53 protein-coding genes and 1 pseudogene (2 of these 54 only partly in view) are annotated in these 57671 nt (G+C 58.4%); 15 read left to right on the top strand and 39 right to left on the bottom strand.

Features of this window, described 5'->3' with window-relative positions:
* The 3 genes from dapE to AWM69_RS04995 all read left to right on the top strand — a co-directional run.
* Nucleotides 1-568: the final stretch of a succinyl-diaminopimelate desuccinylase gene (gene dapE / locus AWM69_RS04985; RefSeq protein WP_048378843.1), read on the top strand. 584 nt of this gene lie to the left of the window's left edge; 568 of the gene's 1152 nt are visible here — the last part of the coding sequence; its start codon lies beyond the left edge, outside the window; it ends in the stop codon at nt 566-568.
* Nucleotides 568-1377, top strand: a complete 810-nt coding sequence (locus tag AWM69_RS04990) for a putative RNA methyltransferase (protein ID WP_048378841.1) — start codon at nt 568-570, stop codon at nt 1375-1377. The genes dapE and AWM69_RS04990 overlap by 1 nt, the downstream gene beginning before the upstream one ends.
* An 80-nt stretch (nt 1378-1457) precedes the next feature.
* Nucleotides 1458-1838, top strand: a complete 381-nt coding sequence (locus AWM69_RS04995; protein WP_131652632.1) for a hypothetical protein — start codon at nt 1458-1460, stop codon at nt 1836-1838.
* Between the two features lie 117 nt (nt 1839-1955).
* On the opposite strand, the gene AWM69_RS05000 is transcribed toward AWM69_RS04995, so the two are convergent.
* The gene (locus AWM69_RS05000) at nt 1956-2165 is read right to left on the bottom strand and encodes a cold-shock protein (RefSeq protein WP_131652631.1); all 210 of its coding nucleotides are present in this window, start codon (nt 2163-2165) and stop codon (nt 1956-1958) included.
* Between the two features lie 241 nt (nt 2166-2406).
* Here AWM69_RS05000 and plsB point away from each other — a divergent pair, with 241 nt between their 5' ends.
* Together plsB and AWM69_RS05010 are read left to right on the top strand one after the other, a co-directional pair.
* Nucleotides 2407-4914 (top strand): glycerol-3-phosphate 1-O-acyltransferase PlsB, encoded by a 2508-nt coding sequence (gene plsB / locus AWM69_RS05005; RefSeq protein ID WP_218725893.1) that lies wholly within the window; start codon nt 2407-2409, stop codon nt 4912-4914.
* An 87-nt stretch (nt 4915-5001) separates the two neighbouring features.
* Entirely contained in the window at nt 5002-5400 is a 399-nt protein-coding gene (locus tag AWM69_RS05010) for a YbaY family lipoprotein (protein ID WP_218725894.1), read from the top strand.
* A gap of 61 nt (nt 5401-5461) precedes the next feature.
* On the opposite strand, the gene AWM69_RS05015 is transcribed toward AWM69_RS05010, so the two are convergent.
* On the bottom strand, nt 5462-8527 hold the full coding sequence (locus AWM69_RS05015; RefSeq protein WP_218725895.1) for an efflux RND transporter permease subunit: 3066 nt from the start codon (nt 8525-8527) through the stop codon (nt 5462-5464).
* A 5-nt stretch (nt 8528-8532) separates the two neighbouring features.
* Nucleotides 8533-9633, bottom strand: a complete 1101-nt coding sequence (locus AWM69_RS05020; protein ID WP_131652628.1) for an efflux RND transporter periplasmic adaptor subunit — start codon at nt 9631-9633, stop codon at nt 8533-8535.
* A 90-nt stretch (nt 9634-9723) separates the two neighbouring features.
* On the opposite strand from AWM69_RS05020, the gene AWM69_RS05025 reads away from it, so the two are divergent.
* Nucleotides 9724-10368, top strand: a complete 645-nt coding sequence (locus tag AWM69_RS05025) for a TetR/AcrR family transcriptional regulator (RefSeq protein WP_218725896.1) — start codon at nt 9724-9726, stop codon at nt 10366-10368.
* A gap of 35 nt (nt 10369-10403) precedes the next feature.
* Here the strand turns inward: AWM69_RS05025 and AWM69_RS05030 are convergent, their stop codons facing one another.
* Entirely contained in the window at nt 10404-11186 is a 783-nt protein-coding gene (locus AWM69_RS05030; protein ID WP_131652627.1) for a class I SAM-dependent methyltransferase, read from the bottom strand.
* 92 nt (nt 11187-11278) lie between these two features.
* On the opposite strand from AWM69_RS05030, the gene AWM69_RS05035 reads away from it, so the two are divergent.
* Complete coding sequence (locus tag AWM69_RS05035; protein WP_131652626.1) at nt 11279-11899, top strand: energy transducer TonB; 621 nt, start codon at nt 11279-11281, stop codon at nt 11897-11899.
* Here the strand turns inward: AWM69_RS05035 and AWM69_RS05040 are convergent.
* From AWM69_RS05040 to ppc, 5 genes are all read right to left on the bottom strand, one after another.
* Nucleotides 11896-12765, bottom strand: coding sequence for a DUF72 domain-containing protein (locus AWM69_RS05040; RefSeq protein ID WP_131652625.1), 870 nt, complete (start codon nt 12763-12765; stop codon nt 11896-11898). The genes AWM69_RS05035 and AWM69_RS05040 overlap by 4 nt on opposite strands.
* 3 nt (nt 12766-12768) lie before the next feature.
* Nucleotides 12769-13065 (bottom strand): hypothetical protein, encoded by a 297-nt coding sequence (locus AWM69_RS05045; RefSeq protein WP_218725897.1) that lies wholly within the window; start codon nt 13063-13065, stop codon nt 12769-12771.
* A gap of 123 nt (nt 13066-13188) precedes the next feature.
* Nucleotides 13189-13866: a tRNA (adenosine(37)-N6)-threonylcarbamoyltransferase complex dimerization subunit type 1 TsaB gene (tsaB, locus tag AWM69_RS05050; protein ID WP_048378813.1), complete on the bottom strand. Its 678-nt coding sequence runs from the start codon at nt 13864-13866 to the stop codon at nt 13189-13191.
* A 95-nt stretch (nt 13867-13961) separates the two neighbouring features.
* Complete coding sequence (adk, locus tag AWM69_RS05055; RefSeq protein ID WP_131652623.1) at nt 13962-14609, bottom strand: adenylate kinase; 648 nt, start codon at nt 14607-14609, stop codon at nt 13962-13964.
* Between the two features lie 287 nt (nt 14610-14896).
* A complete protein-coding gene (gene ppc, locus AWM69_RS05060; protein ID WP_131652622.1) occupies nt 14897-17527 on the bottom strand; it encodes a phosphoenolpyruvate carboxylase in 2631 nt (876 codons plus the stop codon).
* A gap of 196 nt (nt 17528-17723) precedes the next feature.
* On the opposite strand from ppc, the gene AWM69_RS05065 reads away from it, so the two are divergent.
* The 3 genes from AWM69_RS05065 (at nt 17724) to AWM69_RS05075 (ending at nt 19600) form a co-directional block, all read left to right on the top strand.
* The gene (locus AWM69_RS05065) at nt 17724-18068 is read left to right on the top strand and encodes a pilin assembly protein (protein ID WP_131652621.1); all 345 of its coding nucleotides are present in this window, start codon (nt 17724-17726) and stop codon (nt 18066-18068) included.
* 289 nt (nt 18069-18357) lie between these two features.
* On the top strand, nt 18358-18756 hold the full coding sequence (locus AWM69_RS05070; protein ID WP_218726015.1) for a DUF4398 domain-containing protein: 399 nt from the start codon (nt 18358-18360) through the stop codon (nt 18754-18756).
* Between the two features lie 64 nt (nt 18757-18820).
* The gene (locus AWM69_RS05075) at nt 18821-19600 is read left to right on the top strand and encodes an OmpA family protein (protein ID WP_131652619.1); all 780 of its coding nucleotides are present in this window, start codon (nt 18821-18823) and stop codon (nt 19598-19600) included.
* 111 nt (nt 19601-19711) lie between these two features.
* Here the strand turns inward: AWM69_RS05075 and AWM69_RS05080 are convergent, their stop codons facing one another.
* From AWM69_RS05080 to AWM69_RS05165, 18 genes are all read right to left on the bottom strand, one after another.
* Complete coding sequence (locus AWM69_RS05080; protein WP_048378801.1) at nt 19712-20038, bottom strand: hypothetical protein; 327 nt, start codon at nt 20036-20038, stop codon at nt 19712-19714.
* A complete protein-coding gene (locus tag AWM69_RS05085; RefSeq protein ID WP_218725898.1) occupies nt 20035-20964 on the bottom strand; it encodes an alpha/beta hydrolase in 930 nt (309 codons plus the stop codon). Before AWM69_RS05085 ends, AWM69_RS05080 begins: the two co-directional genes overlap by 4 nt.
* Before the next feature lie 124 nt (nt 20965-21088).
* Nucleotides 21089-22339 carry a flavohemoglobin expression-modulating QEGLA motif protein gene (locus AWM69_RS05090; RefSeq protein WP_218726016.1) on the bottom strand — a complete coding sequence of 417 codons (1251 nt, stop codon included), beginning with the start codon at nt 22337-22339 and terminating at the stop codon, nt 21089-21091.
* Nucleotides 22340-22399: 60 nt separating this feature from the next.
* Nucleotides 22400-22948: a hypothetical protein gene (locus tag AWM69_RS05095; RefSeq protein ID WP_218725899.1), complete on the bottom strand. Its 549-nt coding sequence runs from the start codon at nt 22946-22948 to the stop codon at nt 22400-22402.
* A gap of 13 nt (nt 22949-22961) precedes the next feature.
* Complete coding sequence (locus tag AWM69_RS05100) at nt 22962-23678, bottom strand: TetR/AcrR family transcriptional regulator (RefSeq protein ID WP_131652615.1); 717 nt, start codon at nt 23676-23678, stop codon at nt 22962-22964.
* Between the two features lie 169 nt (nt 23679-23847).
* Complete coding sequence (gene lysS, locus AWM69_RS05105) at nt 23848-25350, bottom strand: lysine--tRNA ligase (RefSeq protein ID WP_131652614.1); 1503 nt, start codon at nt 25348-25350, stop codon at nt 23848-23850.
* A 115-nt stretch (nt 25351-25465) separates the two neighbouring features.
* Nucleotides 25466-26561, bottom strand: a protein-coding gene (prfB, locus tag AWM69_RS05110) for a peptide chain release factor 2 (protein WP_111724335.1) whose coding sequence is annotated in 2 segments (ribosomal slippage) — nt 25466-26488 and nt 26490-26561 — 1095 coding nt in all. Because the reading frame shifts where the segments join, the coding sequence is not laid out codon by codon here.
* 431 nt (nt 26562-26992) lie between these two features.
* Entirely contained in the window at nt 26993-27994 is a 1002-nt protein-coding gene (locus AWM69_RS05115) for a PleD family two-component system response regulator (RefSeq protein ID WP_131652613.1), read from the bottom strand.
* Nucleotides 27995-28046: 52 nt separating this feature from the next.
* Nucleotides 28047-29057, bottom strand: coding sequence for a chemotaxis response regulator protein-glutamate methylesterase (locus AWM69_RS05120; RefSeq protein ID WP_218725900.1), 1011 nt, complete (start codon nt 29055-29057; stop codon nt 28047-28049).
* Nucleotides 29054-31354, bottom strand: coding sequence for a hybrid sensor histidine kinase/response regulator (locus tag AWM69_RS05125; protein WP_218725901.1), 2301 nt, complete (start codon nt 31352-31354; stop codon nt 29054-29056). Before AWM69_RS05125 ends, AWM69_RS05120 begins: the two co-directional genes overlap by 4 nt.
* Nucleotides 31351-32037, bottom strand: coding sequence for a chemotaxis protein CheW (locus tag AWM69_RS05130; RefSeq protein ID WP_218725902.1), 687 nt, complete (start codon nt 32035-32037; stop codon nt 31351-31353). Before AWM69_RS05130 ends, AWM69_RS05125 begins: the two co-directional genes overlap by 4 nt.
* Entirely contained in the window at nt 32034-33290 is a 1257-nt protein-coding gene (locus AWM69_RS05135; RefSeq protein WP_218725903.1) for a protein-glutamate O-methyltransferase CheR, read from the bottom strand. Before AWM69_RS05135 ends, AWM69_RS05130 begins: the two co-directional genes overlap by 4 nt.
* Complete coding sequence (locus AWM69_RS05140) at nt 33287-33802, bottom strand: chemotaxis protein CheW (protein ID WP_218725904.1); 516 nt, start codon at nt 33800-33802, stop codon at nt 33287-33289. The genes AWM69_RS05135 and AWM69_RS05140 overlap by 4 nt, the downstream gene beginning before the upstream one ends.
* Nucleotides 33802-35424: a methyl-accepting chemotaxis protein gene (locus tag AWM69_RS05145; protein ID WP_131652607.1), complete on the bottom strand. Its 1623-nt coding sequence runs from the start codon at nt 35422-35424 to the stop codon at nt 33802-33804. The genes AWM69_RS05140 and AWM69_RS05145 overlap by 1 nt, the downstream gene beginning before the upstream one ends.
* Before the next feature lie 211 nt (nt 35425-35635).
* Nucleotides 35636-36355: a tellurite resistance TerB family protein gene (locus tag AWM69_RS05150; protein WP_218725905.1), complete on the bottom strand. Its 720-nt coding sequence runs from the start codon at nt 36353-36355 to the stop codon at nt 35636-35638.
* A 75-nt stretch (nt 36356-36430) separates the two neighbouring features.
* The gene (locus AWM69_RS05155; protein WP_218725906.1) at nt 36431-37537 is read right to left on the bottom strand and encodes an NADH:flavin oxidoreductase/NADH oxidase; all 1107 of its coding nucleotides are present in this window, start codon (nt 37535-37537) and stop codon (nt 36431-36433) included.
* Nucleotides 37538-37883: 346 nt separating this feature from the next.
* A complete protein-coding gene (recJ, locus tag AWM69_RS05160) occupies nt 37884-39593 on the bottom strand; it encodes a single-stranded-DNA-specific exonuclease RecJ (protein ID WP_131652604.1) in 1710 nt (569 codons plus the stop codon).
* A gap of 57 nt (nt 39594-39650) precedes the next feature.
* Nucleotides 39651-40193, bottom strand: a complete 543-nt coding sequence (locus AWM69_RS05165) for a YaeQ family protein (RefSeq protein WP_048378767.1) — start codon at nt 40191-40193, stop codon at nt 39651-39653.
* Between the two features lie 139 nt (nt 40194-40332).
* Here AWM69_RS05165 and AWM69_RS05170 point away from each other — a divergent pair, with 139 nt between their 5' ends.
* Complete coding sequence (locus AWM69_RS05170; RefSeq protein ID WP_131652602.1) at nt 40333-41532, top strand: CaiB/BaiF CoA-transferase family protein; 1200 nt, start codon at nt 40333-40335, stop codon at nt 41530-41532.
* Nucleotides 41533-41567: 35 nt separating this feature from the next.
* Complete coding sequence (locus AWM69_RS05175) at nt 41568-42446, top strand: TIGR02285 family protein (RefSeq protein WP_218725907.1); 879 nt, start codon at nt 41568-41570, stop codon at nt 42444-42446.
* A 163-nt stretch (nt 42447-42609) separates the two neighbouring features.
* On the opposite strand, the gene AWM69_RS05180 is transcribed toward AWM69_RS05175, so the two are convergent.
* From AWM69_RS05180 to xerD, 6 genes are all read right to left on the bottom strand, one after another.
* Nucleotides 42610-43086, bottom strand: a complete 477-nt coding sequence (locus AWM69_RS05180; RefSeq protein WP_256930178.1) for a response regulator — start codon at nt 43084-43086, stop codon at nt 42610-42612.
* Nucleotides 43087-43156: 70 nt separating this feature from the next.
* Nucleotides 43157-45196 (bottom strand): transporter substrate-binding domain-containing protein, encoded by a 2040-nt coding sequence (locus AWM69_RS05185; RefSeq protein WP_256930179.1) that lies wholly within the window; start codon nt 45194-45196, stop codon nt 43157-43159.
* Nucleotides 45197-45378: 182 nt separating this feature from the next.
* Entirely contained in the window at nt 45379-46788 is a 1410-nt protein-coding gene (gene thrC / locus AWM69_RS05190) for a threonine synthase (RefSeq protein ID WP_218725909.1), read from the bottom strand.
* Between the two features lie 68 nt (nt 46789-46856).
* Nucleotides 46857-48161 (bottom strand): homoserine dehydrogenase, encoded by a 1305-nt coding sequence (locus AWM69_RS05195; RefSeq protein ID WP_048379546.1) that lies wholly within the window; start codon nt 48159-48161, stop codon nt 46857-46859.
* 138 nt (nt 48162-48299) lie between these two features.
* Complete coding sequence (locus AWM69_RS05200) at nt 48300-49031, bottom strand: DsbC family protein (protein ID WP_048378759.1); 732 nt, start codon at nt 49029-49031, stop codon at nt 48300-48302.
* 136 nt (nt 49032-49167) lie between these two features.
* On the bottom strand, nt 49168-50064 hold the full coding sequence (xerD, locus tag AWM69_RS05205; protein ID WP_131652598.1) for a site-specific tyrosine recombinase XerD: 897 nt from the start codon (nt 50062-50064) through the stop codon (nt 49168-49170).
* A gap of 134 nt (nt 50065-50198) precedes the next feature.
* On the opposite strand from xerD, the gene AWM69_RS05210 reads away from it, so the two are divergent.
* Nucleotides 50199-51998: a sodium:proton antiporter gene (locus AWM69_RS05210; RefSeq protein ID WP_218725910.1), complete on the top strand. Its 1800-nt coding sequence runs from the start codon at nt 50199-50201 to the stop codon at nt 51996-51998.
* Between the two features lie 11 nt (nt 51999-52009).
* Here AWM69_RS05210 and AWM69_RS05215 read toward each other — a convergent pair whose 3' ends face one another.
* The 6 genes from AWM69_RS05215 to ffh all read right to left on the bottom strand — a co-directional run bounded on the left by AWM69_RS05215 (nt 52010) and on the right by ffh (nt 56092).
* Entirely contained in the window at nt 52010-52423 is a 414-nt protein-coding gene (locus tag AWM69_RS05215) for an acyl-CoA thioesterase (RefSeq protein WP_218725911.1), read from the bottom strand.
* A 95-nt stretch (nt 52424-52518) separates the two neighbouring features.
* Nucleotides 52519-52869: a 50S ribosomal protein L19 gene (rplS, locus tag AWM69_RS05220; RefSeq protein WP_003440273.1), complete on the bottom strand. Its 351-nt coding sequence runs from the start codon at nt 52867-52869 to the stop codon at nt 52519-52521.
* Between the two features lie 45 nt (nt 52870-52914).
* Nucleotides 52915-53667 (bottom strand): tRNA (guanosine(37)-N1)-methyltransferase TrmD, encoded by a 753-nt coding sequence (gene trmD, locus AWM69_RS05225; RefSeq protein ID WP_048378751.1) that lies wholly within the window; start codon nt 53665-53667, stop codon nt 52915-52917.
* Nucleotides 53668-53669: 2 nt separating this feature from the next.
* Nucleotides 53670-54209 carry a ribosome maturation factor RimM gene (gene rimM / locus AWM69_RS05230; protein WP_048378749.1) on the bottom strand — a complete coding sequence of 180 codons (540 nt, stop codon included), beginning with the start codon at nt 54207-54209 and terminating at the stop codon, nt 53670-53672.
* Between the two features lie 5 nt (nt 54210-54214).
* A complete protein-coding gene (rpsP, locus tag AWM69_RS05235; RefSeq protein WP_048378748.1) occupies nt 54215-54466 on the bottom strand; it encodes a 30S ribosomal protein S16 in 252 nt (83 codons plus the stop codon).
* A gap of 249 nt (nt 54467-54715) precedes the next feature.
* Entirely contained in the window at nt 54716-56092 is a 1377-nt protein-coding gene (gene ffh / locus AWM69_RS05240; protein WP_131652595.1) for a signal recognition particle protein, read from the bottom strand.
* Between the two features lie 208 nt (nt 56093-56300).
* Here ffh and AWM69_RS05245 point away from each other — a divergent pair, with 208 nt between their 5' ends.
* Nucleotides 56301-57113, top strand: a complete 813-nt coding sequence (locus tag AWM69_RS05245; RefSeq protein ID WP_131652594.1) for an inner membrane protein YpjD — start codon at nt 56301-56303, stop codon at nt 57111-57113.
* A 138-nt stretch (nt 57114-57251) separates the two neighbouring features.
* Nucleotides 57252-57671 (top strand): annotated as a pseudogene (locus AWM69_RS05250) (transporter associated domain-containing protein) (its annotated part continues 333 nt past the right edge of the window); the annotation flags it as partial.

The following is a 57671-nucleotide window of genomic DNA, read 5'->3' on the forward strand; positions in this document are numbered from 1 at the left end:
TCGTGGCGTGCAAGGACACGTGGCCTACCCGCATCTGGCCAAAAACCCGATCCACCTGGCGGCTCCGGCCCTGAGTGAACTGGCCGCCGAGCATTGGGACAATGGCAACGCCTTTTTCCCGCCGACCAGCTTCCAGATCTCCAACCTCAACTCGGGTACCGGCGCGACCAACGTGATCCCCGGTGATCTGGTGGCCGTGTTCAACTTCCGGTTCTCTACCGAATCCACTGTTGAAGGCCTGCAACAGCGCGTGGCTGACATCCTCGACAAGCATGGCCTCGACTGGCACATCGAGTGGGCGTTGTCCGGTCTGCCATTCCTGACCGAGCCGGGCGCTCTGCTGGACGCCGTATCGTCGAGCATCAAGCAGGTCACAGGTCGCGAAACCAAGGCCTCCACCAGCGGCGGCACTTCGGACGGGCGCTTTATCGCAACCCTGGGGACTCAAGTGGTCGAGCTGGGGCCGGTCAATGCGACCATTCACCAGGTCAACGAACGGGTACTGGCCAGCGATCTCGATGTACTGACTGAAATCTACTACCAAACCCTGATCAAGTTGCTCGCCTGATGCTCGCCTGCCCTATCTGTTCCGAGCCGCTCAGCGCTGTCGACAACGGCGTGGCATGCCCCGCCGGGCATCGCTTTGACCGCGCCCGTCAGGGTTATCTGAACCTGTTGCCGGTGCAGCATAAAAACAGCCGCGACCCTGGCGATAACCAGGCCATGGTCGAGGCTCGCCGCGACTTTCTCAATGCCGGCCATTACGCACCTGTGGCCAGGCGCCTGGCAGAGCTGGCCGCAGAGCGCGCCCCGCAACGCTGGCTCGACATCGGTTGCGGCGAGGGTTACTACACCGCACAAATCGCCGAAGCCCTGCCCTCGGCTGACGGTTATGCCCTGGATATCTCCCGCGAGGCGGTCAAGCGCGCCTGCAAGCGCAATCCGCAGTTGACCTGGTTGATCGCCAGCATGGCTCGCGTGCCATTGGCCGATGCCAGCTGCCAGTTCCTGGCCAGCGTATTCAGCCCGCTCGACTGGCTCGAAGCCAAACGCTTGCTCAGCCCCGGCGGCGGTTTGATGCGCGTTGGGCCGACACGGGGCCACTTGATGGAATTGCGCGAGCGGCTGTACGACGAAGTTCGCGATTACGCCGACGACAAGCATCTGGCGCTGGTGCCGGAAGGCATGCAGTTGCAACACAGCGAAATACTGGAGTTCAAACTGCACTTGAGCGAACCCCAGGATCGCGCCAACCTGCTGGCCATGACGCCCCACGGCTGGCGCGCCAGTGCCGAGCGTCGGGCGCAGGTCATCGAGCACCCTGAGCCTTTAGTGGTCAGCGTTTCGATGCGCTACGATTACTTCGTTCTTCAATAATCAACTTTACGGCCAAAGGCTCACACCTTTGGCCCGATTAATCCGCGAATGGATTTTTCAGACCCGCAGTGAGGACATCCATGCGCCAACCCGATATCGAGATTTACCTGAAAGAAGCCAAGGCGGGTCATGAACACGTCGTTACATGGCTTAGCGAAGCCTTGGGCCCCTGCACCCCTTGGGTGAAGAAGGGCCAGGTGTGGAAATGCACCGCTGGCGATGTACCTGTGACCTGGATGCCAAATGCCGTCGGCAAATGGAACAGCCTGTTTCTGGACAGCGACAAAACGCCTTGGGACGACGACATCGCCTGCGCTCAGGCCGCCTTCAAAGCGCTGAACGTCGAAGTGCGTTGCGCACCGGGTACGTGGGAAGAAGAGCAAGGCGAGGCCGATGCCGACCGCTGGATTCGCATCAGCGAAGACGGTCAGGAAGAAATCACCTGGAAAACCGGCGCCTGATGCAAGGCATGTAGCCGCTGCCGCAAGTTGCGATAAGGGCCCTCCTTCACTTTCAAGAAAGGCCGGGGGCACTGCGTACCCCTTCGCAGCCTGTGGCAGCGGCTACATGGTCTGTATTTACAGCCCCACGACATCCTCGGCCTGCAACCCCTTGTCACCCGTGACCTGGGTGTATTCAACCTGCTGGCCTTCAGCCAGGGTGCGATGACCTTCACCGCGAATGGCGCGGTAATGCACAAACACATCCTTGCCTTCTTCACACTGAATGAAACCGTAGCCTTTGGCGTCGTTGAACCACTTCACACTGCCTGTTACGCGCGTTGTCATGAATCATTTCCCCCTTTTTATTATTGAACGGGCTCGCTTATTGGCCCTTTAAGGTCTTTCGCTCTAACCTGACGTTTCAGAACATGTCTTACATAGTCTGGCGAAAGAGTCCCCGAGTATAAGTCAGCCCCAAAAACACTCAATCAATATTAGTTCGCCGCTTTTTTGCCGATTTTCCGGAGATACTGCACACTACGGGCTCGAGTAAACACTCGTTTTAATCCACTAACGCAGAAGCCGTATGACCCGCTCCCCATTTCGTCGCCTTGTGTTTGGCGCCCTGCGTCGCTTGCTGTACCTGTGGGTGCGCTCTGAGACGATCAATCAATCGTCATTGAGCCTGAACCTGGATCGAAGCCGACCTGTGTTCTACGTCCTGCAATCGCCCTCCATGACCGAACTGGCCGTGATTGACGCCGAGTGCACCAAGGCCGGCCTGCCCCGCCCCGTACTTCCGGTGTCGGTGGGGGACATGATCGAACCTGCCGCCTTTTTCTACCTGACCCCCGAACCCGACTGGCTGGGCCGTCAGGACAAGCGCGGCGCACCACCGACCTTGACCCGACTGGTAGACCGGCTGGCCAGCAACCCGGGTGAAGATGCGCAGATCATCCCGGTCAGCGTATTTTGGGGGCAGTCTCCCGACAGCGAATCCAGCCCCTGGAAGTTGTTGTTTGCCGACAGCTGGGCGGTCACCGGGCGCTTGCGTCGCTTGCTGCGCATTTTGATTCTGGGACGCAAGACCCGGGTGCAGTTTTCGGCCCCGATCCATTTACGCGTGCTGCTTGATCACAACAAAGGCCACGAACGCACCGTACGCATGGCGCAGCGCATTTTGCGGGTGCACTTCCGCAATCTGAAAACAGCCGTCATCGGCCCCGACCTCTCGCACCGTCGCAACCTGGTCAAAGGGCTGGTCAAAGAGCCCGCGGTCCGCCAAGCGATCCTCGATGAAGCCGAGCGCGAGAACATCTCGCCCGAAAAAGCCAAGGCTCAAGCGCTGCGCTATGCCAATGAAATTGCCTCGGACTACACCTACACGGCCATCCGTTTTTTTGAAGTGGTGCTGAGCTGGTTCTGGAACAAGATTTACGACGGGGTCAAGGTCAACCATGTCGAAGGTGTCCAAAACGTTGCCCAGGGTCACGAGATCATCTACGTCCCCTGCCACCGCAGCCATATCGATTACCTGCTGCTGTCCTACCTGCTGTTTCGCAATGGCCTGACGCCGCCGCACGTCGCGGCGGGGATCAACCTCAACATGCCGCTCATCGGCCGCCTGCTGCGGCGCGGCGGCGCCTTTTTCATGCGCCGTACCTTCAAGGGCAACCCGCTGTACACCTCGGTGTTCAATGAGTACATGCATACCCTGTTCAGCAAAGGCTTCCCGGTGGAGTACTTCGTCGAAGGCGGCCGCTCGCGCACCGGGCGCATGTTGCAACCCAAAACCGGGATGCTGGCCATCACCTTGCGCAGCTTCTTGCGCTCATCGCGCATGCCCATCGTCTTTGTGCCGGTCTACATCGGCTATGAGCGCGTACTCGAAGGGCGCACCTACCTGGGCGAGCTGCGCGGAGCGAACAAGAAAAAAGAATCCATTTTCGATATTTTCAAAGTCATCGGTGCACTCAAGCAGCGCTTTGGCCAGGTCGCAGTGAACTTTGGCGAGCCGATCAAACTCGCCGAATTCCTCGACCAGGAACAGCCCGACTGGCGTCAGCAGCCACTGGCTCCGCTGTACCGTCCCGAGTGGCTGACCGCCACAACCAATCGCCTGGCTGAGAAAGTTGCCCAGCACCTGAACGAAGCGGCTGCGATCAACCCGGTCAATCTGGTCGCGCTGGCGCTGTTGTCGACCAGCAAGCTGGCGCTGGATGATCGGGCCATGGCCCGCGTGCTGGATCTGTATCTGGCGCTGCTACGCCGCGTGCCTTACTCGCCCCATACCACGTTGCCGGAAGGCGACGGGCGGGCATTGATCGAATATGTGAAAGGCATGGACCTGCTCTCCGAGCAAAGCGATGCGCTGGGCAAGATCCTGTATCTGGATGAACAGAACGCCGTTCTGATGACCTATTACCGCAACAACGTGCTGCATATTTTTGCATTGCCTGCGTTGCTGGCCAGCTTCTTCCAGAGCGCCTCGCGCATGACCCGCGAACAAATCCTGCGCTACACCCACGCGCTCTACCCTTACCTGCAATCGGAACTGTTCATCCGCTGGTCACAGGAGGAACTGGACGGCGTGGTCGACCAATGGCTTGAGGCCTTTGTCGAACAAGGTTTGTTGCGCGTCGAGAATGAGGTGTACCTGCGCCCGGCACCCAGCTCGCGGCACTTTGTATTGCTGACACTGCTGTCGAAGAGCATCGCGCAAACCCTGCAACGCTTCTACATGGCCACTTCGTTGTTGCTCAACAGCGGCCAGGACACGTTAAGCGCCGAAGAGCTGGAAGACCTGTGCACCATGATGGCCCAGCGCCTGTCGATCCTGCATGGGCTCAATGCGCCTGAGTTCTTCGACAAGAGCCTGTTCCGCCACTTTATCCAGACGCTGCTTGAACAAGACGTGTTGCGCCGGGATGCCAACGGCAAGTTGAGCTACAACGAAGTGTTGGGCGAGCTGGCCGAAGGGGTGGCCAAACGCGTGCTGCCGGCCGAGATTCGCTTGTCGATCCGTCAGGTGGCCCTGCACCGCAGCGAAGACGCGGCAGACCAAGCCCCGCTCTCGCTGGAGAAAACCCCTTAACTCAGTACGCACGTCCGCCGGATGCATCTGGCGGACGTGCCGATTCACTCATCGCATTGCTTTGATGCGAGCCTTACGGAGTCTTCTATGAAAAAAGTCCTTCTACTCAGCCTGACCACACTGCTCGGAGCCTGTAGCGCGATGACCTCCACCCCGCAAGCGACCCTCGACGGCGAAGTGTTTTACCTGCAGCGGATCGCCCTGCCCCCAACCGCTACGCTGGAAGTGAGTTTGCAGGATGTGTCGCTGGCTGATGCTCCGGCCGTGACCCTGGCCAAGCAAAGCGGGCAAATCAAGGGGCAGGTGCCGTTACCGTTTCACCTGACCTATGACCCTGCCGAGGTAAAGCCCGGGCACACCTACGCGGTGAGTGCACGGATCGAACAGGACGGGAAATTGCTGTTTGTGACCACCGAGCGCAACACTGTTGATCTCGATGCAAAGTACCTGCGCCCCCTGCAGGTACGAGTCGACCAGGTCCGGTAATGTAATCCCGGGCAGCATTCAGTTTCCCCTCCCGCCAGGAGAGGAAACTGAACCCGGGTGATTAAACCTTCTTCACCTTGAACCACGCCGCGTACAGCGCCGGCAAGAACAGCAGGGTCAGAGCGGTCGCTACAATCAGCCCGCCCATGATGGCGACGGCCATCGGCCCGAAAAACACACTGCGTGACAGCGGGATCATCGCCAGCACCGCCGCCAGCGCGGTCAGCACGATCGGGCGGAAGCGTCGAACGGTCGCCTCGATAATTGCCTGCCAGGGATCCAGCCCTGCCGCTTTGTCCTGCTCGATCTGATCCACCAGGATCACCGAGTTGCGCATGATCATCCCGGACAACGCAATGGTGCCCAGCATGGCCACAAAGCCGAAGGGCTGGCCGAACACCAGCAAGAACAGCGTGACGCCGATCAAGCCCAGCGGTGCGGTCAAAAACACCATCGCCATGCGCGAGAAACTGCGCAACTGCACCATCAACAGAGTCAGTACCACCACGATAAACAGCGGCACGCCGGCCTTGACCGAGTCTTGCCCACGCGTTGAGTCCTCTACGGTGCCCCCCACGTCCAGCAGATACCCTTCGGGCAGTTCGGCCCGTACCCCTTCGAGGGTCGGCAGAATCTGTTGCACCAGAGTGGCCGGTTGGTCCTTGCCATAAATATCGGCGCGTACCGTCACGTTGGGCAGGCGATCGCGGTGCCAGATGATGCCTTCTTCAAAGCCATATTCCAGTGTCGCAATCTGCGACAGGGCAACGCTTTGACCATGATCGGTCGGCACCGCAAGACTCGGCAGCCGTGCCAGTTCGGTGCGCTCACGCGGCGTACCACGCAACAGGATTTCAATCAGCTCATTGTCTTCGCGATACTGGCTGACCGTGGACCCCAGCAAGGTGCCCTGCAGAAAGCGAGAAAGGTTCGCCGTGCTCACACCCAAGGCCCGCGCACGGTCCTGATCGATGTTGAGGTACACCACTTTGCTCGGCTCTTCCCAGTCAAGGTGCACGTTCACCACGTGAGGGTTTTCCCGCACCTTGGCCGCCACCTTGCGGGCCAGCGCCCGTACTTCGTCGATGTGTTCGCCGGTGACCCGGAACTGCACCGGATAGCCTACGGGCGGACCGTTTTCCAGGCGTGTCACCCGTGAACGAATCGTCGGAAATTGCTGGTTAAGGGTTTCAATCAGCCAGGTGCGCAGATTTTCGCGATCCTCGATGGTCTTGGCCAGCACCACAAACTGGGCAAAGCTGGCGGCCGGCAACTGCTGGTCCAGCGGCAAGTAATAACGCGGCGAGCCGGTTCCGGCATAGGCCACATAATTGACGATACCCGGATGATCCTTGAGCAACCCCTCAAGCCGTTTGACCTGCTCGGTGGTGTTGCTCAGCGAAGCGCCTTCCGCCAATTTCAAATCGACCATCAACTCCAGACGGCTCGATGCCGGGAAGAACTGCTGCGGGACAAACTTGAACAGCACCACCGATCCCAAGAACAGCAGCACCGTCAGCGCAATCACGGTTTTACGCCGGCGCACGCACCATTCCACCAGCCGCCGTACTCGCTGATAGAACGGTGTGGCGTACGGATCAGGAACACCGGACGCCGTACCGTGCCGGGCAGCATGTTTTTTCGCCAGGTCAGGCAACAGCAAGGCCCCCAGATACGGCACAAACAGGACCGCTGCGACCCACGACGCCAGCAAGGCAATGGTGACCACCTGAAATATGGAGCGGGTGTACTCACCCGTGCTCGACTGGGCCATGGCAATCGGCAGAAAGCCCGCCGCCGTGATCAAGGTACCGGTAAGCATCGGGAATGCGGTGCTGGTCCAGGCAAAGCTCGCGGCCTTGAGCCGGTCGTAGCCCTGCTCCATTTTGATCGCCATCATTTCCACAGCGATGATGGCATCGTCCACCAACAAGCCTAACGCCAGTACCAGCGCGCCCAGCGAGATTTTGTGCAGGCCGATCCCCAGGTAATGCATGGCGGCAAAGGTCATCGCCAGCACCAGCGGAATGGTCAATGCCACCACCATGCCGGTACGTACCCCAAGCGAGAAAAAACTCACCAGCAGTACAATCACCAGTGCCTCTACCAACACCGTCACAAACTCACCGACGCTGGTTTTCACCGCGGCGGGCTGATCCGACACCTTGCTTAATTGCATGCCGGCCGGGAGGTTCTTTTGCAGGCGGGCAAACTCGCCTTCCAGTGCCTTGCCCAACACCAGAATGTCGCCGCCGTCTTTCATGGCCACCGCCAGGCCAATGGCGTCCTGGCCCATAAAGCGCATGCGCGGCTCGGGGGGATCATTAAAGCCGCGACGCACATCCGCCACATCGCGGATACGGAACGTGCGCTCGTCTACTCGAATCGGAAAGTTTTCAATTTCTTCGACCGTTTTGAAATGGCCGCTGACCCGCAACTGCACACGCTCGGTCGGGGTTTCAAAGAAACCTGCGGTAGAGACTGCGTTCTGTTCTTCCAGCGCTTTCTGAACTGCTGCCAGCGGCAATCCCAGGGTCGCAAGCTTGAGGTTGGACAGTTCGATCCAGACTTTTTCGTCTTGCAGACCCAGCAGTTCGACCTTGCCGACATCCTTGACCCGCTGCAGCTGGATCTGGATGCGGTCAGCGTAGTCTTTGAGCACTGCGTAGTCGTAGCCCTCACCACTCAGGCTGTAGATATTGCCAAAGGTGGTGCCGAACTCGTCGTTGAAAAACGGTCCTTGGACCCCCGCGGGCAACGTATGCCGAATGTCGCTGATTTTTTTGCGCACCTGATACCACAGTTCCGGCACCTCCCCGGAGTGCATCGAGTCACGGGCCATGAAGGTCACCATCGACTCACCCGGCCGCGAATAGGACACGATGCGTTCGTATTCGCCCGTCTCCATCAGCTTTTTCTCGATGCGCTCAGTGACCTGGCGCGAGACTTCCTCAGCCGTGGCACCCGGCCACAAGGTCCGGATCACCATGGCCTTGAAGGTAAACGGTGGATCTTCGCTTTGCCCCAGCTTGGTGTAGGAAAGCCCGCCGACAATCGCCAGCAATAGCATCAGGAACAGTACGATCTGGCGATTGCGCAACGCCCAGGCAGAAAGGTTAAAACCCATCGGGATCACTCCTTCGCCGCAACGTTGATCGTGCGGTTGGAACGGTCGACCGGTCGCACCTCCTGCCCCGCATGCAGCACATGAACGCCCGCCGCAACGATCCAGTCATCAGCCTTGAGACCTTCCAGCACCGGCACGCTTTTCTCGCCAAAAGGGCCAATCCGCACCGGCACTTGCTCCAGCGTGTTGCCAGCGCTGACGCGCCAGACATAAGGCGCACCGTTTTCCGCACCCAAGGCCGACAGCGGCACGGTCAAGGCGCTGGCTGCGTCGTTCTGGATAAACACCCGGGCACTTTGACCCAGCTCGGCAGGCACTTTACCTGCGGTGAAGGCGATTCGAGCCGCGAACGTCCGCGACTTGGGATCGGCAGAAGGCGACAGCTCACGAATCCGTCCGCTGAAACGCTGATCAGGCTGCGACCACAGCTCGACTGATACCGGAAGGCCAATCTTGAAACGGCTGAACGAGTGCTCCGGCAGGCTGATCAACACCTCACGCTCACCATCAGCCGCCAGGGTGAACACGGTTTGCCCTGCGGACACGACTTGCCCAACGTCCACCTGACGCTGGGCTATCACGCCATCCTGAGGGGCACGCAACACCGCATAGCTTGCCTGATTGCTTGCCACATCCTGTTCGGCCTTGAGCTGCTTTAACTTGGCCTCGCCTGCCCGGTAGAGGTTTTCGGCATTATCGAACTGCGAACGGCTGACCATCTGCCGATCAAGCAGGATTTTGTAACGGTCACGCTCAGTCCGCACCAGGGTCAGGTTGGCCTGCCCTGCGGCGACCTGGGCGCGGATTGCATCCAGTTGCAGGCGCACGTCTTGTGGGTCCAGCTCGGCCAGAGGTTGATTGGCCTTGACCCGCTCCCCCTCGTCGACCAGACGCCGGGTAACTTTGCCGCCAATACGAAACGCCAGTTGCGGGTCGAAACGCGCCCGCACTTCACCGGGATAGCTTTGGGTCGCCAGTGCCGAAGGCTGTGGTTGCACCACCATCGCCGGACTGATACTGGTGTGGACGGGCTCTTCATGCCCGCATGCAGACAACAGTAAAGCCAGACAGACAGGCACAGCGCGGGGCAAGGCATGGCGCAACATGGTGACGACCTTTCGCTAATGAGGCTTGGAATATTTATACTGGCCGGCATGTTATTAATACTAAACTCACCAGTCCAGTAATAAACGGAAATGTCTGATCAACCTTTAATCCCCAATGCTCCCGGTCGCCCCAAAGACATGGCAAAACGCCAGGCGATACTTGATGCCGCCAAATCCCTGTTTTTGAGCAAGGGCTACGCCAACACCAGCATGGATGCGGTTGCAGGATTGGCGGGCGTGTCAAAACTGACGGTCTACAGCCACTTCAACGACAAGGAAGCACTGTTTTCGTCGGCGGTGATGGCTACCTGTGAAAGCCAACTGCCCGGGCTGCTGTTTTCACTGCCGCCGGACCAGCCCATCGAAGCCGTTCTACTGAAAATCGCCCGAGGCTTCCATGCACTCATCAACAGCGAAGAATCACTGAACCTGCATCGACTGATGGTGGCTTTTGGCAGTCAGGACCCGAAGCTTTCGCAGATTTTCTTTGAAGCGGGACCCGAACGGGTGGTGCGGGAGATGGAGCATCTGCTGAGAAAGATTGATCTGAGCAGCGCCCTGCAGATTGAAGATCCGCACTACGCAGCCGAACACTTCTTTTGCATGCTCAAGGGCGCGCCAAATTTTCGTCTGTTGTATGGCTGTGGCGAACGGCTGAACAGTGAAGACAGCGAAGCCCATGTGCAGGAAGTGGTGCAGGTCTTTATGCGGGCGTATCGCCCACAGCCTGTGTAGGCGCGACTTGCTCGCGCCCGCCGGTTGGCACAGGCCTAAGGCTTCAAGGCTTTCTTCGGGTAAATGTCGTAACGGCTCGACTTGCCTTCGAGTCCGTGGCTCGGCTTGGGCCCTGCAATACACGGGGCCTTGCGCGGACGTTTGACCACCACACGGTGGGTGGCCAGCGCCAGCGCAGCTTCAAGCAAGGCCGGCGCGTCATTGTCATCGCCCACCAGGGGTCGGAACACGCGCATTTCCTTCTTCACCAGGGCAGTCTTCTCACGATGCGGGAACATCGGGTCAAGGTAGATCACCTGTGGCGGCTCGCCTTCCCAATGCCGCATCACCTCGATCGAATTGCCTTTAAGCAAGTGCATGCGCGACACAATAGGCGCCACGTGTGGATCATTCAGGCCACGGGCCAGGCCGTCTTCCAGCAATGCGGCGATCAACGGCTGACGCTCGACCAGGCTCATCTCGCAGCCCAGGCTCGCCAGCACAAACGCGTCCTTGCCCAGCCCTGCTGTTGCGTCCAGTACCCGCGGGCGCACGCCTTGTTGAATGCCAACAGCCTTGGCAATCATTTGCCCGCTGCCGCCACCATACAAACGCCGGTGAGCCGCCCCCCCCTCGACAAAGTCCACCCGCACCGGTCCAGGTGCATCCGGGCCCAACTGTTGCAGCTGCACACCCTGGGCAGACACCTGCAATGCGAACTCGGCGTCTGCCACGTCCAGAGGCAAGCCCAGGCGCTCAGCCCATTGCTCGGCCAAGGCCTGGTAAGCCTCGTCCAACGCCTCGACCTTGATACGACAGCCTGCTGCTTGCTCAATCATCTAAAACACGCTCAAAAATTTAATGATCGGCAAAGACTGCCGATAAATGAAATATCCGGCATTTTGCCAGAGCTGGGCGCCAACCGAGAGCTATGTCAGACATTCATTCCACATCCCTGGGCTTTATTGCGCCGATTGGCGACTTTGGCCGGCACAATTCGCAAGTCACGGGCAGCGTTAATCACCTGTGGCGAGACTTGTACGCCCGGGCATTGACCGAGCAGCCCGGGAATGAAACGTTCGCGCAACTGCACGCCGAACTATCGACAGACGATGAGACGGTGGAACCACAAGGTGGCCATCAGCTGCTAAGCACCCTCACCACCCAACGTCATTGCGAGATTCTGGACACCGAACTGCGCCCGCCTGAAGCGTTGTTTCTGCCCATTGCCGAATTTGAAACAGACTTGCTGCCGCCGCCAGCCCAACCCTTCCCGCCTGAAATCATTGCCGAGCAACAACAGCTGCAGGACTACAACACCAGTTGGGTGCGCCCGCTGGTAATCGCACAAGGGCACCCGCTACCGGAGCCAGGTCCGGCATCGGAACCCCGGGCGCTGCATCTGCCGATTGCTGAATTTGAACTGGAGTTGCTCGACAAGCCCGCCGTGCCCTTCGACGCACTGGCGCTGGTCGAACAGCAACGGGCAATGGACTTCGACCTGAACTGGGCCAGGCCGCTGATCGTCAATAATCTGCGTCTCGCCGCTTAAAGCAGCCCCAATTGCTCGGTGGTCTGGGCCTGATATAGCTCGGGCAAAACGGGCAGGCCCGGCAACCGCTCACTCAACTGCTGATGAAAACGCCGCGCCAGTTCGGGTGCCCGGTGGTTGTCGGGTGTGTGCAAAAACACGTAGGGCGTGCGCCCCTCTTCGATCCAGCCCGCGACTTTTTCGATCCAGGGCCGCAAATAGATGTCATTGGCTTCCAGCTCGGGCCGGCCAATAAAGCGCACTTGCGGAAATGCAGTGAAGGCGGCCGGACGCGGCGGAACCTTCGGTTTTTTCGATTGCGCGTGGAGCACCGCCGGGTCGGTTGACGTGCAACTGAACAAGGCCCGTGGATCGAGGCAAATGCGCTCGACCCCGCGATCCATCAACACACGATTGAGCAACCGTTCGGCATCCCCCTTGGCGAAGAAGTCGGGGTGGCGGACTTCGACCGCCAACGGTCGCTGCAGCGTGTCTATGAAGCTCACCAGCTCGGCCAGGCGCTGCGGCCCGAAGCTTGCCGGGAGTTGCAGCCACAGAGGGGCGACACGCGCTCCCAGGGGCTGCAACAGCTGCACAAAGTCTTCTGCAGCCTGGGCCTGCTCGCGTAAATCACCGCCATGGCTGATATCGCGGGCAAACTTGGCGGTAAACCTGAAATGCTCGGGCATGCTCTGTGCCCAGCGCTCAACCGTGCTCGCTGCGGGTCGGGCATAGAACGTGGTATTGCCCTCGACGGCGTTGAACACTTGCGCATAGAGCCCGAGAAACTCGGTGGTCCGTGCGTTCTGCGGGTACAAGCCCTCGCGCCAGGCGTTTTCACTCCAGGACGGACAACCCAGGTAATAAGGGAGAGGTGAATCAGTCATGGCTCAAATGTACAGGTCCAGGCCCAACACCTCTACGTCCCAATCGACGAAACCCGCAGTCGTGAGGTAGCTGGTCAGCGCGTTGGCCACGTTTCTGTTCATGGCACGCTGGAAGATCATGTCTTGCTGACGAACCGGCAACTGGCTGATGCGTTCTGGCGACGTGCGTGCCGTGGCAGAGCCGGGAGCCTGCTCGAAAACAGGATCATTGTCCTCCACCGAGTCATCGATCAGCGCCGAGTCTTTACGCGGCTTGCGCTTGATGGGGTAGGACTGTGAGGAAAAGCCGTCTATACGCATGACTGCTGGCTCGTGGGCGATAAAAGCAAGTGTAGCCGCTGGCGAAGGTAACCCGGCCAATCAGCGGCATTTACGTCTGCCCCCAGCGCAAATTTCGTAGCCGCTGCTAAAGGCTGCGTCCGATCAAGGACGGGCTTTGGGTGTGGCGACCTTGTCCCGCAGGTACACCGGCTGTGCCAGATCCGCCGCAATAGCTTCGCCGCGCGCCCAGGCAAAGCGCGCCAGGGTCAGCAAATCTTCGGCATGGGGCAACATGCCGGCGTCTTGCGCATACGGCTTCACGCTCAAGCGCTCTGCGTAACCCCAGCCGGTGCCAGCACCGAACCAGTCACCGCTGGCACCGTCGGGCAAACCTGCCGCTTCAGGCGCGAGGACAGCCTCGCCCCCCACCAGGCACATCTCGCCCGCCTGTTCGCGGTAGCAGCCCCAATACACTTCGTCCATGCGCGCATCGATGGCCGAGGCCACCTGAGTGGCACCGTGCTCGCGATGGGCGCGCTGGGCCAGCACAGCCAGGTTCGAAATCGGCAGCACCGGGCGATCCAGTGCAAAGGCCAGGCCTTGCACCACACCGATGGCAATCCGCACACCGGTAAAGGCGCCTGGCCCGCGACCGAAGGCAATGGCCTCGACAGCCGACAACTCGACACCCGCCTCGGCCAGCAGGTCCTTGATCATTGGCAACAGCTTTTGCGCGTGCAGGCGCGGGATTACCTCGTAGTGGCTCGTGACCTTGCCATCATGCAGCAGGGCAACAGAGCAAGCTTCAGTCGCGGTATCCAGGGCCAGCAAGGTGCTCATCAGTGTTCCCGTCAGAATCAAAAGTGGAAAAAGTGCAGCAGTATAAACAACAACAGCCCGCAAGCGGGCTGTTGTAACAGAGCAAAACCGACTTATCAGCTCAGTGCTTCAAGGACCTTGCCGGTAATCGCTTCAACCGAGCCTACGCCCGCGATGTGGCTGTACTTCGGCTTGCCTTGGGTCTCTGCCAGGTTTTGGTAGAAGGCAACCAGAGGCTTGGTTTGCGAATGGTAAACCGACAGGCGATGACGAACGGTTTCTTCGGTGTCGTCCTTGCGCTGTACCAGTGCGTCACCGGTCACATCGTCTTTACCTTCAGCCTTTGGCGGGTTGTAGACGGTGTGGTAAACGCGGCCGGAGGCCTCGTGTACACGGCGGCCGGCAATGCGCTGAACGATTTCTTCATCATCAACCGCGATTTCAACCACGTGATCCAGCTCGACACCGGCTTTTACCAGGGCTTCAGCCTGTGGAATGGTGCGCGGGAAACCGTCGAACAGGAAACCGTTCTTGCAGTCGTCCTGGCTGATGCGTTCTTTGACCAGGTTGATGATCAGGTCATCGGATACCAGGCCACCGCTGTCCATGACGCTCTTGGCGATCAGGCCCAGCTCGGTGCCGGCCTTGACGGCTGCGCGCAACATGTCGCCTGTGGAGATTTGCGGGATGCCAAATTTTTCAGTGATGAACTTTGCCTGAGTACCTTTACCGGCCCCGGGAGCTCCCAGCAGAATTACGCGCATCGATGTGCTCCTCAAATTTTTTATTTAAATGACAACAGACTCGCCTCTTTGGGCCAATCTCAAAATCGGATTATGGCCGCCCAAACGGCCAAGGGCTGATCAAGATACACAGCCCGCCGACCCCACACAAGCCGGCAAAAGTCTGAATAATCACCTGTAAACCGGCCTGTGCGGCCGGGTGTCACAGGTCCCTGCCGTACTGAAATGTGTCGCGCCCGCACAGAAGTCGGCATGAAACCTGCACCTTCCCCTGGCACCCTGGCGCGACCGATTGCCCGTCTTATGCCTTAACCCGTGTTGCGCAGGCCTGCCGCAATCCCGGCCACAGTCACCAGCAACGCTTGTTCCAGAGGGCTGTCCTGAGTCGCTTGCTGGCGCCTGGAGCGCGCCAGAAGCTCTGCTTGCAATAGATGAAGAGGATCAAGGTAGGTATTGCGCAACCGGATGAACTCCAGGGTATCGGGGCTGTGCGCCATAAGTTGCGACTGCCCGGTCAAGCCCAGCACCACCGCACACGCCTGCGACAATAAGTCGCGCAGATGCACGCCCAATGGCAGCAGCTCGGGGGCCACCAAACGCTCATCGTAGAGTCTGGCGATGTCGGCGTCGGCCTTGGCCAGCACCATCTCCAGCATGTCGATCCGGGTACGGAAAAACGGCCATTGTTCACGCATCTGCGCCAGCATCTGGCCTTCCCCTCGCTCCAGTGCGTTGTTCAACGCCGTTTCCCAGCCGAGCCAGGCGGGCAGCATCAGGCGAGTCTGGGTCCAGCCGAAAATCCACGGGATCGCCCGCAGGCTTTCAATTCCGCCCGCCCGGCGTTTGGCCGGGCGGCTGCCAAGCGGCAAGCGGCCCAGTTCCTGCTCCGGTGTGGACTGACGGAAATACTCCACGAATTGCGGGTTATCACGCACTACCGCACGGTAAGCCTTGACCCCGTCCTCAGCCAGTTCGTCCATCAACACCCGCCAGCCCGGCTCAGGCAAAGGCGGTGGCAACAAGGTGGCTTCGAGTACGGCAGCCAGATACAGGTTGAGGTTTTGCTCGGCGATGTCCGGCAGGCCAAATTTGAAGCGAATCATCTCGCCCTGCTCCGTCGTACGGAAGCGCCCGGCTACCGATCCCGGAGGCTGCGACAGGATCGCCGCGTGGGCCGGGCCACCGCCGCGGCCGACCGTGCCACCACGGCCGTGGAACAACAACAGCTCGACCTCTTGCTCGCGGCAGATATTGACCAGGGTTTCCTGGGCCCGGTACTGCGCCCAGGCCGCCGCCGTCGTGCCTGCATCCTTGGCGGAATCGGAGTAGCCGATCATGACCTCCTGCGGGCCATGCAAGCGTGCGCGGTACCCCGGCAACAGCAGCAAGCGTTCGATCACCGGCCCCGCCTGATCGAGGTCAGCCAGGGTTTCAAACAGCGGGACTACGCGCATGGGACGCTCAAGCCCGGCCTCTTTGAGCAGCAACTGCACCGCCAGCACATCCGAGGCTGCACCGGCCATGGAGATCACATACGAGCCCAGCGACGCCCCCGGAGCAGCCGCTACTTCGCGACAGGTGGCCAGCACTTCGGCAGTGTCGGCAGCCGGTTTGAAGTAGCCCGGCAACAAGGGTCGACGGTTGTCCAGCTCACGGGTGAGAAAGGTCAGCCTTGCCTCTTCGTCCCACTCTTCATAGCGGCCCAGCCCCAGATAATCGGTGATCTCAGTCATGGCCGAGGTGTGCCGCGCCGCGTCCTGGCGCACGTCCAGCCGCACCAGGAACAGCCCGAAGGTCACGGCCCGGCGCAAGCAATCCAGCAGCGGCCCCTCGGCAATTACCCCCATGCCGCAGGCATGCAATGACTCATAGCACAGCTGCAACGGCGCCAGCAGGTCGCGATTGTCCTGCAGCACGTCGTCGGGCGCCGCCTGGGGACTGTTCAAGGCGCTATGCGCCCAGTTGCGGGTCGCTCGCAGCCGCTCACGCAATTGCTTGAGCACGGCGCGATACGGCTCAGAATGCTCCCCCGCCACCGCCAGCAACGCCGGTGTGGCCTGCTGCATCGACAAGTCAGCGGCCAGTTTATCGATATCACGCAGGTATAAATCGGCGGCCATCCAGCGCGCCAGAAGCAGGACTTCACGGGTGACCGGAGCCGTCACATTCGGGTTGCCGTCGCGGTCGCCGCCCATCCACGATGCAAAACGAATGGGGGCGGCCTCGAGCGGCAAATGCAAACCTGTGGCAGCGTGCAGCGCCTGATCGGCCTTGCGCAACATGTGCGGTACTGCCTGCCAGAGCGAATGCTCAATGACGGCAAATCCCCACTTGGCTTCATCCACCGGTGTGGGGCGCGTGCGGCGGATTTCTTCGGTGTGCCACGCTTCAGCGATCAACCGCTGCAGGCGTTGTTCAATTCGGGATTTTTCGGCAAGGGTCAGGTCACGGTGGTCCTGCGCAGCCAGTTGCTCGGCGATCGCATCGTACTTTTGAATCAGTGTGCGGCGGGTCACTTCAGTGGGGTGCGCAGTCAACACCAGTTCAATATCGAGACGGCTGATTTGTCGCGCCAGCGATTCGGCGTCGTGCCCTTCGGCCAGCAGCCGCGTCAGCAGCGTGGGCAAAACCAGCGCTTCAAAGGGCTCCGGCTGCTGGTCATCGCGCCGGTGAATCAATTGATACTGCTCGGCGATATTGGCCAGGTTCAAAAACTGGTTGAATGCCCGTGCCACCGGCAACACTTCATCATCGCTGAGGGCATCCAGAATCGCGCTCAACTCCTCACCCGTGGTCCCCCGCCGGTCGTCTTTGGCCCCTTGGCGGATACGCTCGATCTTGGCGAGAAAGGCATCGCCGTACTGGTCACGAATGGTATTACCCAACAGTTCACCCAGCAGGTGAACATCATCGCGCAAGCGTGCATCAATATCGGTCATCAGCGTTTCCTCCAGTCGTTCGGGGATGGCTCGTGCCCCAAGCATGCGTTGCAACCCCTGCGCCTGACAAGGGAACACAGAAACTGCGCTCGCCCCGGGTGGAACCGTCTACGCTCAAACAGGTAAAACACGCGCAGTTCGTACCGAATCCTGCGACCCACCGACGCCTGTTCTGGCGGCGTCCAGCGAGATAAACATGAAAATACGTGAGCTCGCGCAACACTGGGAACAAACAGCCAAAGGCCGTTTGCTCGACACCGGCTATGTGGTTCGCCTGGATGTGGAAACCGCAGCCCGGCTCGCGGCGTTGTCCGAGATGTACCCCAAGCGGCACCCCGAGGAGCTGCTCGGCGAACTGATAGGGGCGGCCCTCGAAGAGCTTGAGGCGAGCTTCCCTTACATCAAGGGTACGCAGGTGGTTACGACGGATGAAGAAGGCAATCCCCTGTACGAAGACATCGGGCAAACACCGCGTTTCCTGGCCCTTTCCCGTCGGCATCTGCATGACCTGACGGACCAGGCTGAAAAGCCTGAGCACTGAGTCCAACCGGGCTGTGAATGATCCAATGAGGGGTGCAGCGGGCGCTTTTCACACGCTGTACCTGCCTTGCCTGCGGGGCAACTGCGTGACCGATCGGTCATATTTTCTCTAGGCAATTTGCCATCTTTTTTTTTGAACTATTCAAAAATCCCTCGGGTCACACCCAATAACCATCACCGCTGGAGCCTGTTGTAACGCTTTGGCGTGACGTCTCAGGCAAACCTGACTGATGCCACGGTCGTGATGGAATTTGCTGTATTTCAGGAGTTACCTAATGGAGTTGAAAACCATGATGACCCGCACTGTCACTACCCCATCACCTCGCCTGCGCGGGCTAAAACTGGCTGCGCTGGCACTCGGTACCAGCTTCGTTTTGGCCGGCTGTGCTGGCAACCCGCCTTCGGAGCAGTACGCGGTTACTCAATCGGCAGTGAATAACGCCGTGAGCGCTGGCGGCACTGAATTCGCCCCTGTGGAAATGAAGTCGGCTCAAGACAAGCTGAAACAAGCGGAACTGGCCATGCACGACAAGAAGTACGACGAAGCCCGTCGTCTGTCTGAGCAAGCCGAGTGGGACGCCCGTTTGGCAGAACGCAAAGCCCAGGCTGCCAAGGCCCAAAAAGCTGTTGAGGATGCGCAGAAAGCCGTACAGGAATTGCGTCAGGAAGGCATGCGCAGCGTGAAATAAACGCTCCCCCTTCTGACTGCTTCTGGCGACACCGCATTCCTAATCGATAGAAAGGACACATATTATGCGCAACCAAGTACTGATCCCTGCCCTGTTGGCTCTGAGCGTTGGCCTGGCGGCTTGCTCATCGACGCCGAACCCTAACCTGGAAAATGCCAAGACCAATTTCTCGGCGCTGCAGACCAACCCGGAAGCCACCAAGGTGGCTGCGCTGGAAACCAAAGACGCCAGTGAATGGCTGGATAAAGCTGAAAAGGCTTACCTGAATAAAGAAGACGAATCCAAAGTGGATCAGTTGGCTTATCTGACCAACCAGCGTGTTGAAGTGGCCAAGCAAACCATTGCTTTGCGCACTGCTGAAGCCAATCTGAAGAACTCGGCAGCGTCCCGTGCCCAGGCATTGCTCGATGCACGTGACGCTCAGATCAAGCAACTGCAAGGCATGAACGCCAAGCAGACCGAACGCGGCACGCTGGTCACATTCGGCGATGTGCTGTTCCAGTTCGGCCGCTCCGACCTGCAACCCAACGGCATGCGCAACATCAACACCCTGGCTGAGTACCTGGTCCAGAACCCTGACCGCAAAGTGATCGTTGAGGGTTACACCGACAGCGTCGGCTCGGCTTCATTCAACCAGACCCTGTCTGAGCGTCGTGCGGCATCGGTGCGTAATGCACTGGTTCGCAAAGGCGTCGATCCTACCCGTATCGTGGTTCAGGGTTATGGCAAGGAATACCCGGTTGCCAGCAACGCCACCGACTCGGGCCGCGCTCAAAACCGTCGCGTTGAAGTGACCATCTCCAACGACAACCAGCCTGTAGCACCGCGCTCATCGATGCAGTAACCCGGTAAGCGTTAACTAAAAAGCCCCGCCTGAGTGATCAGGCGGGGCTTTTTGCTTGAGCGTGAATATCCTTTGCCGCGACAGCCTCGCGCTGACAGGATCCAGCAGGCGTTACTGTTCCAGCTTCGGTGTTTCCTGGCCCATGCAACGTACTGCTTGTTTCTTGTTGTTCACCAGTACACCGGTCAGGCCTTTTTGCTCGGTGTCGAACAGCACGACGATGCCATCAATGCACTGTGCCACTTCGTTGGCAGGTTTGAGCGAAACCTTGTAATCCTCGCCGGGAATAGTCTTGAGCATGGTGAAATCGTTGAGCAGCAGCGCATCCTCGGGCTTGGCAAAGTGCAGGTAGCCGTAATACCACAGACAACCCACGGTGCCGAGGATAGTACAAATGCCCGTGATGATCAGCGGGATAGCGTTACGTTCTTCACTCATGGTCGGTTCTCGGGTTCAACATCAGGATTAAAGTGGGTCGTGACATTCGGGACGTCAGGGTAGTTGGCGATCTCGCCCAGGCGTCGCACGCCGTTGAAATGCTCCGGGTCATCCAGGTAACGCAGCATCACCTGGCGCCAGACAGGATCGGCAAATGTCTGGACGTGCCCACCGCGCGTCAGTTGCAGCACTTTGGGTGGCGGCGCTGCCTGGTACAGGCGGATGCCATTGGACAGTGGCACTATCGGGTCGTCCAGGCTGTGGAACACCAGCATCGGCACATCGGCCATGCCGGGCATCGCATAAACCGCACTGTCGGCATCGGGTACCAGCCAGGACAAAGGTACTTGCAACGGCCAGGTTAGCCAGGACGTGCTCAAGGCAAATTGCCCCACCTCGCGGTAGCTTGCCGGAACGCCGTCGAGCACCATGGCTTTGAGCCGCGCCTTTTGCACCGGGTGTTCGCTCAAGTAATGAACCCCCACGGCCCCTCCCAGACTTTGCCCCAGCACAATCAGCGGCAAGCCCTGGACCTGCGGCTGATCCTGCAACCAGTCAAAGGCTGCGGCAATATCCTGATAAACGCCCGGCAGGCTCGGGGAGCCCTGCGACAGTCCATAGCCCCGGTAATCGAACATCAGCACCTGGTAACCCTGCTCAGGCAGCCAGGCAGTCGCGCCCAAGTGGTAAGCCAGGTTGCCACCGTTGCCATGCAGATGCAGCACCGTGCCCTTGAGCGGCACGCCTTTTTTGGCCGGCAACCACCAGCCGTGCAGGCGCGTACCGTCGGCAGCCGTCAATGCGACATCGCGGTACTCCAGCCCCGCCGCCGCCGGCGTGATTGGCTGGCCTTTTTCGGGATAGAACAGCAACGAACTGCATCCGCCAAGGGTCAGCAGCAGACAGAGTGCAGCCAGGATTTTCATCGAATGAGGTACCTGAAACAGTTAGGTAGCCGCTGCGGTTGATGGCGAAAGGTCCGCAGGATGCAGAGAGGGTCACTGCATTCCCCGTCCCAATCTGCGGCAGCGGCTACAGGGTTGGGCATGGTTACAAAATGTTCGAGTAGTCCGCTTCGATCCGGTCCAGGCTCAAATGATTGAGGAAGTTGGAGAAACACATCCAGGCGGCCAGGGCATTCATGTCACGGAACTGCTCGGGCAGGTATTTGGGCGCGACAACCAGTCCTTCATCAACCAGCTGGCGCAGGGTACGCATGTCTTCCAGCGTAGTTTTGCCACAGAACAGCAACGGCACTTGTTCCAGCTTGCCTTTGCGCACGGCCAGCTGAATATAGTTGTAAACCATGATGAAGCCCTTGAGATAGGACAAGTCTTTGGTAAACGGCAAGCCATTGGGCACCGATCCACGAAAAACCCGGCTCGCGTTGCCATAGCTTTCCGGCATCTCGAAGCCCTGCTCACGGAAAAACTCATACACCTGCATAAAATCCGCACCCTCTTCCACCATGTGGATGGCACGGGTGCGATTGGTCAACTTGCGCAGGCGGCTCGGATAGGACGCGAAGGTGATGATCTCCATCAAAATCGCCAGGCCTTCCTGGGTGACGGTCGACGATGGCGGCCCCTTGGACAGGAAGGTACAGATCGGCTGATTTTGCCCGTTGAGCGTCGTGCCCACGTGTACCAGCCCCTCGTGGACTTCCAGCGCCCGCACGTCTCGATGGTTGAACATGGCATCGGTGCGGATCTTGATGTAGTCGGCACCCGCTGCCGCGTCCGCGACAATACCGTCCGACTCGAACACCCTGATGGTTTCTTCAGCCTCGCCAAATACCTTGTTCAAGCGGCTTTGCAGCAAGCTGACCGCATCTTTGGCGGTCAGGGTCTTGGCTTCGTCCTTGAGATCGCCACGCCCGTCGATATTGTCCAGGTAATCGGACATCATCAGCCCCAGATCGGCCAGCGTCGGATCACCCGCATGGAAGGCATCCGATGCCGCGCCATACAGTTCCTGGGAGATCAGCCCGAAATCTTCGGTGCCACGCGCTTCCAGCATGCGCACCACCATTCTGTACTCTTTGCACATGCGGCGCATGATCTGCCCGACCGGGTTGAACTGGCCCAGTTGACGCGTGATATCACGCTCGATGTTCTGGAACTCCAGCTTCACCGCACCCGAATCAAAGGCCAGCGGACGCCCCAGATAGTAATCACGTGTAACCGCAGGCATTTCCTTGCCTTTGGCCTTGAAAAAGCCCTGACGGATGCTGTCATCCCATTTCACCGCATCCAGCACGCGGATCGGTGTCTGGGCCTGCACGATACGGTCTGACAACATGCGGATCGTGCGTTGGTAATCGTCCACCCGGTGCTCCTTGAATAGGCGTGAAAAGCAGTGCTACTGGGTCACGCGCTGATAGCGGGCAACTTCAACAAATACATCGGAGTTGGCCGGGTCATCCAGATAGGCAAAAACCCCGGCCGCGGGGCTGTTGACCACCACGGTGCTGCCATCACCGGTTTCAACCACATCACCGCTCAAGTTCGACTGGGCGATGGCTTGTTTGATTTGCTCGAGGTCCAGCTCGTAGATCACCAGCTCGTTTTTATCGGTCAGTTCAAAACCGGCCAACACATAATTGCCGCCCTTGCTGGCAGGGACTTGCGCCGACGCATACCAGCGGATGCCGTGACGGGTCATGGTAAATGGATGGGCTTCACGTTCTTTGGGCTTGGCCTTAGGGTAGCTCACGGCGGTGTAGCGGTTTTTGCCATCCGAGCGGATGATCAGATTTTGGGCCTCGCCCCAGGCATCCTTGCTGCTCCAGGTACCCAGCAGGCCTTTCGGGGCAGCCTGGGTGTCCGGCAAGGGCTCAGTGAATGTCACCAGGCAGCCGTTCAACAGCAACATGGCCAGAGCCATGATCATTACGCGCCAAGCTTTCATGCCTGCATCCTTCTTATAGAGCGGCCAGCACCAAGTGCATGTAGCGCGTAAGAATACCCAGCCGGTCATCATCCGCCACCGGTTGCGCGCCAGTAAGTAAGCCCTGATATTCCATCCGACCGATTATCGCCGTCAAGACATTGGCATCCTGCTGCGGTTGTTTGGAACCCAGCACCTGAAATATCTGACACGCACCCTGCCATAAAATTTGCTCATGGGAGCGGACTAATACAGCCAGACGCGGATTATGCAAAGCCGCCTGGTGGAAAGCCTGCTCAGCCATGAGGTGTTCACGACGCGTGAGCAACTGGTGCTGTACATAGTCCGCAGCCATGTGCGCGATTTCATCGGCCAGCAGTCCGCGCGACTCCGCACTGCCATCACCATAGGCCACCAGCTCTCGCAGTTTGCCCTCGGTATTGAGCCATAACTTGGCCATGAACGCGGCGCTGCGCTCGACGTACTGGGCAAACGTGTCATTGAGCAGGTCATCGATGTCTTTGAAGTAATAGGTGGTCGCCGACAACGGCACCGCGGCTTCGGCCGCCACTGCACGGTGACGGACGCCGCGTATCCCGTCCCGCACCACGATACGCATCGCCGCATCGAGAATCTGCTGGCGGCGCTGTTCGCTGCCATGCCGACTGGCCTTGCGCCCCTGATACTGAACACTTTCAGCCACCGCCGCGGCGACGCCTGCCGCCCCCTCCTGAGCTCTGGACCGGTTCATGAAACACTCCTTTGTTTAGAACTACGATGAACACTTTGTCGTCGCTGCCGGAGACTGCAATAAGAGCCTGTTTCAAGCCCGATCGCAGCCTTGGGCCGCAGCCACCCAAAAACAGCATGTGCCAGACAATAAAAAGCCGCCTGGAATGGCGGCTTCTTATTTCGCATCGTTACGCTTCGGGGCGCATGTGCGGGAACAGGATCACATCGCGAATCGATGGCGAGTCGGTCAGCAACATCACCAGGCGATCGATACCGATCCCTTCACCGGCAGTCGGCGGCATGCCGTATTCCAGAGCACGAACGAAGTCAGCGTCGTAGTGCATGGCTTCATCATCGCCCGCATCCTTGTCGGCAACCTGAGCCATGAAACGCTCGGCCTGATCTTCGGCATCATTGAGCTCGGAGTAGGCGTTGGCGATTTCACGACCACCGATGAACAGCTCGAAGCGGTCGGTGACGTTAGGGTTCTCGTCGTTACGACGGGCCAGTGGCGATACTTCGAACGGGTACTGGGTAATGAAGTGCGGCTGTTCCAGCTTGTGCTCGACCAGCTCTTCAAAAATCATCACCTGCAGCTTGCCCAGACCTTCGAAGCCCAACACCTTGGCGCCGGCTTTCTTGGCGATGGCGCGAGCCTTGTCAATGTCCTGCAGGTCGGCAGCGGTCAGTTCCGGGTTGTACTTGAGGATCGAGTCAAACACCGACAGACGCACGAACGGTTCGCCGAAGTGGAACACCTTGTCGCCGTACGGCACGTCGGTAGACCCCAGAACCAACTGAGCCAGTTCGCGGAACAGCTCCTCGGTCAGGTCCATGTTGTCTTCGTAGTCGGCGTACGCCTGGTAGAACTCAAGCATGGTGAATTCTGGGTTGTGACGGGTCGAAACGCCTTCGTTACGGAAGTTGCGGTTGATCTCGAACACCTTTTCGAAACCACCGACCACCAGGCGCTTGAGGTACAACTCAGGCGCGATACGCAGGAACATTTCCATGTCCAGCGCGTTGTGGTGCGTTTCAAACGGCTTGGCCGCAGCACCGCCCGGGATGGTTTGCAGCATCGGTGTTTCAACTTCCAGGAAGTCGCGCTGCATCAGGAAGTTGCGGATGTGAGCGATCACTTGCGAACGCACACGGAAAGTGTGGCGTACTTCTTCGTTAACGATCAGGTCAACATAACGCTGGCGATAGCGCTGCTCGGTGTCGGTCAGGCCGTGGTGCTTGTCCGGCAGCGGACGCAGGGATTTGGTCAGCAGTCGCACGTTGGTCATTTCAACGTACAGGTCGCCTTTGCCGGAACGGGCCAGGGTGCCTTCGGCGGCAATGATGTCGCCCAGGTCCCAGGTTTTCACGGCAGCCAGGGTTTCTTCCGGCAGGGTTTTGCGGTTGACGTAGACCTGGATGCGACCGGTCATGTCCTGAATCACCATGAACGAGCCACGGTTAAGCATGATGCGACCCGCAACCTTGACCGGAATTGCGGCTTCAGCCAGCTCTTCCTTGGTCTTGTCGGCATATTGCTTCTGCAGATCCGCGCAGTAGTTATCGCGACGGAAATCATTCGGAAAGGCATTGCCCTTGGCGCGCTCGGCTGCAAGTTTTTCTTTGCGCAGTGCGATCAGGGCGTTTTCTTCCTGTTGCAGGTCTTGCGGGTCGGGTTGTTGGTCGCTCATGTCTTAAAAAATTCCATCACAGGTTCGTTGCCCCCGCCTTGCGGCAGGGGGAAGCGGGCTTTGGCGCGCCCTTGAGGCATCGCGTCAGCTGCGCACTTTACGGTTGTTACGCGACTTACAGCCCTTGTTTCAGGCTGGCTACCAGGTATTCGTCGATATCGCCGTCGAGCACTTTGTCGCAATCGCTGCGCTCGATGTTGGTACGCAAATCCTTGATACGCGAAGCGTCGAGTACGTACGAGCGGATCTGGTGTCCCCAGCCGATGTCCGACTTGGTGTCTTCCAGGGCCTGGGAGGCAGCATTGCGCTTCTGCACTTCCTGCTCGTAAAGACGCGCCCGCAGCATTTTCATCGCGGTGTCTTTGTTCGCGTGCTGCGAACGTTCGTTCTGGCAGCTCACCACGGTGTTGGTCGGTACGTGAGTGATACGCACGGCCGAGTCGGTGGTGTTTACGTGCTGACCACCCGCACCGGAGGAACGATAGGTATCGATCCGCAGGTCTGACGGGTTGATGTCAATTTCGATGTTGTCGTCGATCTCTGGCGAAACGAAGACTGCCGAGAACGAAGTATGACGACGGTTGCCCGAATCGTAAGGGCTTTTACGTACCAGACGATGGACGCCGATCTCGGTGCGCAACCAGCCAAATGCGTATTCGCCTTTGATGTGCACGGTCGCGCCTTTGATCCCGGCCACTTCACCGGCAGACAGTTCCATGATGGTGGCATCGAAGCCGCGCTTGTCGGCCCAGCGCAAATACATCCGCAACAGGATATTGGCCCAGTCTTGCGCTTCGGTACCGCCGGAGCCTGCCTGAATGTCCAGGTAAGCGTTGTTGGCGTCCATCTCACCGCTGAACATGCGGCGGAATTCGAGTTTTTCAAGGGCTTCGCGCAGACGCTCGACTTCAGCCGCCACGTCATCCACGGCAGCCTGGTCTTCTTCCTCGGCAGACATCAGCAGCAGGTCTTTGGCATCGGCCAGGCCTGTGTGCATCTCATCCAGGGTTTCGACGATCTGCGCCAGCAGGGAGCGCTCGCGCCCCAGCTCCTGGGCATAGGAAGGGTTGTTCCAGACACTCGGATCTTCAAGCTCGCGATTGACTTCGGTCAGACGCTCATGCTTTTGATCGTAGTCAAAGATACCCCCGAATGGTTTCGGAGCGCTCTGACAGGTCCTTGATGCTATTAAGGATCGGGTTGATTTCCATGGCTGGCAGCACTCGTAGGCGATTTTTACAAAGCCGGGGAGTATACCGTAAACACAACGTATCAGCAGCCCGTCCGGCGGGGTTATAAGGCGGTTTCGGGCTGTTTTTTTCTGTGGCCGCGGATCCGATACCAGGCGGTATCAGGTACCTTGGAGGCTCAGGATTTACCCTCGCGGCGCAATCGGACGCGGCCTCGCTTCACTCGAGCGCTGCTACCAAGAACCAGTCCCCCTATCGCACAAACGCCATTCGTAGCCGCTGACGAGCAGAGCAATGCCGCGTCCGGCGCTAAAGCCCGGTGTGCATGCGCCCCGGATCAGGGGTGATGCGCTAGCCGCTGCCGAAGGCTGCGCCGGGATGCACCGTTTTGAAGGTCCTTCGGCCCTTTTCGCAGCCTGCGGCAGCGGCTACAAAGGGTATTCGTAGCCGCGTTACTCAACTCCCACCTGGTTGCGCCCGTTGTTTTTGGCCAGGTACAGCCCCTTGTCGGCCGCCAGGATCAATTCACGACAGTTACTGCTTTGTTGCGGGACCAGGGTGGCCAGGCCGATGCTGATGGTCAGGCGGTTTCCGGCAGTCGGTGAGATGTGGGGGATTTTCAGAACCTCGACAGCCTGGCGAAGTTTTTCTGCCACCAGCCGGGCACCCCCTTGGGAAGTATTGGGCAAGACAATGGCAAACTCTTCCCCCCCATAACGGGCCGGCAAATCTGAAGGCCGGCTACTGGCATCGCGAATGGCCGCTGCCACCTTGCGCAGTGCCTCGTCTCCGTCGAGATGACCAAAGCTGTCGTTGTATGACTTGAAGTAATCGACATCGATCATCAGCAGCGACAGCTGGGTTTGCTCACGTATGGCGCGCCGCCACTCCAGCTCCAGGTACTCATCGAAATGACGACGATTGGAGAGTCCGGTCAGGCCGTCGGAGTTCATCAGCCGTTGCAGCACCAGGTTGGTGTCCAGCAATTGCTGCTGGCTGACACGCAGCGCGCGGTATGCAGCGTCACGCTGCAACAGCGTCATGTATGAACGCGAGTGATAGCGGATACGTGCTACCAGCTCGATGTTATCCGGCAACTTCACCAGATAATCATTGGCACCTGCCGAAAAGGCCGCGCTTTTGATCAACGGGTCCTCTTTGGTGGAGAGCACGATGATAGGAATATCGTGGGTAGCCGGGTGATTGCGGTATTCACGCACCAGCGTCAGCCCGTCAAGCCCCGGCATGACCAGGTCTTGCAGGATCACCGTCGGCTTGATCCGAATAGCCTGGGCAATTGCTTCGTGGGGATCGGCACAAAAATGAAAATCGATGTTCTGCTCAAGCGCCAACCCGCGACGCACGGCTTCCCCGATCATGGCCTGATCATCTACCAGCAACACCATGGCGGCGTTTTCGTCAGTTTTAACGTCGTCCAACTGCAACTTATTCATGCGCGTTCACCTGAATTACTGCCTTCAAGCCAGTTCTGCGGGGGCTTATTCATCATTTGAGGAATACCTCCAGCAAGCGTGGCGCGATCTTGTCCAAGGGGCGGATTTCAACCGCGGCATCAATATCGGCCGCCGCTTTGGGCATGCCAAATACCGAGCTGCTGAACTGATCCTGGGCGATAGTCAGAAAACCTTGCTGGCGCATGAGCTTGAGGCCTTGTGCCCCATCACGGCCCATGCCGGTCAACAACACCCCCACCGCGTCGCCGTTCCAGTACCTGGCAACGCTTTCAAAAAACACATCGATTGAAGGACGATAAATCTCGTCCACAGGCTCGGCGGTGTATGCCAGCGTGCCGTTTTTCAATAAGCGGATGTGATGGTTGGTACCGGCCAGGAGCACCGTTCCGGCCTGAGGGGTTTCACCGTCCCGCGCCAGACGCACATTCAGCCCGCATGAGCTGCTTAACCATTCAGCCATGCCGGCAGCAAACACCTGGTCGACGTGCTGGACCAACACAATGGCCGCGCTGAACTCTCGGGGCAGTCCCTTGAGCAATACTTCGAGAGCGGCCGGACCGCCCGCCGAAGAACCGATCACCACCAACCCTTTTCTTAACCCCTGCAGACGTGGCGACCCCAACACCGACTGGACCCGCTTGTCCCCCTGCCCCATCAACCAGCCAATGTTGAGGATCTTGCGCAATAGCGGGGCAGCCGCTTCCCTGGCATTGCCGGCACCCAGCGCGGGAGTATCGACCACATCCAGCGCACCGAAGCCCATGGCCTCAAATACACGATGGACGTTTTGCTCGCGATCAACCGTGACAATCACGATGGCACACGGGCTCTCGGCCATGATCCGGCGCGTGGCTTCGACGCCATCCATGACGGGCATGATCAAGTCCATCAAAATCAGGTCCGGGGTCAGTTCGGCGCATTGCCGAACCGCCTCTTCACCATTGCTGGCAACCCAGACCACTTCATGGGCAGGCTCAAAGGCAAGCGCCCGACGCAAGGCTTCAACCGCCATGGGCATATCGTTGACGATCGCGATTTTCATGACTGCGCTCCTCCGATGAGCTCAACCACCGCATCAAGCAGGGCATCGTCATGGAAACTGGCTTTCGCTAAATAGTAGTCGGCTCCGGCATCAAGGCCGCGCCGACGGTCTTCTTCCCGATCCTTATAAGACACCACCATCACTGGCATCGATTGCAATCGGTTATCTCGGCGTAACAGCGTTACCAGTTCAATACCGTCCATGCGTGGCATATCGATGTCCGTGATCAACAGGTCGAAATGCTCGGCGCGCAAGGCGTTCCAACCGTCCATACCGTCTACCGCCACCGCGACTTCATAACCCCGGTTGATCAACAGCTTGCGTTGCAGTTCACGCACGGTCAGCGAATCATCCACCACCAGAATACGTTTTCGGGCCAGCTCTGCCGTGTGCCGATTACGCCGATCGATACGCTCCAGGCGTCCGGTATTCAGCAGTTTGTCGACGGATCGCAGCATGTCTTCCACGTCAACAATCAGCACCGCAGACCCATCATCGAGCAAGGCACCTGCCGAAATGTCCTGCACCTTGCCCAATCGGGGATCAAGGGGCAGTACCACCAGCGTGCGTTCGCCTATAAAACGCTCCACCGCCACCCCATACACCGCATCACGCTCGCGGATAACCACCACTTTGAGGGTTTCATCTTCGCTCTGACTCGGCGGGCGCTGCAGCAACTGGCTTGCCGCAACCAGCCCCACGTGCCGTCCTTCATGCCAGAAGTGCTGACGCCCTTCGAGCTGCACAATTTCATCAGGGCGCAAGTCTCGCATGCGTTCGATATGCGCCAGCGGGAACGCGTAGGCTTCGTCTGCGACCTCAACCACCAGACTGCGCACCACCGACAATGTCAGCGGCACTTCCAGATGGAAGCGACTGCCACGACCAGAGGTCTGCTCCAGCACAATGGCCCCGCGCAGCAAACGTACCATGTGCTGCACGGCGTCCAGCCCGACGCCCCGTCCGGAAAGCTCAGTCACGGTATCGCGCAGGCTGAAGCCGGGTAAAAACAGAAAGCTCAACAGCTCTTCTTCACTCAACTGGGCCGCCGTCGCTGCCGTCGACAACTGACGCTCGACAATGGTCTGGCGCAAACGCTCAAGGTCAACACCGGCGCCATCATCGCTCAGTTCCAGAACCAGCAAGCCCGCTTGATGCGAGACATGCAAGCGAATCACGCCTTCGCCGGGCTTGCCCGCCAATAGCCGCTGCTCAGGGGATTCGATACCGTGATCAACCGCATTGCGCAGCAAGTGAGTCAGTGGTGCTTCGAGCTTTTCCAGCACATCGCGATCGACCTGGGTTTTTTCACCTTCAATTTCCAGGCGGATCTGCTTGCCCAAGGTCCGCCCCAAGTCACGCACCATGCGCTCCTGCCCCACCAGGACGTCGGCAAACGGCCGCATGCGACAAGCCAGCGCGGTGTCGTAAAGCAATTGCGCACGCTGACCCGCGTGCCAGCCAAACTCATCCAGCTCAGCGGTCTGCTCGCTGAGCAAATGCTGCGACTCGGCCATTATCCTCCGCGCATCGGTCAACGCCTCTTGCGCTTCATGGCCCAGCCCCGCGTGCTTGAGCTGCTCGCTTAGAGCGTCCAGCGCACGCAGGCCGCTACTTTGCATCCGCTTAAGACGTTGCAAGGTCGCCAGATAAGGCTTGAGACGCTGAGTCTCCACCAGGGATTTACTGGAAAGGTCGAGCAGGCTGTTGAGACGCTCCGCTGTCACCCGCAATACCCGCTCGCCGCCTTCAGTCAGGCGCTGAGTCCGACGAACAGGCTCCGGAATCACTTCGGGCTCGATCCGCTGCACAGGCGCGGGGTCAATCACAGGCGCCGCCGGCTCTGGCGTCAGCAATAAATGAGAGACATCAAATGCGGGCGATGCAACCCGTGTGCTGCTGGCTGAAGGATCCAGCAGCCGCTCCATCAGCGCCACATAGGCCTCAATATCGGCCGGTCCCACATTGGCACTGCCCGGTGTGGCAATGCGCATCAATAAATCCGTGCCCTGCAGCAAGGCGTCAATATGCTCGCGCTGCAGGTACAAGCGTCCTTCCTGGGCGCTGACCAGGCAGTCTTCCATCACATGAGAGACGCTGACTCCGGCATCGACCCCCACAATCCGCGCCGCGCCCTTGAGCGAATGGGCTGCACGCATACAGGCTTCCAGTTGGTCTGCCTGAGTCGGATTTCGCTCCAGCGCCAACAAGCCGGCATTCAAGACCTGGGTTTGAGCTTCAGCCTCAAGACTGAACAGCTCCAGCAACGAGGCATCACGCATTTGCTCGGGGGTCATGTCAGGCTCCGGGTGATGGCACTCAGCAGTTGCTCTTCGTCCAGCCAGCGCAGGCTGCGGTCTTTCCACTGCAGTACGCCCCGGGTGTACTTGGCGCTGACATGTTCGCCGGAGTTCGAGGCCGCGCTCAACGTACGCTCTTCTATGGCATGGATGCCGTCCACTTCGTCCACCGGCAGCACCACCGGACCGCCTTGGGCCGCCACAATCAGCATGCGCGGCATCACCCGCCGGGCGGTGGTCACGGTCACCGTCGGGTCCAGGCCCAACAATTCCACCAGAGACAAGCACGGCACCAGCGCGCCTCGTACATTGGCCACACCCAACAAGGCCCGCGAGCGCTGGTGAGGCAGCGAATGGATCGACTGTGTCGGCGAGACTTCATCCAGACAGCCCGTCACCAACCCCAGCCATTCTCCCCCCAGACGAAAGATCATCAGCGAACGCGTCGCGACTTTTTGCGCCAGGCTCTGCGAGGCGTAGAGTGCGTGATGCTCTTGCTCGAATGAATAACGGTCCAGCAAACGTGTCGCTGCAGCCGAATACACAGCGCAATTGCGACAATGGATATGTTGCGCCAGCAATGGGCAGGATTTGTCGCCATAAATACCGATGCGGTTCCAGCAATCGTCAATGGCTTGTGCTTCGGTATGGATCAAGCTCTGGGCTGTTAAACCGCTCATTGTTTACGCTCGCTGTGAACGGAACGCTCGTTACGGGCTGCACGCGCCTGCAAACGCTGGGCACCGGCAATATCACCCTGGGAGGCCAATAACGCGGCCAGATGCACCAGCGCTTCTGAATGCTGGGGTTCCAGGTACAGGGCCTTGCGATAAAACCCCTGGGCCTGGGTGGTCTGCCCTTCGACATCACTCAGCAGGCCCAACCAGTAAAAAGCCTGTGCGTGCGGGCCATGCTGCTGCAGGTACTGCTCGCACAACGCACGGGCTTCACGGCTCTTGCCCTGATTGGCAAGGACGGCAATTTGCTCAAGCGACGCGACAGGTTGAGCGATAGCCGGCGGTGCGCTCGCCCACGCCGGAGCCTTCGGACGTGGCGTGAAAGGCCGGGCAGCCACAGGTACCGGACGTGTCAGCGGTCTGGGTTCAGCCAGCAATGCGGGTGGTGCAGACACCGGCTCGCGATTGTGACAAAAGGCAAATGACTGCGGTGCCCCCATCGAACGCATGCCCAACCTGACGAGCAGGCTACCCTCTGCCGGACCGATGAACAGTACGCCCTCTTCACGGGTCAAACACTTCAGCACCGCCAGTGCTTGCTGCTGGGTTTTGAGATCGAAATAAATCAGCAGATTGCGACAAAACACAAAGTCATACGGGACGTGGCTGGACACGAGCGTCGGATCCAGCAAATTGCCCGTGCGAAAGCTGACCTGTTCACATACCCGGCTCGACAGCTGGTAGCCGTCGTGCTCAAGGGTGAAATAACGCTCGCGAAAACCGGTGTCCTGGCCGCGAAAAGAGTTTTTTCCATACAGCGCACCCTGCGCACGCTGCACCGAGAGCGGACTGATATCCAGCGCATCAACCTTGAATTGATGCCCTGCCAGACCGGCATCGAACAACGCCATGGCAATCGAATAAGGCTCTTCACCGGTCGAACATGGCAGGCTCAGAATACGCAGCGTTCGCTGGCTGGCCATTTCAGTCAGGCGCTCCCTGGCCAGCCGTCCCAGTGTCACGAAGGATTCCGGATAACGAAAAAACCAGGTTTCCGGCACGATCACCGATTCGATCAGGGCCTGCTGCTCATCCTGAGAACTGAGCAGGCGCTGCCAGTATTCCTCGTGTGTGGCCATGTGCAACGCAGTGCATCGCTGGCGCACCGCGCGCTCGATGATGGCCGGCCCGACCGAGGCCACATCCAGACCGATGCGTTGTTTCAGGTAATCGAAGAAACGTTGATCGGCACTCATGCAGGCTCCCGCACAGAATCAGCGTCAGGGCCCAAGGGGAAAAGCAAGGCACGAACAGCTGGACTCAGCAGGTCGACGACCTCAACCCACTGCAGCAGCCCCTTATCGTCTTTTCGGACCGGCCCCAGATAAGGCGCATCGCGATTGTCGATACCATGCGGCTGGAAGTCGGCCGGATCACAACGCACGGTATCGCTTGCCTGCTCGAGTATCAGCCCGAGCAATCGTTCACCGTAGTTGACCAGGACCAACCGGGTGCTGGTCCGGGCAACGGCCGGGTTGCCGAAGGCCATTGCGCTGATATCAATCACCGGCACCATTTGCCCACGGTGCTCGAACACCCCGGCCACCCACACGGGGGCCTGCGCGATCGGCTTGAGCGGCAGGCGCGGCAAAATCTCAACCACATCGGTGGCAGGCAATGCAAAACGCTCATCGCCGATATAAAACACCAGGAACAGACGGTGTTTCGACAGCACCGCGCCCGGATGTTTGGCTAGAGGTGCGCTCATCAGACTTTGAAGCGCGAAACGCCGCTGCGCAGTCCAACTGCAACCTGACTGAGTTCGTCGATTGCAAAGCTGGCCTGGCGCAAGGACTCGACGGTCTGGCTGCTGGCATCGCCCAACTGCACCAGCGCATGATTAATCTGCTCGGCGCCCGTCGCCTGGGCCTGCATGCCTTCATTGACCATCAGCACGCGCGGGGCCAAAGCCTGCACCTGATGGATAATCTGCGACAACTGCTCGCCCACTTGCTGCACCTCGGACATGCCGCGGCGGACTTCTTCAGAGAACTTGTCCATGCCCATCACGCCAGCGGAAACCGCCGACTGGATTTCACGCACCATCTGCTCGATATCATAGGTAGCCACGGCCGTCTGGTCGGCCAGACGCCGCACTTCAGTGGCAACGACCGCAAACCCGCGGCCGTACTCACCGGCTTTTTCAGCTTCAATGGCGGCATTCAGCGACAGCAGATTGGTCTGGTCGGCGACTTTTACGATGGTCACCACCACCTGATTAATGTTGCTGGCTTTTTCATTGAGAATTGCCAGTTTGGCATTCACCAGGTCGGCAGCCCCCATCACCGAGTGCATGGTTTCTTCCATTCGGGCCAGACCTTGCTGACCGGAGCCGGCCAATATCGAAGCCTGATCGGCCGCCGAGGTCACCTCAGTCATGGTGCGCACCAAATCACGGGACGTGGCAGCAATCTCGCGGGAGGTTGCACCGATTTCAGTGGTGGTGGCCGCGGTCTCTGTAGCAGTGGCTTGTTGCTGCTTGGACGTGGCTGCAATTTCAGTCACCGACGTCGTGACCTGCACCGAGGAGCGCTGGGCCTGAGACACCAGAGAAGTCAGCTCCGTCATCATGTCGTTGAAGCCGGTTTCAACAGCACCGAATTCGTCTTTGCGTTCCAGGTTCAAACGCCGGCTCAGGTCACCGGAGCGCATGACCTCAAGGATTGAAACGATACGCTGCATCGGCGACATGATTGCCCGCAGCAACAGCAAGCCGCACAGGCCCGCCGCAATCACGGCAAGGAACAGTGAAATCAGCATGCTGACCTTGGCTGCCAGCACCGAATCGGCAATGGCATTCGTCGCTTCGACAGCCGACTGGCGGTTGGCATCGATCACATTGTTGAGTTGCTTGCGCCCTGCCATCCAGGTCACGGCCAATTGCTCGGCAACCATATCACTGGCCTGGTCGAACGCTTTGTTCTGATAAAGCTCAAGCACCTTAGCCAGTACCTGGCCATATTGTTTATGCAGATGCTCGAACTCATCAAAAGAGCTGCGATCATCCTGTTCATAGATAGTGTTGCGATAATTTTCCAGCTCTTGATTCAAACGCTCTTCATAGCTGGCGTACAACTGGCGATCCTCGCTGGACAGCTCACGCCGGTTGCTGGAACCCACCAACTGCAGGGTCAATACATAGCTGTCAACCCAGGCACTGCGCATCATCGAGCTGTAATGGACGCCGGGAATCGAATCGTTTCGCACGGCCTCTTCGCTGCTCTCGATCGAAAGCAAACGCGAGTAGGCCACCACCACCATCAGCAACATAATGGCGATGATCACCGCAAAGCTTGCCAATATGCGTTGGCGCAACGTCCAGTTCTTCACAGTCGATCCTCGGAGCCATTCAAATGAGGGGGAGTATAGCGGAGGGGCTGTGAGGATACGCAGTGTCGTTGCGACCGTTCCCACAGTAATTAGTAAAAAGAATTACAACAAAATCAGAACACAGTTAAAGCCGATTATGCCCCAGAGGCGAACCGCAGCCACGAGTCCTGTGAAAGCCGGGATCACCCGCTTCCACAGGACGATCATGAGGTCATAGCGCCGCTTGTTTGACCTGTGATTCAAGCTCGGCCTTGAGACCCGGATCCAGCTTCAGCTGTTTGGCCAGCTCATCCAGGTATGCCCGCTCCATGAAGTGTTCTTCGTCTACCAGGATCAGGCTGGCGATATACATTTCGGCCGCGATCTCAGGGGTGCTGGCCGCACTTGCCACTTCCGCCGGGTCCAGCGGCTTGTTCAGTTCGGTCCTCAGCCATTGCTGCAAGGCCGGGTCGCCATTGAGCTTGGCGAGTTCACCGTCGATCAACTGACGTTCCCGCTCGTCCACATGACCATCGGCCTTTGCCGCGGCCACCAGCGCCTTGATAATCGCCTGACCATGCTGCTCGACCTGTTGCGGTGCAACACGATCAATGGTCTGCGGTTCAGTTTGGGGGGCCTTGCCCTGATTCGCTTGCCAATTGCCATAGGCTTTGTAGGCCAGCACGCCAAGCGCCGCCAGCCCGCCGTAGGTCAGGGCCTGACCGCCATATTTGCGGGCACTCTTGTTGCCCAGCAACATTCCCAGCGCACTGGCGGCCAAAGCCCCGCCACCCCCCCCCCACAGCAAACCACCCAACCCGCCGGAACCACCCAGCAGGCCGCCCAGACCACCTTTATCAGCACCGGAGGCGGAGCCTTGCGCGCCCTTTTTATCCTGCAACATTTGTTGGCCGGACTTGAGTAACTGATCGAGCAATCCACGGGTATTCATAAGCTGCCTCCAGAAATCAGGTTCAGAAAGGAAACCCGCCTGAATGGCGGGTCAAAAACACGTACTGCCTTCAATTCATTCCCGCAAATCCGACTCATGGATGGGTTGGTCGCGGTGAGTTGCACGCTGATATTGCGCAGGCCAGATTGCCTTCTTGCCGCCCAAATCATCGTCAGCGTGCAACGGCCAATACGGATCACGCAATAGTTCGCGCGCCAACAGGATCAAATTTGCCTGACCGGTGCGCAGAATATGCTCGGCCTGGGCAGCCTCGGTGATCATGCCCACAGTACCGGTGGCGATACCTGCCTCTTTGCGAACACGCTCGGCAAACCGCGTTTGGTAACCCGGTCCGACCGGGATCTCGGCATTGGCTGCCGTGCCTCCCGAGGACACATCGATCAGATCAACCCCCAGCGCCTTGAGCCGTCGCGCCAGCTCCACGGTTTCGTCAGGGTTCCAGCCATCCTCGACCCAATCCGTGGCTGACAGTCGCACAAAAACCGGAAGCTCTTTTGGCCACACTTCGCGCACAGCCTCGGTAACTTGCAGCACCAGGCGCACGCGATTCTCGAAGGAACCACCATACTGGTCGCGCCGTTGATTGCTCAAGGGCGAAAGAAACTGGTGCAGCAGGTAGCCGTGGGCCGCATGCACTTCAACCACCGAGAAGCCTGCTTTCAAGGCCCGCTTGGCAGCGTCAACAAACGCTTGAATTACCCCGTTGATCTGGGTTTCGTCCAGTTGCATCGGTGCCGTGTGGTTAGGGTCGAAGGCAATGGGAGAAGGCCCGACCGGCACCCAGCCGCCCTCTTCAACCGTGACGCTGCCGTGCTTGCCCAGCCAGGGCCGATAAGTACTGGCCTTGCGTCCGGCATGCGCCAGCTGAATGCCTGCCACGGCGCCCTGGGCCGTGATGAAGCGGGTGATGCGTTGCAGGGGCTCAATCTGCTCGTCACTCCACAATCCGAGGTCTTGGGCGGTGATCCGTCCTTCAGGTACGACTGCAGTAGCCTCCGTAAAGATCAGCCCTGCGCCGCCCACTGCGCGACTGCCCAGATGAACCAAATGCCAGTCATTGGCCAGGCCATCAACGCTGGAGTACTGGCACATCGGCGAGACCGCGATGCGATTAAGAAGGGTCAGTTTTCGCAGGGTATAGGGTTCAAGCAACAGACTCATGGGTCACCTCTAATTCCAGTGGGTAGGCTCCAGGCCAGTTCTAAGAGCCTAGTCGACAACACTGGACGCGGTGGGAAAACCCTGTGGCCGCCGCCACAGGATGTGACGGGTTGCACAGCAACCTGTTTGTTGAATGGAAAGCGTAGGCCATGCGGCCCTTGCCGCAGCCTGCGGCAGCGTCAACAGAGATGATGAAGCACGTAATCTGTAGCAGCGGACGAGTAGAACGAGGCCGCGCCCGGCTGCGCAGCGCGCCGCAAACCGACACGCCGAGAGGTCTGAATTTACGACTGCTGCAGTATTTGACTGGCGACAACGTGTCTACCGGGCACGCGAGGCCAAGGCGTTATCGCGGCTCGATATGAGCGATCATCAACTGCACCGTTTCATTGCCACGAAACTCGTTGAGGTCGAGTTTGTACGCCAGCTCGACCCAGCGAATGGTCGGATTCGGCCATACATCGCGGTCAATCCCGAATGCGATGCCATCGAGTTTCACGCTGCCACACTCGGTTTTGAGCACGACTTTCAAATGCCGCTCGCCAACGATCCGTTGCTCGACCAACTGGAATACGCCATGAAACAGCGGTTCGGGAAAGTGCTGCCCCCAAGGCCCGGCGTTACGCAGTGCCCGGGCCAGCTCGAGATGAAACTCCTCCACCGCCAGGCTGCCATCGGACAACATGCGCCCCGTCAGGTCGTCTTCACACAACTGACGCCGGACTTCGGCATCGAACGCCTGACTGAACAGAGGGAAATTCGCCTCTGGCAAGGTCAGGCCTGCCGCCATGGCATGGCCGCCGTACTTGCTGATCAACTCCGGGTGCTGTGCCGCCACCACGCTGAGCGCATCACGAATATGAAAGCCCGGCACCGAACGCCCCGAGCCCTTGAGCATGCCGTCACCGGCATCAGCAAACGCGAACGTCGGCCGGAAGTAACGCTCTTTGAGGCGTGAAGCCAGAATGCCGATTACCCCCTGGTGCCATTGGGGGTCGAACAGGCACAAACCAAACGGCAGGTTTTCGACCGTCAGGTCCTTGAGCTGGGCCAGCGCCTCACGCTGCATGCCTTGCTCGATGGATTTACGGTCCTGGTTCATCTCATCGAGCTGCACCGCCATGTCGCGCGCAGCGTTGGCGTCATCGGTGAGCAGGCATTCAATGCCCAGGCTCATGTCATCCAGACGCCCGGCGGCGTTCAGGCGCGGGCCGAGAATAAACCCCAGATCGGTCGAAGTAATGCGCGTGTGGTCACGCTTGGCCACTTCGAGAATAGCCTTGAGCCCGGGGCGCGCACGCCCGGCACGAATGCGCTCCAGGCCCTGATGCACCAGGATCCGGTTGTTGGCATCGAGCGGCACCACGTCCGCCACGCTGCCCAATGCCACCAGGTCCAGCAATTCGGCAATATTCGGTGCCTTGCTGTTTTGATACCAGCCCAGGCTGTTCAAGCGGGCCCGCAACGCGATCAGGACATAAAAAATCACCCCGACCCCCGCCAGTGCCTTGCTTGGAAACTCGCAGCCGGGCTGGTTCGGATTGACGATGGCATCGGCCGCCGGCAGCTCGCTGCCGGGCAAGTGGTGGTCGGTGACCAGCACATTCAAACCCGCTTTTTTTGCTGCCGCCACGCCTTCAATACTGGAGATACCGTTGTCGACCGTAATCAGCAGTTGCGGGGTACGGGTCAGCGCGACCTCAACGATTTCCGGGGTCAGGCCGTAGCCGTACTCAAATCGGTTCGGCACCAGGTAATCGACATGAGCCGCCCCCAGCAAACGCAGACCGAGCATCCCGACGGTACTGGCCGTTGCCCCATCCGCGTCGAAGTCACCGACGATCAGGATGCGCTGACGCTGTTCAAGCGCCACCACCAGCAGATCCACCGCGGCATCGATCCCCTTGAGCTGCTGATACGGAATCAGCCGCGCCAGACTCTTGTCCAGCTCCGCTTGCGACTGAACGCCACGGGCCGCGTAAAGACGTGTCAGCAGGGTCGGCATTTCGCCCAGGAAAGGCAGGGTTTCAGGCAGTGGACGAGGTTCGATGCGCATAAGCTGGCGGGGGATCTCTTGGTCGTATTAAAGATGAACGGATTCAGCGCGGGAGGGTTAGCCGCGTTCGCCTTGCAGCCACTGCAACTGAACTTCGTGCTGGCCACGGTCATCGGTAACGAAAATCGTGCCTTCGCTGATCATCACGTCCCACTTGATCACTCGGGGCATGTCTTTGGCGAGGACTTCGAGAATCTCTTGCGGAACGGCGGCAATGTTGACGTTTTTCAGATTTTTGATCGCCGGGATGACCTTGCCTTCCCACACGCGCAAGCTGCCATAGGCCAGCAAGCTGGTGCGTTCGGTACGACGCGAACACCAGGTCAAACGCTCGGCATCGGGCTGACCGACTTCGATCCAGTGCAGAACACGGTCATCCAGGCTTTTTTCCCAGAGTGCCGGTTCGTCTACATCTGACAGGCCGCGACCAAAAGACAGCTGCTCGTTGTACCAGAAGGCATAGGCCAGAAGACGCACGGTCATACGCTCTTCAGTTTCTGAAGGGTGACGGGCGATGGTCTGCTTGACGCTTTCATACACCCCGCGATCGAGGTCGGTAAGGTTGAGTTCAAACTTGTAGGTCGTGGACGGCTGGGCCATGAACGGGCTTCTTGATACGGAGAAAGGCGGTAAGTCTAACCGATCCGGCCGCTCTTCAACGAATCCTTGACCCTGGCTTCTTGCCGGCTGCGACCTATGTTAAAAGGCTGTACCCGCTTGCTCTGGACAAGGACAAATCATGCCGCTCGCAGCCAAACCCCTATCGGGCCTCAAAGTCGTCGAACTGGGCACTCTGATCGCGGGGCCATTTGCATCGCGGATCTGCGCCGAATTCGGGGCGCAAGTGATCAAGGTCGAGTCCCCGGATGGCGGTGACCCGTTGCGCAAATGGCGCAAGCTGTACGAAGGCACCTCCCTGTGGTGGTTCGTCCAGGCGCGCAACAAGAAGTCCCTGACCTTGAACCTCAAGCACCCTGACGGGCTGAGTATCCTCAAGGCGTTATTGGCAGATGCCGATATCCTGATCGAAAACTTCCGCCCCGGCGTTCTGGAAAAACTCGGCCTGGGCTGGGATGTGCTGCACGCCTTGAACCCGAAGCTGGTGATGGTGCGGCTGTCCGGCTTTGGCCAGACCGGCCCGATGAAAGACCAGCCGGGGTTTGGTGCCGTGGGTGAGTCCATGGGCGGGCTGCGCTACATCACCGGTTTTGAAGATCGGCCGCCAGTGCGCACCGGCATCTCGATCGGCGATTCGATTGCCGCACTGTGGGGGGTGATTGGCGCGCTGATGGCGCTGCGTCACCGTGAAGTCAATGGCGGTCAGGGACAAGTCGTGGACGTAGCGTTGTACGAAGCCATTTTTGCCATGATGGAAAGCATGGTGCCGGAGTTCGATGTGTTCGGTTTTATTCGTGAGCGCACAGGCAACATCATGCCCGGCATTACTCCTTCGTCGATTCATACCAGCCTGGATGGCAAGCACGTGCAAATCGGCGCCAACGGGGACGCGATCTTCAAGCGCTTCATGCAGGTTATCGGGCGTGAAGACCTGGCCAACGACCCGGTACTGGCCAGCAATGATGGCCGCGACACCCGCCGTGACGAGCTGTATGGCGTGATTGACCGCTGGGTGGCTTCACTGCCGCTTGAGACCGTGCTGGAGCAACTGAGCGTTGCGCAGGTGCCTGCCAGCCGCATATTCTCGGCCGAAGACATGTTCAGTGACCCGCAATTCCTGGCGCGAGAAATGTTTCTGCACGCCCGGTTGCCGGACGGCAAAGACTTCAAAATGCCGGGCATCGTGCCGAAGCTTTCAGACACTCCCGGTTCGGCTGACTGGGTGGGACCCGAGTTGGGCGCTCATAACGCTGAAGTGTTGGGCGAGCTGGGTTACGACGCCGCCGCCATAGCAACCCTCAAGCTGGCAGGCGCTATCTAAAGCCATCTCCAGTGGATACCCAAAGGACTGGTACCATGATTCATCGCACAAGGTGGCGAAGCATTCTGTCCGGGCTGATTTCATCGGCATTGTTGATCCCGGCATCGGGTGTCCTGGGCGCCGAAAAGCTCATTTGGCTATTGCGCGATCTGCCGCCACTGGTCGTGGTGGACGGCCCGCAAAAGGGCCAAGGCGTGATTGATCAACTGATGCCCGTGCTGATGGCAAACATGCCGCAGTATCAGCACGTCGTGGTCCGGGTGAACCGGGCACGGGCCCTTCAAATGCTTCAATCCCACTCACGGATCTGCGACCCGACCCTGATCTGGAATCCAGCCCGTGCCCGCTGGGTCGTTTACTCCACGCCCGTTATTGCCTTGCCGGGCAATGGACTGGCGATTCAACGTCAGGATCAATTACAGATCGCCCCCTTTGTGAGCGACGGCAAAGTAGACCTCTCAGCCCTGCTGAATAGCCACACCTTGAAATTGGGCGTCATCGCAAAGCGCAGCTACGGTGAGGTCATTGACCGTCAACTGCCACAGAGCCCTGCGAATCAGATTTTTATCCATTATGGGGGGAATCCGATGAGCAGCCTGTTACGCATGCAACAGGCTGGGCGCTTGCAGGCGCTGTTGGGGTACTGGCCGGAGATTCAGGTAAACGCCAGGCAACAAGGGCTGCCTCCCGACAGCATGATTTTTTACCCGGTACTGGGCGCCCCCGCCCTCCAGTCCCTTTACATCGGGTGTGCGGACACACCGGAAGGTCGACAGATCATTGCCACAGTCAACGGCATACTGGCGGATCAAGGCCGTGAGGTGCTCATCAAGTCCAAGGCAAAGTGGTTTGCAACCAAGCCGCCGGATGACCATCCCCGCCCCGTGTTGCCAGCCCCCGCTAACGCACATTGACGAGTCATCGCATAAAAAAATCCCGAGCTGTGGGGAGGCAGCCCGGGATTTAACAAGGTCATGAAGACCCTATCAGCAGGCTACAAGCATCGGAGCAATAAGCTTGATCCTGCTGATGAAAATCAGACTCAAACCTGCCGCTAAAGGTTCCTTTAGCCTGCACTCAATTTGCACTCTCATCACTGGCATACGCATCGCGGTTTCGATAGGCATCCAGCAACTGCCCCAAGCCGTTTACCGTCACGGGCTTTGCCAGACAGCCCAGTACCCTCAGACCTTCGCTGCGGGCTGTCATTACTGCTTTTTCCACGATATGAGGTGCCGCACAACTCAAGATGATCAACGCCATCGCCTCTCGCTTTACCGCTAACTCGCGAATCAGATCCAGCCCCGACAGCCCCTCTACATAAAGATCACAGATAGCGACATCGATGGTTCCATGCCTGGCCAATGAACGGCGTGCAGAATCAAGATTTTCAGCGACCAGCACATCAAATATGCGAAATGTATTCAACATTTGATGCAACACCATTAATTGGAAAGGGTTGTCTTCAAGAATCAAAACTTTCAGAGGTCGCATCGCATGCCCTTGGGAGATCGAAAAGCTTTCACCAGATGTGAAGTACTCTAGAAGGCTCAAGCTTCACGCGACATGAGAATTTTCTTAAATATGTGTAGCTGCTTTCCCACAAGCAATGGCTAAGTGATACTTACCAAGTAGCACGAGGATCCCACTTTCGAACTTCCGATATATCAAACCAGCCCCCCACTAATCCTTCCAGTCGCCCGGAAGCGGAATAAAAGGGCACTGTCCATTGGTAGATTTCCATGGGGCCTGATTTTATTTCGATCATACGTTTTTGATAGTAGGGTTGCCGACTGAGGATCATTTGCATAATTTCACAGTGAAGTTGCTCAGCCAGTTTCTGTGGAAAAATATTCATGCCGATACTGTTTTGCCCACGAATATGTTCAAGTTTTATAGACATGCGTTCTTCATAACTTTGATTACACGTGATAACAGCACCCTGAAGGTCGCACACAAAAATCGGGCTGGGAATACCATCCAGGAAACGACGCTGAAACGCCAGTTGCTCACACAACACCTGTTCGGTTTCACGCCCGGCATGCACCTGTTTTTTCAGTCGTCGATTGCAGAAAAACAGCATCAGCCCAGCGGCAACCAGAAGCGCTATCACCCAGGACAACCAGACGGGCTGATACGAACCGCTTTCGATCAGCGGGGCCTGCCCGACTGCCCCCAGCCATTTGGCTCTGAGCGTTCGGATTTCGTTGATGGGCATGGCTTCCAGGGCATGGTTCATGATGCCGAGCAACTCCGGATATTGAGCATGCACCGAGAAATTGTCAGAGACCCATCGCCCATCGACACTTCGCCCCACCTTAAGACGCCCCGGCGGGTACAGATAAGCCTGCGTCTCGCTCTGGATGGTTGCATCCGCCTCCCCTTGCTCGACCATGCGCCGGGCCTGGGCATAGGTATCGACCTGGCGTAATTCTATGGCCGGGTACTCACGCTTGATCAACTCTTCAAGGGCATGCCGGGCCGGAAGTACCAGCACCATTCCTGACAGTTGATCCAGAGACCCGAGCCGGGAGTCATGGCTGCGCACAACAAAGACCCAGGGTGATCCGCCGTACGAGTAAGTGAAATTCAAGAAAGCCTTGCGCTCATGGTTGATCGACAGGGTTGCATTCATTTGCGCCTCGCCGCTCTGGAGCATGTCCAGGGTATGTTCCGTTGAGAACGCCTCTTTATGGACAAACTGCAATCCGGTCATGCGTGACACGCGCTTCAGAATATCGACGCTCAATCCCTCCCAGCGACCATTACCATTCTTGAAGGCATATAACGGAAATTGCTGACCCGCCACGGTGACCACCGGATTACGCTTGATCCATTCCCGTTCGCGGGGCAGCAAGTTGAGATGCTGGTGGGCAATGCTTCCCTCCAGCCCGGAAGTCCAGCGTGCAAGCACCCTGTGCGAGACAGCTTCATCAAGACTGCCCAATGCCCTCTCAATCAAAGCGCCAAGCATGGGATCGGCACGTCGTGTGGCAAAGGCAAATCCGGAATCAGGCAATGCACTGTCACCAATGATGCGCAAACCAGAATAAGGCCGGACACTCTTGAACGACTGGATGATGACCTCATTGCCAATAAACGCATCAATATCACCTTCAATCAGCGCTTCCATCGCGCTGTGCAACGTAGGCGTAATGATGATCTCGCTATCGGGATAAAAGGCATGGGCCGTGTGGATATCGATGTAGCCATCGATAAAGCCGATCTTTTTACCGCTCCAGGTGTGCGCAGGATCGGTATCACTGCCACGACCGACAATGACCGAGCGATCCGTCATGTAGGCCGTCGATGACACGAGTCCCTCGACCCCACTTTCAAAACTGCTGGCGCTGGCCAGAATGTCAATTTTGCCCGAGAGCAGTTCGGCGACCGCCTGATCGCGTTTTTTATAGCCCAGAACTTCAATCGACACGCCCAGTTTGTCACGGACAATACTCAGGTAATCCGCGCTGATCCCTTGATAGCGATTGCGATCATGGGTGATGTCGACGGGTTCGTAATCCGCAATGGCGATACCGACCCGTAACTTGTCGTGCTCTGCCAGCCACTGTTTTTCAGCACTGTTCAGTCGCAGGGGTTTGAAGTGGGCAAAACTGGGTGAAAGACTGAACGGCAGTCCTTGTGCAGCAGTGGACAGTTGCATGAAAAACAGCAGTCCAAGCGGGAGTAATGTGAACACCCATGATTTAAACACGCGGTGAAACATGGCAGCATCCTTGACTGGCTACTCGCCAAAACACGAAGGCGAAAACAGAACAAGTTTGCCATGCACCCACAAAAAAGCCCGTCAGATGACGGGCTTCAAAGTGCGTAAGACGTATACCGTTAAAGTGCCTTGCCGCGATTGCCATGCTGACTGACAAAGGCCTGCACCGCCTTCAGGTCATTGGCCAAAACGGTGTAGCGCTCCTCTCTTTCAAACAAGTCAGAAAGATGAGCCGGGAGCTCCAGAGCTTTTCCTACCCCTGCCTTTTCAACTGCATCCGGGAACTTGACCGGATGGGCCGTGCCCAGAATCACCATCGGAATATCGAGGCTGCGACGGCATTCACGAGCGGCCTTGACCCCAATGGCAGTGTGCGGGTCCAGCACTTCGCCGGTTTCGGCAAATACCTGGGCAATGGTTTCGCAGGTCTGCGCATCATCGACCGCCAGCGAATCAAACAGACGTCGCGCTTCGGTCCAGCGATCTTCTTCGACGCTGAAGTTGCCGGTTTTCTTGAAGGTATCCATAAGCCCGGCAACCGCCGCGCCATTACGACCATGCAAATCGAACAGCAGGCGCTCGAAGTTCGAGGACACCATGATGTCCATCGACGGCGATAGCGTCGCGTGCAGCGTGTCCTTGGCGTACTGGTTACCGCTCATGAAGCGATGCAGGATGTCGTTGCGGTTGGTGGCAACGATCAGCTGGTTGATCGGCAAGCCCATGTTACGGGCCAGGTAACCGGCAAAAATATCGCCGAAGTTGCCGGTAGGCACCGAGAACGATACCGAGCGATGCGGGCCGCCCAGTTGCAGAGAGGCATGGAAGTAGTAAACGATCTGGGCCATGATTCGGGCCCAGTTGATCGAGTTCACGGCAACCAGCCGGGTGCCCTTGAGGAAGCCCTGATCTGCGAAGCTGGCCTTGACCATTTCCTGGCAGTCATCGAAGTTGCCTTCAATGGCGATGTTATGGATGTTGTCGCCAAACAGCGTGGTCATCTGCCGACGCTGGACTTCCGAAACCCGATTGTTGGGGTGCAGGATGAAAATGTCGACGTTTTCACAATGCTTGCAACCTTCAATCGCCGCAGAGCCGGTGTCGCCAGAAGTGGCGCCGACAATGACCACGCGCTCGCCACGTTTTTCCAGCACGTAGTCGAGCAAGCGGCCGAGCAACTGCAGGGCAAAATCCTTGAACGCCAGGGTCGGGCCATGGAACAGCTCAAGCACCCACTCGTTGCTGTTCAGTTGACGCAGTGGCGCAACGGCGGCGTGAGAAAACGCGGCATAGGTTTCTTCAAGGATCTTTTTGAAGTCCGCATCCGGAATGCTGCCGGTGACAAACGGGCGCATGACCCGAAAAGCCAGTTCGTGATACGGCAGGCCGGCCCAGGATGCGATTTCTTCCTGGGTGAAGCGCGGCAGGTTTTCCGGTACATACAGACCGCCGTCACTGGCCAGACCGGCCAGCAGGACATCTTCAAAATTCAGGGCCGGTGCCTGGCCACGGGTACTGATATAGCGCATTGGGGCAAACCTTCGGTTTGAGCGGCCAGCCACGCGCAAGGGGCGGTGGCACGTGTCTGGCCGTGAAATTAATTTAGATGTTCAACGCGGATGCGAACGACCGGACCCACGACGCCTTGCAACGCTTCCAGCGCAGTAATGGCATCGTTCATGTGCTGCTCAAGTACACGATGAGTCAGCAAAATCATTGGCACCAGACCGTCATGCTCTTCAACTTCTTTCTGCATGATCGATTCAATGTTGATGCCACGCTCGGACAAGATACTGGCCACTTGCGCCAGTACGCCCGGATGGTCCTTGGCCTGTATGCGCAAGTAGTAGGCACTTTCGCACGCATCAATCGGCAGGATCGGATGGTCGGACAGCGAGTCAGGCTGGAACGCCAGGTGTGGAACGCGGTTTTCCGGGTCAGATGTCATCGCACGTACGACGTCGACCAGGTCAGCCACCACCGACGAAGCTGTTGGCTCCATGCCTGCGCCTGCGCCATAGAACAATGTCGAGCCGGCAGCGTCACCGTTGACCATGACCGCGTTCATTACACCGTTCACGTTGGCAATCAGGCGATCTGCGGGAATCAGTGTCGGGTGAACCCGCAACTCGATACCACTGGCGGTGCTACGTGCAACGCCCAGATGCTTGATACGGTAACCCAGCGCTTCTGCGTAGTTCACGTCAGCCGTTGTCAGCTTGGTGATGCCTTCGGTATAGGCCTTGTCGAATTGCAACGGGATACCGAACGCAATCGACGCCAGGATCGTCAGTTTATGCGCAGCATCGATGCCTTCAACGTCAAAGGTAGGATCGGCTTCGGCATAACCCAGAGCCTGGGCTTCGGCCAGAACGTCTTCAAAGGTACGACCCTTTTCCCGCATTTCAGTGAGGATGAAATTGCCGGTGCCGTTGATGATGCCTGCAACCCAGTTGATTCGATTGGCCGACAGGCCTTCACGGATCGCCTTGATCACCGGAATACCGCCTGCAACCGCGGCTTCGAACGCGACAATCACGCCCTTTTCCTGGGCCTTGGCGAAAATTTCGTTGCCATGTACGGCAATCAGCGCCTTGTTGGCGGTGACCACGTGCTTGCCGTTTTCGATGGCGGTGAGCACCAGATCGCGGGCGATGGTGTAACCACCGATAAGCTCGATGACGATGTCGATTTCAGGGTTGGTCGCAACAGCGAATACATCGTTGGTAATGGGGGTACCGGCAATGTCGCACTGAGGGTTCGGCGTACGCATGGCAATTTGCGCAACCTGGATGCCACGCCCGGCACGGCGGGCGATTTCCTCGGCGTTACGCTTTAGTACGTTGAAGGTGCCGCCACCGACGGTCCCGAGCCCACAGATACCTACTTTGACCGGATTCACGCTGAACTCCCCATAAAACGGCCGACTCATGGGCCGGCCGTGAAAAACAACCGTGGATTGCCACGGTTCTCAATTAATAACCAGACACGCAATCTGCCTGGCCATGATCGTCAACGGGCGTGCCGTGACGATGCAGAATTATTTAACACCGAGGGCCAGCTTGCCAACCTGCGCAGCAGGCTGATAACCCGGAATCACCTGGCCATCGGCCAAAACGATGGCCGGCGTACCATTGACCCCAATGGATTGGCCAAGGGCGAACTGCCTGGAAACCGGGTTGGCGCATTTTGGCGCCTCGACCGTTTTACCATCCGTCATCTTGTCCATGGCGCTTCTTTTGTCTTTTGAGCACCAGACTGCCTGCAGTTGCTGATCACCCTGCGAGCCAAGGCCCTGGCGCGGGAATGCAACATAGCGCACTTCGATCCCCATTTTGTTCAGTTCCGGGATTTCGGCATGCAATTTATGGCAATACGGGCATGTTGTGTCGGTAAAGACAGTGATGTGCGACTTGGTGTCGCCAATTGCAGGGTAAACGACGGTTTCTGCCACCGGAATACCATTGATCAATTTAGCCACGCCCACGCGCTCGGCTTTCTCGGTCAAGTTGACCGGTTTGCCGTCCTTGAGCTGAAACATGTAACCCTGCACGATGAACTGGCCATCTGCGCTGGCATACAGCACACGGCTGCCCTTGAGCTTGACTTCATACAGGCCGGCCATTGGACTGGCACTGATGCTCTCGACAGGAACATCCAGTTGCAGTGTCTCAAGGCTCTTGCGAATCGCTTGCTCGGCGCCGGTATCGGCAAAGGAAAAAGTACTGACCAACGCAATGGCTGCGGCGGCGAAAATCTGGGTCACGCGCATGAGAACTCCTGAAGGCGGACAAAACGGCCAAACCTGAATACCCCTATCCGAAAAGGGGTGGGCGGCTCGTTTTCTGAACCGGCAAAGCCTACCACAGATGACTTGCGTGGCCGACTCTGACCGACGCAAGCACACGTTAGCCACGGGGGTGATGGCGGGCATGCAGGTCTTGCAGGCGGGCACGCGCCACATGGGTGTAGATCTGGGTTGTGGAGAGATCACTGTGCCCCAGCAACATCTGCACCACGCGCAAATCGGCGCCATGGTTCAACAAATGCGTCGCGAAGGCATGCCGCAGGGTGTGCGGGGACAGCGACTTGTCGATCCCGGCGACTTTGGCCTGATGCTTGATGCGGTGCCAGAAAGTCTGACGGGTCATTTGCTCGCCACGCTGACTGGGAAACAGGACATCGCTGGGCCGACCAGCGAGCAGCTCATAACGGGCATCGCGCATGTACCGCTCGACCCAGACAATTGCCTCCTCGCCCATGGGCACCAACCGCTCCTTGCTGCCCTTGCCCATCACGCGCAATACACCCTGGCGCAGATTGACCTGTTCCAGCGTCAGGCTGATCAGTTCCGTCACCCGCAGACCACAGGCGTACAGCACTTCGAGCATCGCCCGGTCACGCTGGCCGATGGCGTCGCTCAGATCGGGGGCAGCCAGTAATGCTTCAACGTCAGCCTCAGACAAAGACTTGGGTAATGGCCTGCCCAGCTGCGGCATATCGACCTGCAAGGTGGGGTCGACAGCAATCAGCTTTTCACGCAACAGGTAGCGATAGAAGCCCCGCACTCCGGACAAGAAACGGGCGGTCGAACGCGGCTTGTAACCTTGTTCAAGACGCCAGCTCAAGTGATCGAGGATCAACTCCCGCCCGGCATTGATCAGTTCGATACCGCGCTCCTGCAACCAGCCATTGAAGAGTGCCAGATCGCTGCGATAAGCATCACGGGTATTGTCGGACAGACCTTTTTCAAGCCACAGGGCATCCAGAAAACGGTCGATAAGCGGATTGTCGATAGCTGGCATTGGCACTCGAAAAGCGCAGGCCAGAGGCCGCGCATAAATAAACAGTGAACTGCGGGAGTGGGCGCTAGTCTTTCATGGCTGACCATCCCTTTAAACAAAAAGCATCAACCACATGCCTCTCACTGGATCCTCTCATGAATGAACAACAGATTCTGCTGGCTTTTGGTGGCATCGGCATCGCAGCCCTGGGCTGCCAATGGTTAGCCTGGCGCCTTAAATTACCGGCCATTCTGTTTTTGTTGCTGACGGGTATTGTTGTCGGGCCCGTCCTCGGCTGGTTAGACCCCCAAGAACTGCTGGGGCCGCTGCTGATGCCACTGGTTTCGCTGGCAGTGGCACTGATCCTGTTTGAGGGCAGCCTGACCCTGCACGTGTCCGAATGGCGAGAAATCGGCAGCGTGGTGCATCGTCTGGTGACCGTCGGCGCCCTGTCGACCTGGGCAGTCATCACACTGGCCACTCATTGGCTGCTGGGTTTTGACTGGCTGCTGGCCCTGCTGTTCGGCACTTTGACACTGGTCACCGGACCAACCGTCATTGTGCCAATGCTGCGCGTCGTTCGACCCAAAGCATCGATTGCCAACATCCTGCGCTGGGAAGGCATCGTCATTGACCCGATTGGCGCCCTGCTCGCCGTCGTGGTTTACAGCTTCATCATTTCCCGCGCCGCGGGGGACGGCCTGAGCCACAGCCTGTTGACCTTTGGCGGGGTGATTCTGTGCGGGAGCCTGTTCGGGCTCATTGGCGGCTGGGTACTGGGGCACATTCTGCGCAGACAATGGCTGCCGGAGTATTTGCACAGCCTGGCAACACTGGCTGCCGTGCTGGGGATCTTCATTGCCTCCAATCAGATAATGCATGAGTCCGGCTTGCTCGCCGTCACGCTGATGGGCATGTGGATGGCTAATATGAAAGGCGTGGATGTGCGGCACATCCTGCACTTCAAGGAAAACCTCAGCGTACTGCTGATTTCGGGCCTGTTCATTCTGCTGGCCGCCCGCCTTGACCTCAATGCCATGATCGCACTGGGGCCCGTCGTACTGGTTTTATTGCTAATTATTCAGTTCATTGCCCGCCCGCTGAACGTACTGCTGTCGACCTTCGGCTCAAAACTCAATTGGCGCGAACGCGCACTGCTGGCCTGGATTGCACCCCGCGGAATTGTAGCGGCGGCTGTTTCGGCAATCTTCGCGATTCGCCTCGACCAGGCCGGCCATGAAGGGGCATTGCTGCTGGTACCGCTGACGTTTGCCGTCATTATCGGCACGGTCGTCCTGCAAAGCGCCACGGCCCGCCCGCTTGCACGTCTGCTCAAGGTCGCTGAGCCCGCCCCCAGCGGCTTTTTGATCGTGGGCGCCAACGGTCCCGCCCGTGTCGTAGGCAAAGCCTTGCAGCAGCTGGGCAGCCGGGTATTGCTGACCGATTCCAACTGGGAAAACATTCGCGCAGCCCGCATGGAAAATTTGCCGACATACTTCGGTAATCCCGCCTCACAGCATGCCGAGGCCCATCTGGATCTTGTCGGCCTTGGGCATTTGCTCGCACTGTCGCCTTCTGGCGAGTTGAATGCACTGGCGGCGATGCGCTTTCGTCATGAGTTCGGCCATCAGCGCCTGTACGCCCTGGCTAGCGGACAGGAAAGCCAGCGAACTGACAAACATCGCGCCAGCCATGAGCATCGCGGACAAGCCCTTGGCGACCGCCCCCTGACCTACAGCCAGCTGGCCAATGCCCTGAATCAAGGCGCCGAGCTCTACAGCACACAGCTGACCGAGAATTTTACCTGGGAGGACTATCAGGCCCTGCATGGATCGCGGGCCACCCTGTTGTTCGCTCGCGACAGCGGTGGTTGGGTGTACGTGGTAACCCCGAAAAGCGACCTGAAACCGGGACCGGGATGGACGTTGCTGGCCCTGATCAGCCAGGAGTCCTGAGCGAGTACTGCTTACTGTGCGTACCCTGGCAATACAGGCACCGGACGCTTGTCTTCGTCGATGGCGACAAAGCTGAACAAGCCCTGGATCGCCAACTCGCGACCGTCGCAGCTCATGCTTTCGACATAGACTTCAACTTCAACCTTGAGGCTGGTGTTGCCGACTTTGACCACCCGGCCCACCAGCTCAACGATAGAACCTGCCGCAATCGGATGGTTGAAGTCGATACGATCGGTGGACACGGTCACCAATGGCAAACGGCAAAAGCGCGTCGCCGCGATGAACGACACTTCGTCCATCCAGGCCAGGGCGGTGCCGCCAAACAGCGTGTTGTGGTGATTGGTCGTCGAGGGGAACACGGCTTTGGTGATGCGGGTAACTGATAATTCGGTACGACGTTGGATCTCTTGCTCACGCGCAGTCATGCTTTTACTACCTACAACTGGACAAAGGTCTGATAAATCTCAGGCAACAAAAAAGCAGCCCGAAGGCTGCTTTTTTCTGCATCGGGAAGCTGGACTTAAGCCAGTTTTTCCTTGATGCGAGCTGCTTTACCGGACAGGTCACGCAGGTAGTACAGCTTGGCTTTACGAACGTCACCGCGACGCTTAACAGCCATGCTGTCGATTTGCGGGCTGTAGGTCTGGAAAGTACGCTCTACGCCAACACCGTTGGAGATTTTACGAACAGTGAAAGCACTGTTCACACCACGGTTACGCTTGGCAATCACTACACCTTCGAAAGCTTGCAGACGCGAACGATCGCCTTCCTTCACTTTCACCTGAACGACAATGGTGTCGCCCGGGGCAAATGGAGGGATCTCTTTGGTCATCTGCTCTGCTTCGAGTGCAAGGATGATTTTGTTAGTCATGCTGTGCTCCTAAGGTAGATCGTCTGATCTACCATCGATACGTTGTTAACTATCGTCCCGCTCGCGGATGTATTCCTCAAGCAGCTTCTTCTCTTCTCCAGAAAGCGAGCGGCTTTCCAGAAGATCGGCGCGTCGTTCAAAGGTCCGCCCAAGGGACTGCTGTAAACGCCAACGCCGGATGTGTGCATGATTGCCACTAAGCAATACGTCGGGAACACGCTGATCCGCATACACCTCCGGTCGGGTGTAGTGCGGGCAATCCAGCAGACCATCCGTAAAGGAATCTTCCTCGGCGGAGTCCGCATGCCCTAAAGCTCCGGGCAGCAGTCGTGTAACCGCATCAATCAGAACCATCGCCGGTAGCTCGCCACCGGAGAGTACATAGTCACCAATCGACCACTCTTCATCGACATAAGCGTCAATAAAACGCTCGTCAATGCCTTCATAACGACCTGCAATAAGGATTAATGCTTCCTCATTCGCCAGTTCGCGTACCGCCGACTGATTCAGTTGACGGCCTTGGGGCGACAGGTAAATAACCTTCGCCGCCTCTCCGGCTGCTTGTCTGGCCTGAACCAGTGCATCTTCCAGAGGCTTGATCTTCATCACCATGCCCGGACCACCGCCAAATGGGCGATCGTCCACAGTGTGATGCCGGTCCGTTGTGTAGTCTCGCGGATTCCAACAGGTGAGCTGCAAGAGCCCTTGTTTCACCGCGCGACTGGTGATGCCGTAGTCGCTGATGGCGGAAAACATTTCGGGAAACAAACTGATCACTTCTACGCGCAAATTAGCCACGCTTAGAAGTCCGCATCCCAATCCACCTTCATCTCGCCGGCTACCAGGTCGACGTTCAACACGCATTGCTCTGTATAGGGCAACAAGCGATCACGATCATCCAGGCTACCTGGGCAAGGTTTGACTTCCATGACATCGTTCGAGCCAGTTTCCATCAGATCAACAACCTTGCCGAGCAATTGCCCTTCGAGGTTGATCACTTTCAGACCCTGCAGCTGGTACCAGTAGTACTCGCCGTCAGTCAGTTCAGGAAACAGGTTACGCGGCACGCAGATTTCGAATTCGCGAAGAAGACCAGCTTCATCACGGTCATCGAGACCCTTGAGCTTCACAACCAGAAACTTGCCGTTGTGTGAACGGCCACTGACCAGCTCTGCCTGTCGTACATCATTACCGCGCCGAAGCGTCAGTTTTTTGTAGTCCAACAGGTTATCAATTGGATCCGTAAAGGAATAAACCTTCACTTCGCCGCGCACGCCGTGAATCGAGTAGATTTTGCCGATAACGATCAAATCATCAGCAGTTTCAGGCGTCACGCTCATATTGCTCAGGCCGCAGCCTTAGCGTTTTCTTTCACAAGCTGAGCAACACGCTCAGACATTTGTGCACCAACACCTACCCAGTAGGCAAGGCGGTCTTCTTTCACGGAGAAACGAACTTCCTGACCACGGGCAACCGGGTTGAAGAAGCCAATTTGTTCCTTGTGGGAACCGTCACGTGGGTTACGGCTGTCGGTAACGGTCAAGTGGTAAAACGGGCGCTTTTTGGAGCCGCCAAGGGCAAGACGGATTGTTAGCATGTGAACATCGTTCCTGTAGTCGGTGCTGCAAATCTAAATGCACAGCGGGCATAGGTGCCCGAAAGGCCGCATATTCTAAGGAATATCCGGACTTTTGCAAATGTCTTTTTCTGGCGCCTATCGACGTGCCATGAAGATTTGCTATAAGGCCGCCACGAATGACGGCAGGTCAGCTCCCGCACAGCGCGGGTTTGCCGGGTGTCTCGCATTGCTGCGAGTTGCGCAAACGCATGCGCTTGCGCAGGTAATTTACATTTTTGGCATGCCGCCGCCGGGCATCATAGAGCCCATGCCACGCATCATTTTCGCCATTCCGCCCTTGGCGGAGAACTTCTTCATCATCTTCTGCATCTGCTTGTGCTGCTTGATCAAGCGACCGATGTCCTGCACCTGAGTACCGGAACCCATGGCAATCCGGCGCTTGCGCGAACCACTGATCAGCTCAGGGTCACGGCGCTCGGCCGGCGTCATGGAGTTGATGATGGCTTCCATTTGCTTGAATTGCTTCTCTGCCGCGCCCTGGGCATTGCCCATTTGCGCCAGATTGACGCCGCCCATGTTCGGCAGCTTGTCCATGAGGCCGCCAAGGCCGCCCATGTTCTTCATCTGTTGCAGCTGATCACGGAAGTCTTCGAGATCGAAGCCTTTGCCTTTCTTGAGCTTTTTGGCCAGTTTGTCGGCCTTGTCCTTATCGAGGGTCTGTTCGGCCTGCTCAATAAGGCTGAGTACGTCACCCATGCCCAGAATGCGCGATGCAATACGATCCGGGTGGAAGGGTTCGAGCGCGTCGCTCTTCTCGCCCATACCGATAAATTTGATCGGCTTGCCGGTAATCGAGCGCACGGACAATGCTGCACCACCACGGGCATCACCGTCGACCTTGGTCAGGATCACACCCGTCAGCGGGAGTGCATCGCCAAAGGCCTTGGCCGTGTTGGCGGCATCCTGACCGGTCATGGCGTCAACCACGAACAGGGTTTCTGCAGGCTTGACCGCCGCGTGCAGCTCCTGGATCTCGGTCATCATGTCAGCGTCGATGTGCAGACGACCCGCGGTATCGACAATCACCACGTCAATGAACTTCAGCTTGGCTTCATTGATGGCTGCCATCGCGATGGCAACTGGCTTCTGGCTGATATCGGACGGGAAGAACGTAGCGCCCACTTCGCCCGCCAGGGTTTCCAGCTGCTTGATCGCGGCCGGACGATAAACGTCGACCGAAACCACCATCACGGATTTCTTTTTGCGTTCTTTAAGGAAACGCGCCAGCTTGCCAGCGGTGGTGGTTTTACCCGCACCCTGCAGACCGGCCATCAAAACAACGGCTGGCGGCGTGACATTGAGGACCAGGTCCTCGTTGGCAGCGCCCATCAGGCTTTCGAGCTCAGCCTGGACAATCTTCACGAATGCCTGGCCCGGCGTCAGGCTGCGCGACACTTCCGTGCCCACAGCGCGCTCTTTGACCGCGGCGACGAAGTCTTTGACCACTGGCAAAGCCACGTCGGCTTCCAGCAACGCCATGCGCACTTCACGCAGGGTGTCTTTGATATTGTCCTCGGTCAGCTTGGCCTTGCCGGTAACATGGCGCAGCGTCTGCGAGAGACGGTCGGTTAAATTTTCAAACATGCGCGATCCTTTCAGGCCCAAAGTAGACCGGGGTTATTGCGGCCCAGCCCGTGTAAAACTGATGCTCGGCGAGCCTGCGGCGTGGGCAGGTCGCGGATTATAGCGAAGACTGGCCGCGGCGGACACCTTGCCGTTGGCTTATGTGGTCTTTCGTGTACGGGCGGTTGTATGCCAAACTCAGTCCTTTCGGGCTTGCCTAACAGGATTTATGCTCCCCTTGTCACCCAGCTTGCTACCCAGCCTCGCCGCCGCCTGTATCTATGCCGCTGCGACCTTCTATCAAGGCACTTGCCTGCGCCAGGGCGCAAAGGCGAACAAGCGCCTGTTGGTGACGCTTGGCATTCTTGCCGTGCTCACCCACGCCATCAGCCTCTTTACCCATCTGATGACGCCAGCCGGTCTCGAACTGGACTTCTTCAGTGCAGCCAGCCTGATTGCCGTGGCGGTCATCACCGTGACGCTGGTCGCCTGCGCCCGGATCCCGGTCGAGAACCTGCTGCTGCTTCTATACCCGCTGGGCATGCTCACCGTGCTGCTGTCCGAATTCGCACCGCCCGGTACGGTTCAGGTCATCAATGAAGAGCCGGGCATCCTCGCGCATATTCTGTTGTCGATCCTGGCCTATGGCATGTTCACCATCGCGGTGTTCCAGGCCTTGCTGCTGTCGCTGCAAAACTACCAGCTCAAACACAAACACCCGAAAGGCCTGATCAAGAACTTTCCGCCCCTGCAAACCATGGAAAGCCTGCTGTTCGGCTTCCTGTGGGCCGGATGGTCCCTGCTCTCGCTGTCGCTGATCTCGGGCTGGCTGTTCCTGGGCAACCTGTTTGCCCAGCATCTGGTGCACAAAACCCTGCTGGCCTGCCTGGCATGGATCGTATTCAGCGTGCTGTTGCTGGGACGCCACCATCTGGGCTGGCGCGGGCACAAAGCCATCCGCTGGACGTTTGCCGGGTTCTGCCTGCTGATGCTGGCCTACTTTGGCAGCAAGCTGGTTCGCGAATACATTCTGCATATCTGACGGGCGATGATTATGGATAGCTTGCCCCCCGGGCCGTTACTCGCAGTACTGGCAATATTGATCGCCGCTGCCGGGATGCTTGCCGGCTTTTTCTTGCGCCAGCGCATCAGCGTGGTTCAACGTGTTGAAGCCCAGCAGCCTGGCCATGACGACACCCTGCCGGATGACCAACAGCCCAACAGTCGCCCGCACCTGCTCTCAGGCATCCATGCGCTGGACAACATCACGGTCAATGACATCCTCATCCCGCGCAATGAGGTTGAAGGCATCAACCTGGATGACTCGATCGAGGCCCTGACCGAGCAGCTTCGTCATACCGAGCGCACGCGCCTGCCGGTGTTTCACAATGACATCAACCAGGTCGAAGCCATCCTCAACACCCGACATGTCCAGCACCTGCTGGCGGATGCAAGCCTGACCAAGGAAGCCATACTGGCGGTCTGCCACGAACCTTACTTCGTCCCGGAAAGCACCCCGCTGCAATTGCAACTGCTGAACTTCCACAAGCAGCAGCGCCGCATGGGCGTGGTGGTCGACGAATACGGCGAAGTGCTCGGG

The organism is Pseudomonas sp. D1HM (assembly GCF_019266105.1).
GTDB lineage: Bacteria > Pseudomonadota > Gammaproteobacteria > Pseudomonadales > Pseudomonadaceae > Aquipseudomonas > Aquipseudomonas taetrolens.

Coding starts and splice junctions, on each gene's coding strand:
- AWM69_RS04990 (WP_048378841.1), top strand. CDS start 568: ATGCTCGCCTGCCCTATCTGTTCCGAGCCGCTCAGCGCTGTCGACAAC.
- AWM69_RS04995 (WP_131652632.1), top strand. CDS start 1,458: ATGCGCCAACCCGATATCGAGATTTACCTGAAAGAAGCCAAGGCGGGT.
- AWM69_RS05000 (WP_131652631.1), bottom strand. CDS start 2,165: ATGACAACGCGCGTAACAGGCAGTGTGAAGTGGTTCAACGACGCCAAA.
- plsB (WP_218725893.1), top strand. CDS start 2,407: ATGACCCGCTCCCCATTTCGTCGCCTTGTGTTTGGCGCCCTGCGTCGC.
- AWM69_RS05010 (WP_218725894.1), top strand. CDS start 5,002: ATGAAAAAAGTCCTTCTACTCAGCCTGACCACACTGCTCGGAGCCTGT.
- AWM69_RS05015 (WP_218725895.1), bottom strand. CDS start 8,527: ATGGGTTTTAACCTTTCTGCCTGGGCGTTGCGCAATCGCCAGATCGTA.
- AWM69_RS05020 (WP_131652628.1), bottom strand. CDS start 9,633: ATGTTGCGCCATGCCTTGCCCCGCGCTGTGCCTGTCTGTCTGGCTTTA.
- AWM69_RS05025 (WP_218725896.1), top strand. CDS start 9,724: ATGTCTGATCAACCTTTAATCCCCAATGCTCCCGGTCGCCCCAAAGAC.
- AWM69_RS05030 (WP_131652627.1), bottom strand. CDS start 11,186: ATGATTGAGCAAGCAGCAGGCTGTCGTATCAAGGTCGAGGCGTTGGAC.
- AWM69_RS05035 (WP_131652626.1), top strand. CDS start 11,279: ATGTCAGACATTCATTCCACATCCCTGGGCTTTATTGCGCCGATTGGC.
- AWM69_RS05040 (WP_131652625.1), bottom strand. CDS start 12,765: ATGACTGATTCACCTCTCCCTTATTACCTGGGTTGTCCGTCCTGGAGT.
- AWM69_RS05045 (WP_218725897.1), bottom strand. CDS start 13,065: ATGCGTATAGACGGCTTTTCCTCACAGTCCTACCCCATCAAGCGCAAG.
- tsaB (WP_048378813.1), bottom strand. CDS start 13,866: ATGAGCACCTTGCTGGCCCTGGATACCGCGACTGAAGCTTGCTCTGTT.
- adk (WP_131652623.1), bottom strand. CDS start 14,609: ATGCGCGTAATTCTGCTGGGAGCTCCCGGGGCCGGTAAAGGTACTCAG.
- ppc (WP_131652622.1), bottom strand. CDS start 17,527: ATGACCGATATTGATGCACGCTTGCGCGATGATGTTCACCTGCTGGGT.
- AWM69_RS05065 (WP_131652621.1), top strand. CDS start 17,724: ATGAAAATACGTGAGCTCGCGCAACACTGGGAACAAACAGCCAAAGGC.
- AWM69_RS05070 (WP_218726015.1), top strand. CDS start 18,358: ATGATGACCCGCACTGTCACTACCCCATCACCTCGCCTGCGCGGGCTA.
- AWM69_RS05075 (WP_131652619.1), top strand. CDS start 18,821: ATGCGCAACCAAGTACTGATCCCTGCCCTGTTGGCTCTGAGCGTTGGC.
- AWM69_RS05080 (WP_048378801.1), bottom strand. CDS start 20,038: ATGAGTGAAGAACGTAACGCTATCCCGCTGATCATCACGGGCATTTGT.
- AWM69_RS05085 (WP_218725898.1), bottom strand. CDS start 20,964: ATGAAAATCCTGGCTGCACTCTGTCTGCTGCTGACCCTTGGCGGATGC.
- AWM69_RS05090 (WP_218726016.1), bottom strand. CDS start 22,339: ATGTTGTCAGACCGTATCGTGCAGGCCCAGACACCGATCCGCGTGCTG.
- AWM69_RS05095 (WP_218725899.1), bottom strand. CDS start 22,948: ATGAAAGCTTGGCGCGTAATGATCATGGCTCTGGCCATGTTGCTGTTG.
- AWM69_RS05100 (WP_131652615.1), bottom strand. CDS start 23,678: ATGAACCGGTCCAGAGCTCAGGAGGGGGCGGCAGGCGTCGCCGCGGCG.
- lysS (WP_131652614.1), bottom strand. CDS start 25,350: ATGAGCGACCAACAACCCGACCCGCAAGACCTGCAACAGGAAGAAAAC.
- AWM69_RS05115 (WP_131652613.1), bottom strand. CDS start 27,994: ATGAATAAGTTGCAGTTGGACGACGTTAAAACTGACGAAAACGCCGCC.
- AWM69_RS05120 (WP_218725900.1), bottom strand. CDS start 29,057: ATGAAAATCGCGATCGTCAACGATATGCCCATGGCGGTTGAAGCCTTG.
- AWM69_RS05125 (WP_218725901.1), bottom strand. CDS start 31,354: ATGACCCCCGAGCAAATGCGTGATGCCTCGTTGCTGGAGCTGTTCAGT.
- AWM69_RS05130 (WP_218725902.1), bottom strand. CDS start 32,037: ATGAGCGGTTTAACAGCCCAGAGCTTGATCCATACCGAAGCACAAGCC.
- AWM69_RS05135 (WP_218725903.1), bottom strand. CDS start 33,290: ATGAGTGCCGATCAACGTTTCTTCGATTACCTGAAACAACGCATCGGT.
- AWM69_RS05140 (WP_218725904.1), bottom strand. CDS start 33,802: ATGAGCGCACCTCTAGCCAAACATCCGGGCGCGGTGCTGTCGAAACAC.
- AWM69_RS05150 (WP_218725905.1), bottom strand. CDS start 36,355: ATGAATACCCGTGGATTGCTCGATCAGTTACTCAAGTCCGGCCAACAA.
- AWM69_RS05155 (WP_218725906.1), bottom strand. CDS start 37,537: ATGAGTCTGTTGCTTGAACCCTATACCCTGCGAAAACTGACCCTTCTT.
- recJ (WP_131652604.1), bottom strand. CDS start 39,593: ATGCGCATCGAACCTCGTCCACTGCCTGAAACCCTGCCTTTCCTGGGC.
- AWM69_RS05165 (WP_048378767.1), bottom strand. CDS start 40,193: ATGGCCCAGCCGTCCACGACCTACAAGTTTGAACTCAACCTTACCGAC.
- AWM69_RS05170 (WP_131652602.1), top strand. CDS start 40,333: ATGCCGCTCGCAGCCAAACCCCTATCGGGCCTCAAAGTCGTCGAACTG.
- AWM69_RS05175 (WP_218725907.1), top strand. CDS start 41,568: ATGATTCATCGCACAAGGTGGCGAAGCATTCTGTCCGGGCTGATTTCA.
- AWM69_RS05185 (WP_256930179.1), bottom strand. CDS start 45,196: ATGCAACTGTCCACTGCTGCACAAGGACTGCCGTTCAGTCTTTCACCC.
- thrC (WP_218725909.1), bottom strand. CDS start 46,788: ATGCGCTATATCAGTACCCGTGGCCAGGCACCGGCCCTGAATTTTGAA.
- AWM69_RS05200 (WP_048378759.1), bottom strand. CDS start 49,031: ATGCGCGTGACCCAGATTTTCGCCGCCGCAGCCATTGCGTTGGTCAGT.
- xerD (WP_131652598.1), bottom strand. CDS start 50,064: ATGCCAGCTATCGACAATCCGCTTATCGACCGTTTTCTGGATGCCCTG.
- AWM69_RS05210 (WP_218725910.1), top strand. CDS start 50,199: ATGAATGAACAACAGATTCTGCTGGCTTTTGGTGGCATCGGCATCGCA.
- AWM69_RS05215 (WP_218725911.1), bottom strand. CDS start 52,423: ATGACTGCGCGTGAGCAAGAGATCCAACGTCGTACCGAATTATCAGTT.
- rplS (WP_003440273.1), bottom strand. CDS start 52,869: ATGACTAACAAAATCATCCTTGCACTCGAAGCAGAGCAGATGACCAAA.
- rimM (WP_048378749.1), bottom strand. CDS start 54,209: ATGAGCGTGACGCCTGAAACTGCTGATGATTTGATCGTTATCGGCAAA.
- rpsP (WP_048378748.1), bottom strand. CDS start 54,466: ATGCTAACAATCCGTCTTGCCCTTGGCGGCTCCAAAAAGCGCCCGTTT.
- ffh (WP_131652595.1), bottom strand. CDS start 56,092: ATGTTTGAAAATTTAACCGACCGTCTCTCGCAGACGCTGCGCCATGTT.
- AWM69_RS05245 (WP_131652594.1), top strand. CDS start 56,301: ATGCTCCCCTTGTCACCCAGCTTGCTACCCAGCCTCGCCGCCGCCTGT.